This is a genomic window from Stenotrophomonas genospecies 3 (assembly GCF_054473855.1).
This window is the reverse complement of the sequence record NZ_JBTMUR010000007.1, coordinates 53,332-109,043: the sequence shown is the minus strand read 5'-3', so window position 1 is coordinate 109,043 and position 55,712 is coordinate 53,332. Positions and strand designations below refer to the sequence as shown.

53 protein-coding genes and 1 tRNA gene (2 of these 54 only partly in view) are annotated in these 55,712 nt (G+C 65.3%); 33 read left to right on the top strand and 21 right to left on the bottom strand.

All coding sequences use genetic code 11. The features are described 5' to 3' along the window. Together ACX9OT_RS11150 and ACX9OT_RS11145 are read right to left on the bottom strand one after the other, a co-directional pair. Positions 1–798, bottom strand: partial view of a diguanylate cyclase gene (locus ACX9OT_RS11150; RefSeq protein WP_032127881.1) — the 5' portion only. 546 nt of this gene lie to the left of the window's left edge; the window shows 798 of its 1,344 coding nt (coding positions 1–798); its start codon is at positions 796–798; its stop codon lies off the left edge, out of view. 107 nt (positions 799–905) lie between these two features. After that, the gene (locus ACX9OT_RS11145) at positions 906–2,474 is read right to left on the bottom strand and encodes an MASE1 domain-containing protein (protein WP_459002091.1); all 1,569 of its coding nucleotides are present in this window, start codon (positions 2,472–2,474) and stop codon (positions 906–908) included. Positions 2,475–2,865: 391 nt separating this feature from the next. Here ACX9OT_RS11145 and ACX9OT_RS11140 point away from each other — a divergent pair, with 391 nt between their 5' ends. Next, the gene (locus tag ACX9OT_RS11140) at positions 2,866–3,207 is read left to right on the top strand and encodes a hypothetical protein (RefSeq protein ID WP_223224650.1); all 342 of its coding nucleotides are present in this window, start codon (positions 2,866–2,868) and stop codon (positions 3,205–3,207) included. A 96-nt stretch (positions 3,208–3,303) separates the two neighbouring features. Here ACX9OT_RS11140 and ACX9OT_RS11135 read toward each other — a convergent pair whose 3' ends face one another. The 3 genes from ACX9OT_RS11135 to ACX9OT_RS11125 all read right to left on the bottom strand — a co-directional run bounded on the left by ACX9OT_RS11135 (position 3,304) and on the right by ACX9OT_RS11125 (position 8,037). Then, a complete protein-coding gene (locus ACX9OT_RS11135; protein WP_459002089.1) occupies positions 3,304–4,899 on the bottom strand; it encodes an MASE1 domain-containing protein in 1,596 nt (531 codons plus the stop codon). Positions 4,900–5,105: 206 nt separating this feature from the next. Further along, complete coding sequence (locus tag ACX9OT_RS11130) at positions 5,106–6,710, bottom strand: MASE1 domain-containing protein (protein ID WP_459002087.1); 1,605 nt, start codon at positions 6,708–6,710, stop codon at positions 5,106–5,108. 49 nt (positions 6,711–6,759) lie between these two features. Then, the gene (locus tag ACX9OT_RS11125) at positions 6,760–8,037 is read right to left on the bottom strand and encodes an NAD(P)/FAD-dependent oxidoreductase (RefSeq protein ID WP_459002085.1); all 1,278 of its coding nucleotides are present in this window, start codon (positions 8,035–8,037) and stop codon (positions 6,760–6,762) included. Positions 8,038–8,198: 161 nt separating this feature from the next. Here ACX9OT_RS11125 and ACX9OT_RS11120 point away from each other — a divergent pair, with 161 nt between their 5' ends. From ACX9OT_RS11120 to ACX9OT_RS11110, 3 genes are all read left to right on the top strand, one after another. Then, complete coding sequence (locus tag ACX9OT_RS11120; protein WP_189719776.1) at positions 8,199–8,960, top strand: gamma-glutamyl-gamma-aminobutyrate hydrolase family protein; 762 nt, start codon at positions 8,199–8,201, stop codon at positions 8,958–8,960. Beyond that, entirely contained in the window at positions 8,957–10,354 is a 1,398-nt protein-coding gene (locus ACX9OT_RS11115) for a glutamine synthetase family protein (protein ID WP_111204402.1), read from the top strand. The genes ACX9OT_RS11120 and ACX9OT_RS11115 overlap by 4 nt, the downstream gene beginning before the upstream one ends. Positions 10,355–10,445: 91 nt before the next feature. Then, complete coding sequence (locus tag ACX9OT_RS11110) at positions 10,446–11,555, top strand: polyamine ABC transporter substrate-binding protein (RefSeq protein WP_459002083.1); 1,110 nt, start codon at positions 10,446–10,448, stop codon at positions 11,553–11,555. A 39-nt stretch (positions 11,556–11,594) separates the two neighbouring features. On the opposite strand, the gene ACX9OT_RS11105 is transcribed toward ACX9OT_RS11110, so the two are convergent. Beyond that, positions 11,595–12,995, bottom strand: coding sequence for a flavin-containing monooxygenase (locus tag ACX9OT_RS11105; protein ID WP_459002081.1), 1,401 nt, complete (start codon positions 12,993–12,995; stop codon positions 11,595–11,597). Between the two features lie 273 nt (positions 12,996–13,268). Here ACX9OT_RS11105 and ACX9OT_RS11100 point away from each other — a divergent pair, with 273 nt between their 5' ends. The 4 genes from ACX9OT_RS11100 to ACX9OT_RS11085 all read left to right on the top strand — a co-directional run bounded on the left by ACX9OT_RS11100 (position 13,269) and on the right by ACX9OT_RS11085 (position 17,621). Further along, the gene (locus ACX9OT_RS11100) at positions 13,269–14,405 is read left to right on the top strand and encodes an ABC transporter ATP-binding protein (RefSeq protein WP_071228404.1); all 1,137 of its coding nucleotides are present in this window, start codon (positions 13,269–13,271) and stop codon (positions 14,403–14,405) included. Continuing rightward, positions 14,402–15,334 (top strand): ABC transporter permease subunit, encoded by a 933-nt coding sequence (locus ACX9OT_RS11095; RefSeq protein ID WP_071228403.1) that lies wholly within the window; start codon positions 14,402–14,404, stop codon positions 15,332–15,334. Before ACX9OT_RS11100 ends, ACX9OT_RS11095 begins: the two co-directional genes overlap by 4 nt. Next, positions 15,331–16,173, top strand: a complete 843-nt coding sequence (locus ACX9OT_RS11090) for an ABC transporter permease subunit (RefSeq protein WP_008267688.1) — start codon at positions 15,331–15,333, stop codon at positions 16,171–16,173. Before ACX9OT_RS11095 ends, ACX9OT_RS11090 begins: the two co-directional genes overlap by 4 nt. Before the next feature lie 83 nt (positions 16,174–16,256). After that, complete coding sequence (locus tag ACX9OT_RS11085) at positions 16,257–17,621, top strand: NAD-dependent succinate-semialdehyde dehydrogenase (protein WP_107432494.1); 1,365 nt, start codon at positions 16,257–16,259, stop codon at positions 17,619–17,621. A 140-nt stretch (positions 17,622–17,761) separates the two neighbouring features. Here the strand turns inward: ACX9OT_RS11085 and ACX9OT_RS11080 are convergent, their stop codons facing one another. The 7 genes from ACX9OT_RS11080 to ACX9OT_RS11050 all read right to left on the bottom strand — a co-directional run bounded on the left by ACX9OT_RS11080 (position 17,762) and on the right by ACX9OT_RS11050 (position 23,689). After that, positions 17,762–18,784 (bottom strand): magnesium and cobalt transport protein CorA, encoded by a 1,023-nt coding sequence (locus ACX9OT_RS11080; protein ID WP_012510579.1) that lies wholly within the window; start codon positions 18,782–18,784, stop codon positions 17,762–17,764. A gap of 6 nt (positions 18,785–18,790) precedes the next feature. Beyond that, positions 18,791–20,041, bottom strand: a complete 1,251-nt coding sequence (locus ACX9OT_RS11075; RefSeq protein WP_459002077.1) for a lipoprotein N-acyltransferase Lnb domain-containing protein — start codon at positions 20,039–20,041, stop codon at positions 18,791–18,793. Further along, a complete protein-coding gene (locus ACX9OT_RS11070) occupies positions 20,038–20,919 on the bottom strand; it encodes a CorC family transporter (protein ID WP_005408827.1) in 882 nt (293 codons plus the stop codon). Before ACX9OT_RS11070 ends, ACX9OT_RS11075 begins: the two co-directional genes overlap by 4 nt. Before the next feature lie 64 nt (positions 20,920–20,983). After that, complete coding sequence (locus tag ACX9OT_RS11065; RefSeq protein ID WP_189719771.1) at positions 20,984–21,571, bottom strand: hypothetical protein; 588 nt, start codon at positions 21,569–21,571, stop codon at positions 20,984–20,986. Then, on the bottom strand, positions 21,571–22,179 hold the full coding sequence (locus tag ACX9OT_RS11060; RefSeq protein ID WP_189719770.1) for a hypothetical protein: 609 nt from the start codon (positions 22,177–22,179) through the stop codon (positions 21,571–21,573). The genes ACX9OT_RS11065 and ACX9OT_RS11060 overlap by 1 nt, the downstream gene beginning before the upstream one ends. A 41-nt stretch (positions 22,180–22,220) precedes the next feature. Further along, positions 22,221–22,706, bottom strand: coding sequence for an rRNA maturation RNase YbeY (ybeY, locus tag ACX9OT_RS11055; protein ID WP_049399905.1), 486 nt, complete (start codon positions 22,704–22,706; stop codon positions 22,221–22,223). Beyond that, complete coding sequence (locus ACX9OT_RS11050; protein WP_412703771.1) at positions 22,703–23,689, bottom strand: PhoH family protein; 987 nt, start codon at positions 23,687–23,689, stop codon at positions 22,703–22,705. Before ACX9OT_RS11050 ends, ybeY begins: the two co-directional genes overlap by 4 nt. A 483-nt stretch (positions 23,690–24,172) precedes the next feature. Here ACX9OT_RS11050 and ACX9OT_RS11045 point away from each other — a divergent pair, with 483 nt between their 5' ends. The 3 genes from ACX9OT_RS11045 to ACX9OT_RS11035 all read left to right on the top strand — a co-directional run bounded on the left by ACX9OT_RS11045 (position 24,173) and on the right by ACX9OT_RS11035 (position 27,182). Continuing rightward, a complete protein-coding gene (locus tag ACX9OT_RS11045; protein ID WP_459002073.1) occupies positions 24,173–25,129 on the top strand; it encodes an HlyD family secretion protein in 957 nt (318 codons plus the stop codon). Positions 25,130–25,194: 65 nt separating this feature from the next. After that, positions 25,195–26,073, top strand: coding sequence for an ABC transporter ATP-binding protein (locus ACX9OT_RS11040; protein ID WP_459002071.1), 879 nt, complete (start codon positions 25,195–25,197; stop codon positions 26,071–26,073). After that, positions 26,070–27,182: an ABC transporter permease gene (locus tag ACX9OT_RS11035; RefSeq protein ID WP_459002070.1), complete on the top strand. Its 1,113-nt coding sequence runs from the start codon at positions 26,070–26,072 to the stop codon at positions 27,180–27,182. Before ACX9OT_RS11040 ends, ACX9OT_RS11035 begins: the two co-directional genes overlap by 4 nt. A 79-nt stretch (positions 27,183–27,261) precedes the next feature. Here ACX9OT_RS11035 and miaB read toward each other — a convergent pair whose 3' ends face one another. After that, positions 27,262–28,680 carry a tRNA (N6-isopentenyl adenosine(37)-C2)-methylthiotransferase MiaB gene (gene miaB / locus ACX9OT_RS11030; protein ID WP_049399909.1) on the bottom strand — a complete coding sequence of 473 codons (1,419 nt, stop codon included), beginning with the start codon at positions 28,678–28,680 and terminating at the stop codon, positions 27,262–27,264. A gap of 201 nt (positions 28,681–28,881) precedes the next feature. Beyond that, complete coding sequence (locus ACX9OT_RS11025; RefSeq protein WP_012510589.1) at positions 28,882–29,502, bottom strand: glutathione S-transferase family protein; 621 nt, start codon at positions 29,500–29,502, stop codon at positions 28,882–28,884. Between the two features lie 80 nt (positions 29,503–29,582). Between ACX9OT_RS11025 and ACX9OT_RS11020 the strand changes: the two genes are divergently transcribed. The 7 genes from ACX9OT_RS11020 to ACX9OT_RS10990 all read left to right on the top strand — a co-directional run bounded on the left by ACX9OT_RS11020 (position 29,583) and on the right by ACX9OT_RS10990 (position 35,647). Then, a complete protein-coding gene (locus ACX9OT_RS11020) occupies positions 29,583–30,551 on the top strand; it encodes a helix-turn-helix transcriptional regulator (RefSeq protein WP_459002067.1) in 969 nt (322 codons plus the stop codon). 46 nt (positions 30,552–30,597) lie between these two features. Beyond that, positions 30,598–31,518, top strand: coding sequence for a lytic transglycosylase domain-containing protein (locus ACX9OT_RS11015; protein WP_107432485.1), 921 nt, complete (start codon positions 30,598–30,600; stop codon positions 31,516–31,518). 200 nt (positions 31,519–31,718) lie between these two features. Further along, positions 31,719–32,339, top strand: a complete 621-nt coding sequence (petA, locus tag ACX9OT_RS11010; RefSeq protein ID WP_049423262.1) for a ubiquinol-cytochrome c reductase iron-sulfur subunit — start codon at positions 31,719–31,721, stop codon at positions 32,337–32,339. Then, on the top strand, positions 32,339–33,598 hold the full coding sequence (locus tag ACX9OT_RS11005; RefSeq protein WP_110711774.1) for a cytochrome b: 1,260 nt from the start codon (positions 32,339–32,341) through the stop codon (positions 33,596–33,598). The genes petA and ACX9OT_RS11005 overlap by 1 nt, the downstream gene beginning before the upstream one ends. After that, entirely contained in the window at positions 33,591–34,340 is a 750-nt protein-coding gene (locus ACX9OT_RS11000) for a cytochrome c1 (protein WP_459002065.1), read from the top strand. The genes ACX9OT_RS11005 and ACX9OT_RS11000 overlap by 8 nt, the downstream gene beginning before the upstream one ends. A gap of 134 nt (positions 34,341–34,474) precedes the next feature. Continuing rightward, complete coding sequence (locus ACX9OT_RS10995) at positions 34,475–35,110, top strand: glutathione S-transferase N-terminal domain-containing protein (protein ID WP_005408842.1); 636 nt, start codon at positions 34,475–34,477, stop codon at positions 35,108–35,110. An 84-nt stretch (positions 35,111–35,194) separates the two neighbouring features. Next, on the top strand, positions 35,195–35,647 hold the full coding sequence (locus ACX9OT_RS10990) for a ClpXP protease specificity-enhancing factor (RefSeq protein ID WP_005412806.1): 453 nt from the start codon (positions 35,195–35,197) through the stop codon (positions 35,645–35,647). A 76-nt stretch (positions 35,648–35,723) separates the two neighbouring features. Here ACX9OT_RS10990 and ACX9OT_RS10985 read toward each other — a convergent pair whose 3' ends face one another. The 4 genes from ACX9OT_RS10985 to ACX9OT_RS10970 all read right to left on the bottom strand — a co-directional run bounded on the left by ACX9OT_RS10985 (position 35,724) and on the right by ACX9OT_RS10970 (position 38,345). Next, positions 35,724–36,083, bottom strand: a complete 360-nt coding sequence (locus ACX9OT_RS10985; protein WP_459002061.1) for a DUF3301 domain-containing protein — start codon at positions 36,081–36,083, stop codon at positions 35,724–35,726. A gap of 67 nt (positions 36,084–36,150) precedes the next feature. Continuing rightward, positions 36,151–37,152, bottom strand: coding sequence for a DUF2272 domain-containing protein (locus ACX9OT_RS10980; RefSeq protein WP_071228394.1), 1,002 nt, complete (start codon positions 37,150–37,152; stop codon positions 36,151–36,153). Positions 37,153–37,227: 75 nt separating this feature from the next. Next, positions 37,228–38,079 (bottom strand): carboxylating nicotinate-nucleotide diphosphorylase, encoded by an 852-nt coding sequence (nadC, locus tag ACX9OT_RS10975; protein ID WP_071228393.1) that lies wholly within the window; start codon positions 38,077–38,079, stop codon positions 37,228–37,230. Continuing rightward, positions 38,076–38,345, bottom strand: a complete 270-nt coding sequence (locus tag ACX9OT_RS10970) for a Trm112 family protein (RefSeq protein ID WP_005408847.1) — start codon at positions 38,343–38,345, stop codon at positions 38,076–38,078. Before ACX9OT_RS10970 ends, nadC begins: the two co-directional genes overlap by 4 nt. A gap of 58 nt (positions 38,346–38,403) precedes the next feature. Between ACX9OT_RS10970 and purE the strand changes: the two genes are divergently transcribed. The 3 genes from purE (at position 38,404) to ACX9OT_RS10955 (ending at position 40,506) form a co-directional block, all read left to right on the top strand. Next, positions 38,404–38,907, top strand: a complete 504-nt coding sequence (gene purE / locus ACX9OT_RS10965; protein ID WP_005412808.1) for a 5-(carboxyamino)imidazole ribonucleotide mutase — start codon at positions 38,404–38,406, stop codon at positions 38,905–38,907. Beyond that, positions 38,904–40,052, top strand: a complete 1,149-nt coding sequence (locus ACX9OT_RS10960) for a 5-(carboxyamino)imidazole ribonucleotide synthase (protein ID WP_032128885.1) — start codon at positions 38,904–38,906, stop codon at positions 40,050–40,052. Before purE ends, ACX9OT_RS10960 begins: the two co-directional genes overlap by 4 nt. Positions 40,053–40,164: 112 nt before the next feature. Further along, complete coding sequence (locus tag ACX9OT_RS10955; RefSeq protein ID WP_004152082.1) at positions 40,165–40,506, top strand: carboxymuconolactone decarboxylase family protein; 342 nt, start codon at positions 40,165–40,167, stop codon at positions 40,504–40,506. Between the two features lie 114 nt (positions 40,507–40,620). Here ACX9OT_RS10955 and ACX9OT_RS10950 read toward each other — a convergent pair whose 3' ends face one another. Next, entirely contained in the window at positions 40,621–41,199 is a 579-nt protein-coding gene (locus ACX9OT_RS10950) for a superoxide dismutase (protein WP_071228391.1), read from the bottom strand. A gap of 120 nt (positions 41,200–41,319) precedes the next feature. On the opposite strand from ACX9OT_RS10950, the gene grxD reads away from it, so the two are divergent. The 11 genes from grxD (at position 41,320) to ACX9OT_RS10895 (ending at position 54,726) form a co-directional block, all read left to right on the top strand. Beyond that, complete coding sequence (grxD, locus tag ACX9OT_RS10945; RefSeq protein ID WP_005408852.1) at positions 41,320–41,640, top strand: Grx4 family monothiol glutaredoxin; 321 nt, start codon at positions 41,320–41,322, stop codon at positions 41,638–41,640. Continuing rightward, positions 41,637–42,413, top strand: a complete 777-nt coding sequence (locus ACX9OT_RS10940) for an SDR family NAD(P)-dependent oxidoreductase (protein WP_459002054.1) — start codon at positions 41,637–41,639, stop codon at positions 42,411–42,413. The genes grxD and ACX9OT_RS10940 overlap by 4 nt, the downstream gene beginning before the upstream one ends. Positions 42,414–42,645: 232 nt before the next feature. After that, positions 42,646–45,894 carry a TonB-dependent receptor gene (locus tag ACX9OT_RS10935; RefSeq protein ID WP_459002052.1) on the top strand — a complete coding sequence of 1,083 codons (3,249 nt, stop codon included), beginning with the start codon at positions 42,646–42,648 and terminating at the stop codon, positions 45,892–45,894. A 252-nt stretch (positions 45,895–46,146) separates the two neighbouring features. After that, on the top strand, positions 46,147–47,535 hold the full coding sequence (ppnN, locus tag ACX9OT_RS10930; RefSeq protein WP_010486098.1) for a nucleotide 5'-monophosphate nucleosidase PpnN: 1,389 nt from the start codon (positions 46,147–46,149) through the stop codon (positions 47,533–47,535). Positions 47,536–47,696: 161 nt separating this feature from the next. Further along, positions 47,697–48,212, top strand: coding sequence for a GspH/FimT family pseudopilin (locus ACX9OT_RS10925; protein ID WP_032128889.1), 516 nt, complete (start codon positions 47,697–47,699; stop codon positions 48,210–48,212). Next, a complete protein-coding gene (gene pilV / locus ACX9OT_RS10920; protein ID WP_189719760.1) occupies positions 48,209–48,706 on the top strand; it encodes a type IV pilus modification protein PilV in 498 nt (165 codons plus the stop codon). Before ACX9OT_RS10925 ends, pilV begins: the two co-directional genes overlap by 4 nt. An 8-nt stretch (positions 48,707–48,714) precedes the next feature. Then, entirely contained in the window at positions 48,715–49,872 is a 1,158-nt protein-coding gene (locus tag ACX9OT_RS10915) for a PilW family protein (RefSeq protein ID WP_189719759.1), read from the top strand. Between the two features lie 5 nt (positions 49,873–49,877). Continuing rightward, positions 49,878–50,399 (top strand): pilus assembly PilX family protein, encoded by a 522-nt coding sequence (locus ACX9OT_RS10910; RefSeq protein ID WP_032128892.1) that lies wholly within the window; start codon positions 49,878–49,880, stop codon positions 50,397–50,399. A 13-nt stretch (positions 50,400–50,412) separates the two neighbouring features. Continuing rightward, positions 50,413–54,171 carry a pilus assembly protein gene (locus ACX9OT_RS10905; protein WP_459002048.1) on the top strand — a complete coding sequence of 1,253 codons (3,759 nt, stop codon included), beginning with the start codon at positions 50,413–50,415 and terminating at the stop codon, positions 54,169–54,171. 23 nt (positions 54,172–54,194) lie between these two features. Further along, the gene (locus ACX9OT_RS10900) at positions 54,195–54,602 is read left to right on the top strand and encodes a type IV pilin protein (protein WP_032128894.1); all 408 of its coding nucleotides are present in this window, start codon (positions 54,195–54,197) and stop codon (positions 54,600–54,602) included. 47 nt (positions 54,603–54,649) lie between these two features. Continuing rightward, positions 54,650–54,726 (top strand) — tRNA-Asn (locus ACX9OT_RS10895). A gap of 53 nt (positions 54,727–54,779) precedes the next feature. Here the strand turns inward: ACX9OT_RS10895 and ACX9OT_RS10890 are convergent. Further along, positions 54,780–55,274 carry a GspH/FimT family pseudopilin gene (locus ACX9OT_RS10890; RefSeq protein ID WP_459002046.1) on the bottom strand — a complete coding sequence of 165 codons (495 nt, stop codon included), beginning with the start codon at positions 55,272–55,274 and terminating at the stop codon, positions 54,780–54,782. A gap of 170 nt (positions 55,275–55,444) precedes the next feature. Here ACX9OT_RS10890 and uvrB point away from each other — a divergent pair, with 170 nt between their 5' ends. Then, positions 55,445–55,712: the 5' end (the start) of an excinuclease ABC subunit UvrB gene (gene uvrB, locus ACX9OT_RS10885; RefSeq protein WP_032128896.1), read on the top strand. The gene runs 1,757 nt beyond the window's last position; the window shows 268 of its 2,025 coding nt (coding positions 1–268); its start codon is at positions 55,445–55,447; its stop codon lies beyond the right edge, outside the window.

The window sequence follows — 55,712 nt, the reverse complement described above, 5'->3', positions numbered from 1 at the left end:
GCCGATCAATTCCAGCTGGTCCACGTTCTGCGAGACCCGGCAGAAGAATTCCTCGCGCGAGAATGGCTTGCGCAGGAAGTCGTTGGCACCGTTCTTCAGGAAGCGCGGGATCAGCGATGCGTCGGTGTTGCCGGAGATGCCGATCACCGCCACCTTGTCGCGTGAGCGCAGGGTGCGCAGGCGGCGGGTGAATTCCACGCCCTGCATGCCGGGCATTTCCTGGTCGACCACCGCCAGGCGGATCGCCGGATGCGCCTCGATCGCGGCCAGGCCCTCGTTGCCATCGGCCGCTTCGTGCACCTCATGGCCATACATGCGCAGCAGGGCGGCGGCATAGCCGCGCGCGGACGGGGAATCGTCCACCACCAGCGCCGCGATGCGGCGGTTGCGTTCCAGCCGCTGCACCAGCCACACCAGGTAGTCGATGCTGCCGGGGGTGTTCTTCAGTACGTAGTCGATGATCTGCTGCTGCAGCACGCGCTTGCGCAGGTCCTCGTCGTACACGCCGCTGACCACCACGGTGGGCAGGTCACGCTTGAGGAAGAACTCGACCACCGCATCGCGGTCGCCGTCGGCCAGCACCAACCCGGTCAGCACCAGGAACCAGCCGCCACCCTCGCTCAGCAGGCGATCGGCCTCGGCCAGGGTGGAGGCGATCACCACCGGCAGTTCCAGGCGCTGCTCGATGGCCTCGCGCAGCATGCCGGTGAACGCACGGGAGTTTTCGACCAGCAGGATCCGCTGTGGCAGCGGATCGGCCAGGTCGCCATCGACGGCGGCCTGCGGCAGGACGGGCATGATGCGGTGGCTCACGAAGGAGGGCTCGGCACGGATAGCGGCGGTTTCGGGCGTAACTTTAGCCGCTCATGCAGCGCCCGGCGTACATCATGCCGCGGAGAATGGAGCTAGGCGAACTCTTTGCTTCGCGCTCTGCCCCCCTGGACCAGGGACGGCAGGGATTCGCTGAGTATGATCGTGATTCGATGGTGACGACATAGCAGCACGCCGTCGTAAGCAATCAGGCGTCCGCCGAGCCGATCAATCAGTGCAGCTTCGGTGGCCGACGTCAGTGGACGATCGCGATCCAACAGTGCGATGTTCAACATGATGCCGTGACGCTGGCCGAGCCGGCCACAACGTGCCTGGATGTGTATCTGCCCCGGCTCATGACTCAGCATGACCGGCACTGCATCGATCAGTAGGCGATAGGCTGATAGTTGCAGACCCACGCTCAACTGGCAGGGGTCGCCGGAGAACTGTGGTCGATTCATACGGCCGGTGGAGTTCCAACCGTCCCGTACGCCGCTGGCTTGCAGGCTGAGGTAAAGCCCGATCTGCTCAATTGCAGTCGGGTAGATCATGCTGGCCTGTTGGCGGAATTGCCATGAATGCGTTGCAGATGTCTGAACCAGATCTGCCGCGATATCGTGGTGACCATGGGTCTTGAGCCAGTCAACAACACCTTGCACCGACATATCCATGCCGTCACCAATTGATTTCAGCTCGAGCGCCCGTGAACGCAGAGCCTGCTCACCGGCCAGGTACGAGGCGCGCGCCAGCTTTACTGTGTTCCGGCCACTATCTTCATGCTCTTGGTACTTGCGTTGATAGTGGCTGATACCAGATCCCAGTGCGAGCAGCGCGACGCTTATTACGCAAAGGCTCTGCTGCGTAGAGAAGGCTCCGAGGTCAAACGAAGCGGGTAGCCCAGTGCTTGGTGTAGATGCGAGCACGATCAGATTCAGTAGCGGCACTGCGATTGCCGCGCCGCGCCAACCGTGCAGGAAGGCAAGTGCGATTGCCGGGAGCGAAGCCATCAGGACGAGTTGCTCACGGGTGGTGTTGGCCGTAGCCGGTGTCAGCTTCATTGCCAATCCAAGCACCATGATCAGCGCGATAGATGTGGCGGTGAAAGCAACGAAGCGGGTGCTCCATCCTGGTTCGGAGTGACGCCGCAGCCACAGCAGTGCCAGTGGGGCAAGCGCAAGGATACCGGTGGTTTGGCCCAGCAAAGTACGTCCCACCCGTTCGAGCATCATTTCCGGGTCTGGGCCAGGCCACAGCAGACGCGCAAGTCCCATGTTCAGCAGGCTGACTGCAATGCCTGCCGAGAACGACAGGGAGAGCAGCCACAGTCCGCCCGCGGTAGGGACATGTCTGCGATGGAAGCGCACGATCAGCATTGCCAGAGGCATCAGCCCAATTGAGCCAAGAATGACCCATGCCAGTCCGTGGGTTGTCGCCATTGGCATACGGATCTGTGCGAAATAGGCGTATTCGCCAAACAGAAGGTACGGCCATAGGCGCACAGGTACCAACAGAAGTGCAGCAATCCGCACGCCCGCAGGAAGATAGAACTGGTCAAGTGACAGTTGCCGCGTCACCAAACACGCGGCCGCATATAGGATCGCTACCGCGAATCCTTCTGGACGGAAGCGAACGTCTACCTGTATTCCATCCTTCCACCAGCTCACTTCACCCTCCCGGGTCGGTTGGGACGCTCGGTCCCGCGTATGCGTGGCCTGCCCAGCACAGCGGCTTCGGCAGATAGCACGCCGTGCAACGGAAAAATGGAGAATACACACGGGGGCCGGTCGGTGCGATGGCACCCCCGTGGGGGCCTCGGTATGCTGGGGATGCTCCGGCCTTGACGCTTGCAGCGGACGATTTTATCCGGCCATGAAGTGGCATTGCGCTCTTTTGCCGCGGTCAATGCGGAACTACCCGGATGCAGTAACTCAATCAAAAATGGAGATGCCTGTGAGATTTCCCCGATTTTCCGTTGCGGCGACGACTGTAGCTCTGCTATCCATGCCCATGCTGGTTTCAGCATCCTGCTGTACAACGGGGGGCAATGGTGTCCAGATGGCCAGCGCCGGTTTGGGCGAACGCCAGCCGGTCGCCATCAATCTAAGCTTGGATCCGGCTTGGTTTGTCTATGCCTTTCAGCGCGATGGTGTGACCTACTACCAGGTCAATGATCCTTCGGGCCAAGTGGTTTTGATCATCGCCAACATCGATTCCACTTTCTGGACACTGCCGGCCGGAAATTCGTCTGTCCGTGTCTCGCTACCTTCGCAGCGGCTGGCGATGCCGGCGACGGCGCGTAGGCATCTGGTGTTCCAAGCGTCGGACTTCTCGTTGGCTGTCCACGGTGAAGGGAAGGGAGCAATCTGGTCCGTCGAGACGTCCCCCAGCGAAAAGTGAAAGACCGTAGATGGCAAGTAGAGTGCCCGCGGTGGTCCAGAGCCGCTGCGGGTACGCTTCGCTGCCGTTGCTGATGCGAACTGGCGGGGCTTTGAGTCAGTACTTGACCGGCATGTCAATCGGAGCATCCACTCGCGGCGGCGCGCTGTCCCCTTGCATTTCGTAGTGGGTATCACGCATCACCATCCGGATCCGGTTATCCAGGCAGCTGACTGTGCCAGAGTAGGCCTGTGTACGTGCTGAGAGACGCTCAATTGCCAGATCGACAGTTCTCGACGACAACGTGCTCGTGCGATCGAGCAGCGAAGCTGTGATCAATATTCCCTTGTGTTGACCCACGTGTCCGCAACGTGCACGGAGCTGGATCTGGCCCCGTTCTTCCTTGAGCAACAGAGACATGGACTCGGCAAGGACGCGATAAGCGGCAAGCTGTAAACCCATGCTCAGCTGGCAGGGATCACCCTGAAGTACGGGGCGGAACACTCGGTGGGTCTCTTCCCAGGCCTCGCTCAGCCCGCCTGCCTGAAGAGCAACATAGAGCCCAGCGTGCTCCAGCTCAGTCGGGTAGACCATGCTGGTCAGCTCGCGGAACTTGCGCGAGCGTGAGGAAAATGTTCGCAGAAGATCGATTGCCGGGCCTTCCTGGCCATGTGTCCTGAGCAGCTTCAGGGTTTCATCAAGGGCTGCTTCAATATCGTCGGCTACCCTGCGCAGGCCCAGTGCCCGCTCGCGCAGATCCATCTCACTGGCCAGGTGGGCCGAGCGAGAGAAAACCACTGTCTGCGGCTCCTGTAGCTGAACCGTTGTGGGCGCACGCTGATGATAGTGATGAGTGATGCGTGAGCCCAGAGCCAAGAGGGTGGTACCCGTGATCGCGATGATCTGTTGCGTGAAGAAGGTTGTCTGGTCGAACGAGCCCGGTAGTCCGGTACTGGGCATGGTTACGCTGAGAATTATGTTCATCAGCGGTACGCCCACAGCAGCACCTCGCCATCCATGAATGCATGTCAGCGCAATTACGGGCAAGGTCATCAACAGCTGCAATATGGCTCGTGCCGCATCATCACGCGCACCGGCCGTGGCGATGAGAATGCTGAGAGCACATAGAGCGCTGAGCGCCGTGATGGTAGGGCGCAGCCGCCAGGTAGACCAGTCGTAGCCGCCACGACGGCGGAGCCACAGCAATGCAAGTGGTGCCACTGTCAGGATGGCGATGTAGTCACCCAGCACAAATAGCGCTGCATTCGTGTAGAAGGGCATGCTTGGCGGGACCGGCCAAAGCACGTGGGACAGTCCCAGCTTGAGAGCGCTGGCGACCAGTGCTGCGGATGCTGCAACGGAAAGCAGCCAACTTTCACTGGTCGATGCCATCGCCTTGCGGTGGAGGTGGACGATCAGCGCCACCGCAGGTATCAGACACGCCGATCCGAGGATGACCCAGCTTATCCCGTACTCTTCGATCATGGGATAACGCAGCGGCGCGAAATAGGCGTATTCACCAAGAATGAGATACGGCCAGAGCCTGGGCGGACACAACAGCAGTGCGGCCACGCGAATGCCAGCCGGCAGGAAGAACTGATCAACGGAGAAGTGACGGGCTCCCCAGCAGGCGAAGGCATACAGCGCAGCAAGAGCGAGGCCGACAGGTCGTATACGGAAGCTCAGTTCAAATCCACTTTTCAACCAACTCAAGCCCAAGCCTCCCTTGCTCGTACCGCGTTATCGCAGTCCTGGCGACACTGAATGTATCCTTCAGGCCCGACAGTATCTGTTGATGCCGATGGGCGCAATCTCGTAGGCGGCGGAGGCGTCAGGCGGTCTTTCGCCAGCCGTGAACACGCCGCCATTGGATGTCACCAAGCGGCTGTGAAGTCCGTCGCAGTTTTCTGATTTGGGTATCAGATCCGTGAGGGTGGGCCAATCGGGTCGAGCGGGTTGTCCCGACCGGCTTCACGAACCGGGTAGGCCCCGGTCTGGGGAGCGCTTACCGCTTCGATGAGGCAGATCCGGACGCGATTGCCTTGGCATTGAATCGTGCCGCGATATGCGAGCACGCGGCCGGCTAACTGGTCAGTGGCCATGATCATCGTCGCCTGCGAAAGGCGTCGGCGTGGATCGAGCATGGCTGCAACGAGCAAGATTCCTTGCTGTCGGCCAAGGCGGCCACAGCGCGCTCGCACGGTGAGTTGACCGGATTCGTTGCCAAGCAGGATGGACACTGCCTCGACGATCGAGCGATAGGCTGCCAACTGCAAGCCAGGGCTGAGGGCGCAGGGATCGCCCATCAACCAGGGTTGATTGATCCGGTGGGTATTGCCCCAAGCCTCACGCACTCCACCCGCCTGCAAGGCCACGTACAAGCCCAGCCGTTCCAGGGCGGCGGGATAGATCATGCTGGCCTGGGCCCGGAACAGGCGTGAATGCACCTCCGAGGTATGCCGCAGGCTGTCTGCGACAGCGTGATGGCCCTGTGCATGCAGCCAGTTCACCATTTCGTTCAGCGACAGGTCCATGCCATCGCCCAGCTGGCGCAGATGGGCCGCGCGCTCACGGAGGTCCATCTCGCTGGCCAGATGTGAATTCCGCGCAAGCTGCAGGGCCGCTCTGCCATCTTCCTCGCGCAACCGGTGCTGGTTCTGGAAGTGGGTGATGCGCGCGCCCAGCAACAGCAGGGCGATGCTGGCGATGGCCATGGCCTGCTGGGTAGCGAAGGTAGCCGGGTCGAATGCCGTCGGATGGTCGGCGGGGGTGCTGAGGCCAAGAATCATGTTCACGGCGGCGACACCGATGGCCGCACCGCGCCATCCCAGCAGGCAGGTCAGGGCGATCGCGGGAATAGGCAGGATCAACAACAACTGCAGCGAGCCAGGGGCGGTGATCGAGGGAGGTACCGGCGTCGCCTGCAGGCCAATGACCAGCATGGCTCCGAGGGCTCCGACGGTGGCCGCAACAGACCGGATCGTCCATTGTTCCTCGGCGCGGCGGATCCACAGCAGTGCCAGAGGTGCCAGGATCAGGATGCCGGTGAAGTCGCCCAGCGCATAGCGCAACACGTTGGTGAGAAATGTCGCGTTATGCAACGGTTCCCAGAGCAGGTACGAGATTCCCAGGTTGAGCAGGCTGATGACCGTCGCGGCGCATACCGCAATGGATATCACGCCGAGAATCGTGGTGCGCGCAAGCAGCTTCCGGTGCAGGCGCACGATCAGCATCACGGCGGGCATCAGGAACACCGAGGCCAGGATCACCCAGGTCAGGTTGTATTTGCTGATCAGGGGGATGCGCAGATGCGCGAAGTAGGCGTACTCACCAATCAGCAGGTAGGGCCAAAGACGGGGCGGGCACAACAGCAATGCGGCCACCCGCACGCCGGCAGGCAGGAAGAACTGATCCAGTGACAGCTTGCGCGCACCCCAGCAGGCGAGGGCATAGAGCAGCGCCAGCGCCAGCCCTTCGGGGCTGACCCGTATCCTCACCAGCAGGCCGTCTTTCCACCACTGCATCCACGTGCTCCCCAGCTCCTGCGCCGATTATGTGGCGGGGAAGGCCCCGCTACCACAACGCATCCCGCAGCTTGTACCACGACATCGCTGCCACCAGCAGCGGCGTGCGCAGCAGCCGGCCACCGGGGAAGGGCGCATGCCGCAGGCGCTGGAACACGTCCAGACGCTCGCTCTGGCCGGCAATGGCGGCGGCGATCACCTCGCCGGCCAGCCCGGCGGCGGCTACCCCATGGCCGGAGAACCCCTGCGCGAAGTACAGGTTGCCGTCCAGCCGGCCCCAATGCGGGGCGCGGTTGCGGGTAATGTCCACATAACCACCCCAGACCTGGTCCAGTGCCACGTCGGCCAGCTGTGGGAACACCTGGTGCATGCGCCGCTGCATCACCCCGCGCAGGCCGGGTGGGGGCAGGGCCGAGTAGCTGGCGCGGCCGCCGAACAGCAGGCGGTGGTCGTGGCTGAGGCGGAAGTAGTCCAGAGCCCATGCGGTGTCGGCCACGGCCATGTTGTTGCCGATCAGCGCCCGGGCGCGTTCAGCACCCAGCGGTTCGCTGGCGCCGATATAGGTGCCGACCGGCATGATCCGCCGTTCCAGCTCGGGCAGCAGGCCCTGCAGCCAGGCGTTGCCGGCCACCACCAGATGCGCAGCGCGCAAGCTGCCCTGAGCGGTATGCAGGGAAGGCTGTGGTCCCCGCTGCACGCGGGTCACCGCGGAGTTCTCGTGGATCACCACGCCGGCGGCGCGCGCCGCATCGGCCAGGCCGCGTGCATAGGCCAGCGGATGCAGATGGGCGCTGAGCGGGTCGAACATCGCGGCGCGGTAGCGCGGGCTGTCCAGCTGCGCGCGCAGGGCATCACGGTCCCACCATTGCATCGGGTAGTCGTAGTGGCGCTGCAGGTGCTCGCAGTTGGTCAGTAATTCACGCTCATGCCGTTCGCGGATGGCGACGCTGGCATGGCCTTCCACCCAATGGCAGTCGATGCCGTGGCGATCGATGCGCGTGCGCATTGCCCCAACCGCGTCACGTGACCAGTCGAACAGGTGGCGCGCGTCGTCGCGGCCGAGCTGGCGCTCCAGCTCGTCCACCTCGCAGCCATAGCCGACCAGCGCCTGGCCACCGTTGCGGCCGGACGCGCCCCAACCGATCCGCTGGGCTTCCAGCACCACCACGCGCTGGCCACGCGTAGCCAGTTCCAGTGCTGCGGTCAGGCCGGTGTAGCCGGCGCCAAGCACTGCGACATCGGCCTGCACATTCCCCTGCAGCGAGGGAAGTGCGGGCGGCTCGGGCAAGCTGGCGGCGTACCAACTGGGCGGGAAGGCGGCGCTCATCGCAGGCCTTGCGGGCGCAGTACGGACGGGCGGAGCGGGGGAGGGCGATCAGCGTTCACGCGCTTAGTTTCGCCGATGCGTGACGGCCATGGTGTGACGGCGACGACTTGCCGCGTTCGCCGGGCGACGGGTAACGTGTCGGCACGCCAAGGAGTTTTCCCATGCGCCGCCTGCCCTGGGTGGGCCTGCCCACCGACAGCACCGTGCTCGGCCATCACCGCTTTGCGGTGGCCGGCGAGAAGTACGTGCGCGCGCTGGCCGAGGCCGCCGAAGTGACCCCGGTGGTACTGCCGAGCCTGCAGCCGCCCTTGCCGGCTGGCCACTGGCTGCAGGGGCTCGATGGCCTGCTGTTGACCGGCGCGGTCAGCAACATCGAACCGCAGCACTACGAGGGCGGCCGCAGCTGGCCAGGCAATCCGCACGACCCGGCCCGGGATGCCAACGCCTTTGCGCTGCTGCGCGAAGCGCTGGCGTTGGACCTGCCGGTGCTGGCGATCTGCCGCGGCTTCCAGGAACTGAACGTCGCGCTGGGTGGCAGCCTGCATCCGCAGGTGCATGCGGTGCCTGGCCTGGCCGACCACCGCGAAGACCCGCAGGCGCCGGTGGAGGTGCAGTACGGGCCGGCCCACACGGTCACCCTGGCCGCTGATGGCTGGTTGGCGCGGTGGAGCGGCAGTGACCGGACGCAGGTCAATTCGGTACACGGGCAGGGTATCGCTCACCTGGCGCAGGGGCTGCAGGTCGAAGCCGTGGCCGATGATGGCCTGGTCGAGGCGGCACGCAGCCTGCACCATGATTTCGTGCTCGGCGTACAGTGGCACCCGGAGTGGCGTGTCATGGATTCGCCGTTCTATCACGCTATTTTCCGTGCGTTCGGCCAAGCTTGCCGGCAGCACCAACAGAACCGACTGGATTCCCGATGAGTTCCCGAACGCGCCCGCGCAAGACGGCTACGCCCCCCGCACCGCAGGAAAGCAGTCTGCTGCGTTGGCTGAAGGAGCGGCGCATCACCGAGGTCGAGTGCCTGGTGCCGGACATCACCGGCAACGCGCGCGGCAAGATCATTCCCGCCGACAAGTTCTCGCATGACTACGGTACGCGGCTGCCCGAAGGCATCTTCGCCACCACCGTCACCGGCGAGTTTCCCGATGACTACTACGAGCTGACCTCGCCGTCGGACTCGGACATGATGCTGCGCCCCGATCCGGATACGGTGCGGATGGTGCCGTGGGCGGCCGATGCCACCGCGCAGGTCATCCACGATTGCTACACCAAGAGCGGTGAGCCGCACGAGCTGGCACCACGCAACGTACTGCGCCGCGTGCTGGCGGCCTACGCCGAGCTGGGCCTGCGCCCGGTGGTGGCGCCGGAGCTGGAGTTCTTCCTGGTGCAGAAGAACACCGACCCGGACTTCCCGCTGCTGCCACCGGCCGGCCGCTCCGGGCGTCCGGAAACCGCGCGGCAGTCGTACTCGATCGATGCGGTCAACGAATTCGACCCGATCCTCGACCTGATGTACGACTACGCCGATGCGATGAAGCTGGACGTGGACACGCTGATCCACGAATCCGGCGCCGCGCAGCTGGAGGTCAACTTCACCCATGCCGATGCGATGGACCTGGCCGACCAGGTGTTCCTGTTCAAGCGCACCATGCGCGAGGCGGCGATGCGCCACGGCGTGTATGCCACCTTCCTGGCCAAGCCGATGGAGAACGAGCCGGGCAGTGCCATGCACATCCACCAGAGCCTGGTGCGGGTGAGCGACGGCAGCAATGTGTTCGCTGGCGATACCGATGCCGAAGGCGAGTTCAGCCCGGTGTTCGGCCACTACCTGGGCGGCCTGCAGAAGTACGCGCCGCAGGCGATGGCGTTCTTCGCGCCGAACGTGAATTCCTACCGCCGGCTGGTGTTCGGCGAAGTCTCGCCGAGCAACGTGCACTGGGGCTTCGACAACCGCACCTGTGGCCTGCGCGTGCCGCTGGACACGCCGGAGAACATGCGCGTGGAGAGCCGCTTCGCCGGTTCCGACGCCAACCCCTACCTGGCGATGGCGGCGACCCTGGCCTGCGGCCTGCTGGGCATCCGCGAGCGGTTGGCACCGGATGCGCCGGTGACCGGCAGCGCCAAGGAACTGGGCTACAACCTGCCGCGCTCGCTGGGCGAAGCGCTGGACGGGCTGGAGCAGTGCAGCGAGCTGCAGGCGCTGCTGGGCGAGCGCTTCTGCCGCGCCTACATCTCGGTCAAGCGCAAGGAATATGAGACCTTCTTCCGCGTCATCAGCTCGTGGGAGCGCGAGTTCCTGCTGCTGAACGTCTGAGCATCTGGAATAGAAAAATCCGCCGCCGGGGGGTAGGCTGGCACCCGTCGCCGGCCCCGCCGGCCCCCCTTTCCGCATTCTGGAGCACCCGATGAAGCTGCGTATCCTCACGCTCGGCCTGGCCTCCGCCATGCTCGCCGCCTGTGGCGGTGGCAATGGCGGCGCGCAGGACAGCCAGGTCCTGAACGTCTACAACTACAGCGATTACATCGCCGAGGACACCATCCCGACCTTCGAGAAGGAGAGCGGCATCAAGGTGACCTACGATGTGTTCGACAGCGATGAGATGGTCGAGACCAAGCTGCTGGCCGGCAACAGCGGCTACGACGTGGTGGTGCCGACCCTGAACTTCTTCGGTCGCCAGATCCAGGCCGGTGTGTTCCTGCCGCTGGACAAGAGCAAGATCCCGAACCTGGCCAATCTCGATCCGGCGGTGATGAAGCGCATCGCCACCCAGGACCCGGGCAACCAGTACGGCGTGCCGTACATGATCGGCACCACCGGCATCGGCTACAACGTGGAGATGCTGAAGCAGCGCTTCGGCGGCAGCACCGAGATCGCCAACAGCTGGGACCTGGTGTTCAAGCCGGAGAACATCAGCAAGATGAAGGACTGCGGCGTGACCATCCTGGACACGCCGGCGGACATGATCCCGATCGCGCTGCATTACCTGGGCCTGGACCCGCACAGCGGCGACCCGGCCGAGCTGCAGAAGGCGGCCGACCTGCTGAAGTCGATCCGCCCGTACGTGCAGAACTTCCACTCCTCGCAGTACGTGGGTTCGCTGGCCAACGGCGGTACCTGCCTGGTGGTGGGCTGGTCGGGTGACATCATCCAGGCCCGCGACCGCGCCGAGGAAGCCAGCAATGGCGTGCACGTGGCCTACTCGATCCCGAAGGAAGGCGCCCCGCAGTGGTTCGACATGCTGGCGATCCCGAAGGATGCCAAGCATCCGGAAGCCGCGTACGCGTTCATCAACTACCTGCTGCAGCCGAAGGTTGCCGCGGCCAACACCAACTTCATCCACTACGCCAACCCGGTGCCGACCGCGACCCCGCTGGTGGATGAGGCGATCCGTACCGACCCGACCATCTACCCGCCGGCCGACGTGGCCGACAAGATGTTCACCTATTCGATCAACACGCCGGAAACCGACAAGCTCTACACCCGGCTGTGGACCGAGGTGAAGACCGGCCGTTAAGCCGGTCTGGCGCCGCCGGGCCATGCCCGGCGGATTGCTTCATCCTTGGTCGGGCGCGGTACCGCCGCCCTGGTCAAGGTGCCGCAGGATCGCCGGCAACAGGTCACGTGCATCGCGACCGCCGTTGCACAGGAACGACGAACTCATCCGCTGCAGGTTGTGCATGCCGATGAAGAACAGCCCCGGCCGCGGAGAAACACCGAACTCGCCGAGGGGGTAGCCATGTGCGTCCAGCACGCCCTGAACGTCGAGCCAGGGCCATTCGGCGACGAAGCCGGTGGCCAGCACCACCGAGCGGATGCCTGCGGCCTGCAGATCCAGTTCACGCGGGGCGGCGTCCGGCTCCCAGTGCAGATAGACCTCTTCGGGAATGTAGCGGGCATCGTCGGTGCGCGGTTCGGGCCGCGTGGCGTAGTACGCGCTGGCCAGCGAATCGAGATAGGCATATTCGGTCCGTGTCGCTTCGATCGCGGTGCGCAGCTGCGGGCGTACATCGGCGAAGCGGGCGACATTTCCATCGAAGCCCTGCAACCGGCCCAGCAGCCTGATGCCCGCGCGGTGCATCGCCAGCAGGCTGATCGAGCTGCCCAGGCCGGCACGCCCCTTGCCGGAAATCAGCGGGAATTCGGCGGTACGGGCCTTGCGCAGCGCATCCGGTTCTCCGGCCAGGACGGCGGCCGCTTCACTCACATGCTGGTGGATACGCCCGGCCATGTCCCACCAGGTCATCGAGTCCTTGCCGCGCAGCCGGCGGGTATGCGAATGCCGCTGGGCCAGTGACCAGTGCACGCTGCGACCGCTGTCGCGCAGGTCCTGGGCGATCTGCGCGCCGGACTGGCCGCCACCGATGACCAGCACGCCGCCGTCGGGCAGCTGGCGGGGGTTGCGGTAGTCGCCGGAGTGCAGCACCGTCAGACCCCGCGCGGGCGCGAACGGGACCCGGGGCATCCGCGCGCGGCGGTACTCGCCGGTGGCGACCACAACCGCCCCAGCCCGGATCAATCCGTGGCTGGTTTCGATGGCATAGCCGCCCAATTCGGGCGTGACCCGCTGAACCGCACAACCTTCGCTGATCGGCAACGAACGTTCGTCGGCATAGTCGCGCAGCCGCCGGATCACCTCCGGGGCCCCCATGAAACCTTCCGGGTCGTCACCTGCATAGGCATGGCCGTGCAGGGCCATCGTCGCGTTGGCGGTGTTGGTCTGGAACGAATCCCAGCGCCGCTGCCAGCTGGCGCCCACGGTTTCGGCCTCCAGCACGCGATGCTCGACGCCGGCTTCCTGCAGGAGCGCGCTGATGGACAGCCCGGCCTGGCCGGCGCCGATGATGACCAGCGGCAGCGTTGCAGGCAGGGAGCCCGGCAGGCGGGGCGGGAAAGGGGAGGGGCTGTCCGGGGAAGTCACCAGGATGGGTCCATGCAGGGGCTTGATCCGGGCCATTGCGCGGGGAATGCCCCGGGCCTTCAACAGATCCGGTTCTGAAAAACGTTGCAGATCGAGGCGTCGCCTGTGGTGTCTGGCCGGGACGGCCGCAGGGTCGTCCAGGGGAGCCCGGGCCTTTGCGCGGGCAGGCCACCATGGCGGGGGAAAACCGACACTCCCAGGGCCCCCGGAGCCGGCCAGCGGCCGCTTCCGCCTGCCGCCGTCATATCCCCTGGGCCCCCCGGCCGTTAGAATGGCGGCCGCTGTCCACCGCCCGCTCCCGGAGCCCCCATGCCCGTTGAAGCCCAGCCGGTAGCCACCGTCGTCGACACGACCGGTGCGCCCGGCTATCTCTCCATTCGTGACCTGCGCAAGGAATTCGACGGTTTCGTCGCCGTTGACGACGTCAATCTGGACGTGCGCAAGGGCGAAATCTTTGCCCTGCTCGGTGGCTCGGGCAGTGGCAAATCGACCCTGCTGCGCTGTCTGGGTGGCTTCGAGACGCCCACCAAGGGCAGCATCACCCTCGACGGCCAGCGCCTGGACGCGCTGCCGCCGTATCAGCGGCCGGTCAATATGATGTTCCAGTCCTACGCCCTGTTCCCGCACATGACGGTCGAGCAGAACATCGCCTTCGGCCTCAAGCAGGACGGGATGGCAAAGGACGCGATCAGCAAGCGCGTTGGCGAGATGCTGGACCTGGTGCAGATGGGGCACCTGGGCAAGCGCAAGCCGCATCAGCTGTCCGGCGGCCAGCAGCAGCGCGTGGCGCTGGCGCGGTCGCTGGCCAAAGGGCCGAAGCTGCTGTTGCTGGACGAGCCGATGGGCGCGCTGGACAAGAAACTGCGCTCGCAGATGCAGCTGGAACTGGTCAGCATCATCGAATCGTCGGGTGTGACCTGCGTGATGGTCACCCACGATCAGGAAGAAGCGATGACCATGGCCACCCGCATCGCGGTGATGGATGCCGGCTGGATCCAGCAGGTCGGCAAGCCGGACGAGGTCTACGAGCAGCCGGCCAACCGCTTCGTCGCCGAGTTCATCGGTTCGGTCAACCTGTTCGACGGGGTGATCGACGAGGACCTTCCCGAGTACGTGACCGTGCGCTCGCCGCTGTTCCCGGCGCCGATCTACATCGCCCATGGCATCACCGGCTATGAAGGGCAGCCGGTCGCGTTCGCGCTGCGCCCGGAGAAGGTGATGATCGGCAAGGACGAGCCGGAAGGGCACACCAACAAGGCGCAGGGCGTGATCGAGGACATTGCCTACTTCGGCAGCCACTCGGTGTACCACGTGCGCCTGCCCAGCGGTGCCAAGGTACTGGCCAACTTCGCCAACTCGCAGCGCTGGGCCAGTGACGGCCTGACCTGGGGCGACAGTGTGTGGGTGCACTGGCGCGACAACGACGGCGTGGTGCTGACCTCATGAGCGTCAGCGGCCTGAAGCGCTGGCTGCCGGGGCTGCGTGCCACGGTGATCGGCATTCCGTACCTGTGGCTGCTGCTGTTCTTCGCAGTGCCGTTCCTGATCGTGCTGATGATCAGCTTCTCGCTCAGCCGGGTCGGCTCGCCGCCGTATACCTGGCTGCTGCAGTACGCGGACGGCGGCTTCTCGCTGAAGCTGAACCTGGAGAACTACCTCGCGCTGTTCCGTGATTCGATCTATGCGCAGGCGTTCCTCAGCTCGATCAAGATCGCGGCGATCTCCACCTTCCTCACCCTGCTGATCGGCTATCCGATGGCCTATGCCATCGCGCGCCTGTCGCCGGCCGCACGCAACGTGGCGATGATGCTGGTGGTGCTGCCGTCATGGACCTCGTTCCTGATCCGCGTGTATGCGTGGAAGGCGATCCTGGACCGCAACGGCCTGCTCGACCAGTTCCTGCAGTTCACCGGCCTGCAGACGCTGATGACGTCGATGGGGCTGCCGAAACTGCAGCTGATCGACACCCCGACTGCCGCTTATATCGGCATCGTCTACTGCTACCTGCCGTTCATGGTGCTGCCGCTGTACGCCAACCTGGTCAAGCATGACCACCGCCTGCTGGAAGCGGCCTACGACCTCGGTGCCAAGCCGTGGCAGGCGTTCCTGCGCATCACCCTGCCGCTGTCGAAGGCGGGCATCATCGCCGGCTGCATGCTGGTGATGATCCCGGCGGTGGGTGAATTCGTGATCCCGGAAATGCTGGGTGGCTCGGAGACGCTGATGGTCGGCCGCCAGCTGTGGAACGAGTTCTTCAACAACCGCAACTGGCCGGGCGCCTCGGCGATGGCGGTGGCGATGATCCTGCTGCTGCTGGTGCCGATCCTGCTGTTCAACCGTTCCCAGCAGCGCCTGCTGGAAGGGAAGCAGGCATGAGCCCGCGTTCCGCCAAGGGCCTGGGGCTGGGCGTGCTGCTGCTCGGCTTCGCCTTCCTGTACCTGCCGATCCTGCTGTTGATGTTCTATTCGTTCAACAGCTCGCGGCTGGCGATGGTCTGGGCCGGGTTCTCCACCCGTGCTTACAGCGACCTGTTCGCCGACCGCGCGCTGATGGATGCGATGTGGACCAGCCTGGTGGTGGCGTTCTGGACCGCCTGTACCGCCACCGTGCTGGGCACGCTGGCGGCGATGGTGATGACCCGCTTCAAGCGCTTCCGCGGCAAGCCGCTGTTCGGCGCGCTGGTCACCGCGCCGCTGGTGATGCCGGATGTGATCCTGGGCTTCTCGCTGATGGCGCTGCTGGCCTCGATGGGCGCGATTCCCGGCTTCCCGGCGCGCGGCCTGACCACCATCTGGATCGCGCACGTCACCTTCACCCTGTGCTTCGTCACCGTGGTGGTGTCCTCGCGGTTGCAGGAAATGGACCTGTCGCTGGAAGAAGCGGCGATGGACCTGGGCGCCAGCCGGCTGACCGTGTTCGGCCGCATCACCCTGCCGATCATCGCGCCGGCGCTGGTGGCGGGCTGGCTGCTGGCGTTCACCCTGTCGCTGGATGACGTGGTGGTGGCCAGCTTCGTGGCCACGCCGGGCTCGACTACGCTGCCGATGAAGGTGTTCGCCTCGGTGCGCATGGGCATCAGCCCGAAGATCAACGCATTGGCCACGCTGCTGGTGTCGGCGGTGTCGATCGCCGCGGTGATCGGCTGGTACATCAATGCCCGCGCCGAGAAACGGCGCCAGCGCGACCTGCAGCTGGCACGGCAGGACAACGGCTGAGCCGGCGGCCTGCCGGCTGATCCGGCAACATCCGGCTCACGGGCAACCGCGCACAATGGGGATCTTCCAGATGGAGATCCCCCATGACCGTCGAGATTGTCGATCCGGCCACCGGCCAGGTGACCTACCGCCATGAACTGATGGGTGCTGCCGACGTCGAGCAGCGCCTGCAGGCCGCCGCCGATGCATTCCCCGGCTGGGCTGATCACTCGTTGCAGGAGCGGGGGGCGATCCTCAAGCAGATCGCTGGCCAACTGCGTGCGCGCCGTGACGATCTGCAGCAGGCGATGACCCATGAGATGGGCAAGCTCAAGGCCGAAGCGCTGGCCGAGGTCGACAAGTGCGCGGCGGCCTGCGAGTTCTACGCCGACCACGCAGCTGATTATCTCAAGCCGCAGCTGATCGACACCGAAGCCCAGCGCAGCTATGTGCGCTACGAGCCGATCGGCTGCGTGTTCGCGGTGATGCCGTGGAATTTCCCGATCTGGCAGGTGTTCCGTTTCCTCGCCCCGGCGTTCATGGCAGGCAACGTGGCCCTGCTCAAACACGCCAGCAACGTGCCGCAGTGCGCCGACCTGATCCTGGCGGTATGCCGTGACGGTGGCCTGCCTGACGGCGTGTTCGATGTACTGCACATCGACAACGACCAGGCGGCTGAGGTGCTGCGCGACGCACGGGTGAAGGCGGTGACACTGACCGGCAGCGAGCGGGCAGGGCGCTCGATCGCGTCCAACGCGGGCAGCCAGCTGAAGAAGTCGGTGATGGAGCTGGGTGGCAGCGATGCCTTCGTGGTGCTCGACGATGCCGACCTCGACAAGACCGTGGCGGCGGCGGTGAAGTCGCGCTTCGACAACAGCGGGCAGACCTGCATCGCGGCCAAGCGCTTCATCGTGGTCGAGGCGGTGGCCGATGAGTTCACCCGGCGCTTCGTGGAAGCCGCGGGCGAGCGCCAGTACGGTGATCCGGACGAGCGCGGTACCACGCTGGCGCCGATGGCCCGCGCCGATCTGCGTGACGAACTGCACAAGCAGGTGCAGGCCAGCGTGGCCAAGGGGGCGCGGGTACTGCTGGGTGGTGAGCCGATTGCGGGTACACATGCCGGCTATCCGGCCACCGTGCTCGATCAGGTCGGCCCGGGCATGCCGGCCTACGACGAGGAGCTGTTCGGGCCGGTGGCCGCGGTGATCCGGGTCAAGGATGAGGCCGAGGCACTGCGCGTGGCCAACGACACCCGCTTCGGCCTGGGCGGCAGCGTGTGGACGCGCGATCCAGTGCGCGGCGAACGTTTCGCGCAGCGCATGGAGTGTGGTGCAGCGTTCGTCAACGCCATCGTCAAGAGCGACGCGCGGTTGCCGTTCGGCGGCAGCAAACAGTCCGGTTTCGGCCGGGAGCTGGCCGACCACGGCATCCATGAGTTCATGAACATCAAGACCGTCTACGTGGCTTGATGCCGAACGGTAGTGCCGGCCGCTGGCCGGCATTGCCTGGTTGCCGGCCAGCGGCCGGCACTACCAGAAGCGGGTCATGCGCCACGACCCACGGTCGTGGCCTACCGGTTTGGTGGGTATCGACCGTTGGTCGATACGCCCTACAACCACTTCGCGCGCTTGAACAACCGGTACAGCCCCACGCACACACCGCCCACGCCCACGATCATCAGCGGGTACGACCACGGCTCGCTCAGCTCAGGCATGTGGCTGAAGTTCATGCCGTACCAGCTGGTGATCAGCGTCGGCGCCGCCAGCAGTGCGGCCCATGCGCCCAGGCGCTTGACCGTCTCGCCCTGCGCCAGCGTCACCAGCGACAGGTTCACGCTCAGCGCGGTGCCCAGCATCTCACGCAGGGTGTCGATCACATCGCTGATGCGTACTGCGTGGTCGTGGACGTCGCGGATGTACAGCTTCACTTCGTCGGGGATCAGCTCGCCCTGGTAGCGGCGCAGCTGCGCCAGCACGTCCTGCAGCGGCGCCACCGCCATCCGCATCTTGTTCAGCTCGCGCTTGAGCTCGTACAGTCGCACCACCGTGCTGCGCTTGTAGGTGTCGGCGAAGATGTCCTTCTCCAGCAGCTCCAGGGTGTCGCGGAAGCGGTGCACGATGGGCAGGTAGTTGTCGACCACGAAGTCGGTCACCGCGTACAGGCAGTACGACGGGCCCATCTTCAGCAGCTGCGGCTCGCGTTCCACCCGCGCACGCACCGGGGCATAGGACAGCGAAGCGCCATGGCGTACCGTCACCAGGAAGCGCGGGCCGAGGAAGGCATGGGTTTCGCCGTACTGGATGCGCTCGTCGACCATCTGCGCGGTGGTCACCACCACGAACATGGAATTGCCGTAGGTCTCGACCTTGGGCCGCTGGTGCGCGTTGCGCGCATCCTCGATGGCCAGGTCGTGCAGGCAGAACTCTTCCTGCAGTTTCAACAGCACATCATCATTGGGGTCGTACAGGCCGACCCAGACGAAGCCGTTGCCACTGGCAATGACATCGCTGATGGCGTCCAGGGTGATGTCGTGGCGTTTGCCCTCGTCATCGTAGTGGACGCAGTTGATGACGCAGGCGGGGTTGGCCGAGGCGGGCGCGGCAGCAGAGGCGGGCAATGACATGCCCGCCATCGTGCGTCAGGGCTGTGTTTTGGACAAGTGAGGAGTACGCCCCAGCACCCATGCCAGCGCGACGTGGACGGGCAGCAGCAGCACGATCCACTGCACGTTGTACTGTGCCTGCAGGCTCAGCCAGTGCAGTACCAGCGCGGCCACCGCCTGTACCGGCAGCAGCCACAGCACGATCCTGAACATGCGGCCCGGCACGCGACGACGCAGCAGGGCGATTGCACCCGGCAACAGCAGCACGGCCAGCGGCGAAAGCAACAGCAGGTTGCGATTGGCCCACGCGGCGTAGTGGATGCTGAAGCCCCACAGGAACACCAGCACGCCACCAAACAGGGCGCACAGCAGCCAGAACGGCAGGGCCAGCCCGGCCAGCAGGCGCGGGCGGTTGCGCAGCGCCAGCACGCCGCCGGCCACGATCAGCCCGAGCAGCAGCCACGGCCACCAGCGGCGCGCGAATTCCTTCGGCTCCGGATCGATACGATGCGGCAGCAGTTCCTGTTCGGACTGCACCAGCGGACGGCCATCGCTGTTGCGTGCCTGGCGCAGCGCATCGGCCAGGCGCATCGGCACGAAGGCTTCCTGCCAGCGCGACAGCGGCTGGTCGGCAAATGGCCCAAGGCCGACATCGAAGCCCAGCCACATCCACGGTGCCGGCGACGCCAGGCGGACCGATTCACTGCGGTAGGTGTTGCCGCGCGAGCGCCCCGACAGCTGCGACTGCAGGCCGCCACCCAATGCCTTGTCCACCGTGTCGCGCACCATCGTGGCGCAATTGGCGGTGTAGTAATCGTAGTGGTAGCGCGCGTTTTCCGGCTTGGCCCGCTCGGCCAGGTCGGCGGCCAGCGCACGCGCCTGGTCCGGGCGCAGGTCCAGCCACTGCACGCTGGCGCCACGGCCGGTCTCGTCGTAGTAGGACAGGTCCTGCTGCAGCGGCAGCGCCACCAGGTAATACATCATGTCGCCGCGTGCGAAGCGGCTGATGAAATCGTCCTCGGACGGATCGAAGTAGCCGAAGTTGTACGAGGTTGCCTCGCCGCTGACCGGATCGACCACGACGATGGCGTCGTGGCCGAAGCGTTCGAAGAACACGGTGCCCGGCTGCATGGTCACCACGCCGATGCGCGGGGCAGGGGCTTCAGCGTTGGTCGCGGGTACGGCAGGTGTGGCTGCCACCGGCTGCGCGAAGGCGGCCAGCGGCAGGGCCATGGCCAGCACGCACAGTGCCAGCCACACCATGAGGATCAGGCCGCGGCGCTTCAAGCGTCGTCCTGCGCGTCCGGCGGCAGCACGGTCACGTGGAAGGCCTGTACCCGGCGCGCATCGGCGCGGGCCACGCGGAACATGAAGCGATCCAGCGCCAGCTCGTCACCGACTTCCGGCAGATGGCCCACGGCCTCGGTGACCAGGCCGCCGATGGTGTCGTAGTCCTCGTCGGAGAACGTCGCGCCGAAGCGCTCGTTGAAGTCGCCGATCGGGGTCAGCGCGTCGACCACGTACTGGCCGTCGGACTGGATGGCGATCTGCGCCGAGGGATCTTCAGCCTCGTCATGCTCATCGTCGATCTCGCCGACGATCTGTTCCAGCACGTCCTCGATGGTGACCAGGCCGGCGACACCGCCGTACTCGTCGACCACGATGGCCATGTGGTTGCGCGACAGGCGGAATTCCTTCAGCAGCACGTTGAGCTTCTTCGCTTCCGGGATCAGCACCGCCGGGCGCAGCAGCTCGCGCACGTTGGCCGGGCCGTTGTCGGCAACCACGCCGCGCAGCAGGTCCTTTGCCAACAGGATGCCAAGGATGTCGTCCTTGTTCTCGCCGTGTACCGGGAAGCGCGAATGGCCGGATTCGACCACCTGCTTCATCAGTTCCAGGAAGGGCGCTTCAACCGGCAGCGAGACCATCTGCGAGCGCGAAATCATCACGTCGCCCACGGTCAGCTCGGCCACCGAAATGGCGCCTTCCATCATCTTCAGGGTATCGGCGGCGATCAGACCCTCTTCCTGCGCAGTGTGCAGGACAGCGACCAGCTCGTCGCGGGTATGGGGTTCGCCGGAGAAGGCGGAGGTCAGGCGTTCAAGCCAGCCGCGCTTCTTTTCACTGTGCTCCGCAGGGGAGCTACTACTGTCGTCTTCTGACATCTCTGGAAAAAAGGCACCCGGCAGGCCGGGCGTTGACCCAAGTCTAGCAGGATGTGACGGCCTGTCAGTGACTGCCGGTGGCCGGGGTTGGGGCGGCCGGGGCCGGCTCCTCCTCGGGCAGGTCCAGGCTGTAGGTGCAGCCGGCCAGGGTCTTGCCGGGGTGGGAGGCCACGGTGGAGACGCTGAGGATGATCGACTCGATCTGGGCCTCGCCGGTCTTCGGGTCGGTCACGTCGCGGCTGACCAGTTCGCGACCGGCCATGAACTTGCCGTCCTGGTCGTAGCCGGTCTCCAATCCCAGCCGTTTGGCCAGCGGGCGTGGGTCGGCCTGGTCGAGCACCGCCATGATGCTGGCGCCGGCCACCGCCACCCGCTCGGTCTGTTGGCCGAAGACGGTGATCGGGCCGGCCAGCCGGAACTCGCTCATGAACTGGTTGCCCTGCGGCAGCGGCTGCAGGCCCTGGGCCACGGCCTTCAGCGGATCGGCCAGCAGCGGCGCCAGCGCGGCCTGCTCGGCCACGCCCTGGCGGCATTCGATCAGGGCCGGCAGGTCCAGGCTGGTGGCGAAGGCGGCGGGAGCGGCGAGGGCACAGAGCAGGGGCAGGCAGCAGCGCAGTGACACGGTCGGTTTCCGCAGGCGAAGGGCCGCCATCATAGCCCCGGCGAGCGCCGGAACAGCCCGGTGAGAAGGCGCAGGAAACCGGTCATCGCCCGCCGCACGACCATCAGTGAGAGGGTCAGCACGACCGCAAGCATGGCGACCTGCATCGATTGCCCCGCGATGCGCGCCACCGCCGGCCACAGGCCCGGGCTGGTCAGCCAGGGCATCAGTTCCGCTGCCGTGGTCCTGGCCACTTTCATGTAGATCACAGCCAGCACGAACAGCACCAGCAGCGAGGTACGGCTGGCGTGGAAGAACGGGAGTGAGTTCACGGGGCGGCCCAGGCGGCGGTGCACGATCATCCGCCACAGGAGCGGAAGGGTCAGTGCACCCACCAGCGTCAGCACCATCGACGTTTCAAGCAGACCGGGGAGATGGGCCGGTTCCAACCGTCCGCTGAGGTGCGGGCCGATCATGCCGATCGCCAGCCCGGCCAGCAGGCACACGGGCGAGAGCAGGGCCAGGCTGCGCGGCAGCCAGTGCCTGCCGCTGGGTTCGTGGGCGCTGATGCGGCGCACGGCATACGCGCCCAGCACCAGCAGCATGGCGAACAAGGTGGCGCCGATCACAAACATCATTGAGCTGTTTCCCGAGGTCATCCTTGTTCCTCTCGTGTTCCTGGCGACGGGCGGTGGCCCGCTCAGCGCTCGCCCGCGTATGGATCGTCGATGCCCAGCTCGGCCAGGATTTCCCGCTCCAGCTGCTCCATCGCCTCGGCTTCCTTGTCGTCCTCGTGGTCCCAGCCGAGCAGGTGCAGCACGCCGTGCACGGTCAGATGCGCGTAATGGGCATTGAGCGCCTTGCTCTGTTCGTCGGCCTCCCGTGCCACGACCGGAGCACAGATCACCAGGTCACCCAGCAGCGGGAATTTGACGCCCTTGGGCAGGCCTTCGGGCACTTCGGCCGGGAAGCTGAGCACGTTGGTGGCGTAGTCCTTGCCGCGGTAATGGCGGTTCAGTGACTGTCCTTCCTTGGCATCGACCACGCGGATGGCCAGATCGGCCTCGCGGATGCGGCCCTTCAACGCGGCGGCCACCCACTTGCGGAAGCTCACTGCCGCCGGCAGGCCGGCGCGCGGCAGGGCATAGCTGACGGCGACGTCCAATCGCACGGGACCACGGGTCATGGAGTTGCTCCAGGTTGGATCTGATGCAGGTCGCGGCGGTCGTACGCGCTCACGATGCGCGCGACCAGCGGGTGGCGGACCACGTCACGGGATTCGAAGAAGGTGAAGCTGACGCCCTCGACCTCACGCAGCACGTCGATGGCGTCGCGCAGGCCGGACTTCACGTGCTTGGGCAGGTCGGTCTGGGTCAGGTCACCGGTGACCACCGCAGTGGAACCGTAGCCCAGGCGGGTCAGGAACATCTTCATCTGCTCGATGGTGGTGTTCTGTGCTTCGTCCAGGATCACGAACGCATCGTTGAGCGTGCGGCCGCGCATGTAGGCCAGCGGCGCGATCTCGATGACGTTCTTCTCCAGCAGCTTGACCACCTTTTCCACGCCCATCATCTCGTACAGGGCGTCGTACAGCGGTCGCAGGTAGGGATCGACCTTCTGGCTCAGGTCGCCGGGCAGGAAGCCCAGTTTCTCGCCGGCCTCCACCGCCGGGCGCACCAGGATCAGGCGCTGCACCCGCGATTCATTCAGTGCTTCGACCGCGCTGGCCACGGCCAGGAAAGTCTTGCCGGTACCGGCCGGGCCGATGCCGAAGTTGATGTCGTGGGTGGCGATCTGGTGCAGGTAACGGCCCTGGTTGGCGCCGCGGCCGCGCACCGTGCCGCGCTTGACCTTGATCGCAACCTCCTGCGCTTCGTAGGAGCGCTCGGCGATCTGCTCGACATTGGCCTGCGCCAGGCGCAGGTGGATGGCATGGTTGTCGAAGGTCGTTTCGCCGGCTTCGGCGTACAGCGCTTCAACCAGCTTCTGCGCCTCGACGATGGCTTCGTTGGGGCCGCTGATGCGGAACACGAAGCCACGATTTGCGATCTCCACGCCGAGCTTCAGCTCGATCTGGCGCAGGTGCCCGTCGAAGGGGCCGCACAGGTTGGCCAGTCGCTCGTTGTCTTCCGGCGACAGGGTGAAGTCTCGATGCTCGATGCTTTTCATTGCTTGGGGTGGGGCGGACGCCTTCCACCGCAGTGTATTCAGGGAGGACAAGGGTAGCGCGCGTGCGGGGCACACGGCCAGCAGACGGTCGATACAGCGTTTTCCACACCCGGTGTGGACGGGGCACGCGGAAACCTGTGGATAGACCTTCGCAATGCTTGTGCCACAAGGCCCATGAGATCCTGGTGAAAAAAGCGTCATGGTCGCCGGTCGCTACGGCAGCACTGCCACGGGTGGCCTGCGCGGGGGGCATTCATCGTGATGACGGTGCAGGTTTCGTTGCCGGGCGAGCAACAGCGCCGGGTCCTGCCGGATTTCCACAACAGTTGTGGAATGATGCCGAATCAACCTGTGGATAGGTGGTGCGGAGCCTTGCAGCAAAAGGCTTGCCCACGCGTGGTGAAAAAACCGTCAGGGCTGATTGGAATCATTGAGGGTGCACGGGGCACATGGCACCGTGTCGCCGTCGCAGGAGGGGATGGCATGGGCATCGGCAACGGGATGCGTGGAATCGGACTGGCGGGCATCGGCCTGCTGGTGGGGTGTGGGCAGTCAACGCCGACTGCGCTGGGCACGCTGGAGTGGGACCGGATCACGGTGCCGGCACCGGCGGCCGAAGTGATCGCCACGGTGGAGGTGCGCGAGGGCCAGCAGGTCAAGGCCGGGACCGTGCTGATGCAGCTGGACCCGGCGCGGGGAGACGCGCAGTTCGCCGCAGCGCAGGCTGATACGGCGCGTGCGCAGGCGCAGCTGGAAGAACTGCAGATCGGCCCACGCCAGGAGCAGATCGCTCAGGCCCAGGCACAACTGGCCGCGTTGCGCGCACAGGCTGCCGAAGCAAGTGCCTATTACCGACGGGTCCAGCCGTTGGCGCAGCAGCGCCTGATCGCCGCCGCCGAACTGGATCGCGCACGTGCCGCCGCCGGCAATGCCGAGGCCAGCGTGCGTGCCGCCGAACAGGCCTGGCTGGAGCGGGTGCACGGCAGCCGTGTGCAGGATATCGCCCAGGGCCAGGCGGCCGCCGATGCCGCACGGGCACAGCAGGTGGTACAGAGCGTGAACCTGCAGAAGCTGCAGTTGCGTGCACCGCGCGACGGGGTAGTCGATGCATTGCCCTACCGGCAGGGTGACCAGGCACCGATCGGTGCGCCGCTGGCAGTGATGCTGGTCGGCGAGCGCCCCTATGCGCGCGTCTACCTGCCGCAACCGCTGCGTCTGCAGGTGAAGGTCGGCCAGGCCGCGCAGATACAGCTGGAAGGCGGCAACACCGTGCTGAAGGGGCATGTACGTGCGATCCGTAGCGAACCATCGTTCACGCCGTACTACGCACTGACCGGCGATGACGTCGAACGGCTGAGCTATCTGGCCGAGATTGAAGTGGATGTGGCCGCCGACATGCAGAAGCTTCCGGCCGGGCTGCCGGTGCAGGTGCGCTTCTGAACACCGGCGAGGACATCGCGGTCCACGCACGCGGGCTGACGCGCCGCTTCGGTGATCTTCTGGCCGTGGACAACGTCGACCTGACCGTGCCGCGCGGACAGGTATACGGGTTTCTGGGCCCGAACGGGTCCGGCAAGTCGACCACCATCCGCATGCTGTGCGGCCTGCTGGAACCCAGCGCAGGGCAGATCGAGGTGCTGGGGTTGGCGGTTCCCGAGCAGGCCGAAGCGCTGCGCCGACGCATCGGCTACATGACCCAGCGCTTCTCGTTGTATGAAGATCTGTCGGTGCGCGAGAACCTGGAGTTCCTCGCCGCCATCCAGGACCTGCCGCGCGCACAGGCCCGGCAGAGGGTCGACGAACTGCTGCAGCAATACCGGCTGCAGGACCGCCAGCCACAACTGGCCGGCACGCTGAGTGGTGGGCAGAAGCAACGCCTGGCCCTGGCCGGTGCCGTGGTGCATTCGCCTGAACTGCTGTTCCTGGACGAGCCGACCAGTGCGGTCGACCCCAAATCGCGCCGCGATTTCTGGGAGGCCCTGTTCGAACTGGCTGATGCCGGCACCACGGTGCTGGTATCGACCCACTACATGGACGAGGCCGAGCGCTGCCATCGCCTGGCGATCCTTGATCGTGGTGCACTGGTGGCCGATGGCACGCCGGCCGAACTCTGTGCACGGCTGGACGGCCGCACGTTGCAGGTCACGTCGGTGGAGCCTCGCCAAGCCAGCCGTGCACTGTCTGAGCTGCCCGGCGTGCTGAGCGTGGCGCAGATCGGCACCCAGCTGCGAGTATTGTGCAGCGAGGATGTCGCGGACGCCGTCGCATTGCGGCGCGCGCTGGCCAGCGCCGATCCGCAGGCCCGCATCGAGGCGGTGGCGCCGAACCTGGAAGACGTCTTCGTCGCCGCTACCCGCGGCCGTGGCCGGGAGCCAGCGGCATGAACCTGCGCCGGCTGTGGGCGATCATGCTCAAGGAGCTGCGGCAGCTGCGCCGCGACCGCATCACGCTGGCGATGATCGTCGGCATTCCGGTGATGCAGCTGCTGCTGTTCGGCTACGCGATCAATCTCAACCTGCGCCATCTCAACGCCGGTGTCGCCGACCAGGCCAACAGTGCGGCGTCACGCGCGCTGGTGCAGGACATGGTCGCCACCGGCGTGATCACGCCGCGCAGCGAGGCGTACACGCCCGATGAACTGATGCAGGCGCTGCGCCGTGGCGAAATCAGTGTCGGCATCGTCGTGCCGGCCGACTTCGAGCGTCGTCGCTTCGATGGACGCGAGGCGGTGCAGGTGCTGGTCGATGGCAGCGACACCGTGGTGCAGAGCGCGGCGATCCAGCTGGCGCAGGTGCCGCTGGATACGCGCCCGACCAGCAACACGCGGCCGCTGCGCGAAGGCAGCATCGCCAGTGGCCAGGTCAGCGTGACCAGCTTCTACAACCCGCAGCGGCGCTCGGCGGTGAACATCGTGCCGGGCCTGATCGGGGTGATCCTGACCATGACCCTGGTGATGTTCACGGCGGTGGCGGTGGTGCGCGAACGCGAGCGCGGCAACATGGAACTGCTGATCGCTACGCCGGTGTCGCGCAGCGAACTGATGGTGGGCAAGGTGCTGCCCTATGCAGCCATCGGTCTGCTGCAGACCACGCTGGTACTGGTGCTGGGCACCTGGCTGTTCCAGGTGCCGATCCGCGGCAGCCTGCTCGATATCTATCTGGCCGCGGTGCTTCTGGTGCTGGCCAACCTGGCGCTGGGCCTGCTGATCTCAACGCGCGCGCGCTCGCAGTTCCAGGCGATGCAGATGACGTTGTTCCTGTTCCTGCCGTCGATCCTGCTGTCGGGCTTCATGTTCCCGTTCGCCGGCATGCCGCGGCCGGTGCAGTGGCTGGCCGAGGTGTTGCCGCTGACCCACTTCCTGCGACTGGTGCGCGGCATCATGCTGCGTGGCGCCTCGCTGTGGGAGCTGTGGCCGGATGGGCTGGCGCTGCTGGCCTTCATCGTGGTGATGATGACGCTGGCCATCCTGCGTTTCCGCAAGCGGTTGGATTAGGGCATGCCATCCGGTAGTGCCGGCCGCTGGCCGGCATCAACTCCGGTGGGTGCCGACCGTTGGTCGGCACACCCTAACCTTATTCCGCCACCACCCGCGCGCGCAGCGAATTGGTCAGCGCTTCGGTGATCACTACGTCCACGAACTGGCCGATCAATCGTGCCGGCGCCGGGAAGTTCACCGAACGCATGTTTTCGGTCTTGCCGGTCAGTTCGTTCGGGTTCTTCCGCGAAGGACCTTCCACCAGCACCGTCTGCACGGTACCGACCATCTTCTCGGAGATGCCGGCGGCGTGTGCATTGATGCGCTCCTGCAGGCGCGACAGGCGCGCGTGCTTCTCGGCATCGCTGATCGTGTCCTCCAGGTCCGCAGCCGGCGTACCCGGGCGACGCGAATAGATGAAGGAGAAGCTGTGGTCGAAGCCGATGTCCTCGATCAGCTTCATGGTCTTCTCGAAATCGGCATCGGTCTCGCCGGGGAAGCCAACGATGAAGTCCGAGCTGATCGAGATGTCCGGGCGCACCGCGCGCAGCTTGCGGATCTTCGACTTGAATTCCAGTGCGGTGTAGCCACGCTTCATCGCCGACAGCACGCGGTCGCTGCCGGCCTGCACCGGCAGGTGCAGGAAGTTGGCCAGCTGCGGGACGTCGCGGAACGCATCGATCAGCGAATCGCTGAACTCCAGCGGGTGCGAGGTGGTGAAGCGGATGCGGCCGACGCCGTCGATCTCGGCGATGGTGCGGATCAGCAGGCCGAGGTCGGCGAACTCGCCGTCGCCATACGGGCCACGATAGGCGTTGACGTTCTGGCCGAGCAGGTTGATCTCACGCACGCCCTGTGCAGCCAGCTGCGCCACCTCCACCACCACGTCCTCGAACGGGCGGCTGACTTCGGTACCGCGGGTGTAGGGCACCACGCAGAACGAGCAGTACTTGGAACAGCCTTCCATGATCGAGACGAAGGCCGAAGCGCCTTCGGCGCGCGGTTCCGGCAGGCGGTCGAACTTCTCGATCTCGGGGAAGCTGATGTCCACCTGCGGGCGCTTCTGCTCGCGCCGTGCACGGATCAGTTCCGGCAGGCGGTGCAGGGTCTGCGGGCCGAACACCAGGTCGACGAACGGCGCGCGCTTGATGATTGCCTCGCCTTCCTGCGAAGCGACGCAGCCGCCGACGCCGATGATGACCTCGCGGCCCTTGTTCTTCAGGCCCTTCCACACGCCCAGCTGGCTGAACACCTTCTCCTGCGCCTTCTCGCGGATGGAGCAGGTATTGACCAGGATGACGTCGGCGTCGTCCGGGCTGTCGGTCAGTTCCAGCCCATCGCTGGCGGCAAGCACGTCGGCCATCTTGGCCGAGTCGTACTCGTTCATCTGGCAACCGTGGGTCTTGATGTACAGCTTGCCTTTCACCTGGTCGGGCTTGCGCGGACCGGCGGGCAGGGCAACGAGCGGGGTACCGCCCGGCGTGGCGGGCGGAAAGACGTCTGGCGTCCCGGTCATGGCGCTTAATCCATTCGGGTGGCGGGAAAGCGGGCAATTCTACCCGCATCCCAGCGCGCGCGCCGGCCCAGTAGAGCCAGGCCATGCCTGGCTGCTTTCCGTCCCGCAGGCACGGCGGGCGGGTCATCCACACATGGCGTGGATCTACTGGAATTCCGGGTCCGCCCCCCGGTAGCGCCCGGCCGTGCCCGTCGGCACGCCTCAGGCCGCTGCCAGCTCCGCATCGATCTGCCGCGAACGGTCGAAAGCGGTCATCGCACTCATCCGTGCAATGTAATCAGCCGTGGCCGGCGCCGGCTGCACCAGGCCGAAGGCGGTGGTCCAAGCCAGCGCATTGCCCCACAGCACGTCGGCGGCGCTCATCGTCTCGCCGAGCAGGTACGGCCCCTGTGCCAGCTGGGCTTCGATCACCTGCAGCACCGTCTCCGCGTCGTTGTAGGGCGACATCAGGCGCGGCGGCGGCTCGCGGTGCATTGCCTTGTCGATCATCGCCGGCTCGAAACAGGCGCCGTAGAAGGCCATCCAGCGCAGGTAGGGGCCGCGCAGGGCGTCGCCGATCGGCGGGGCCAGCCCGGCTTCCGGGTACAGGTCGGCCAGGTACAGGTAGATCGCCACCTGTTCGGTCACCAGTGCGCCGTTGTGGACGATGGCCGGCACCTTGCCCATCGGGTTGATGGCCAGGTAGGCCGGGGCCAGGTTGGCGCCGGCCTTCAGGTCCAGCACCTGCATGCGGTAGTCGGCACCCAGCGCTTCGAGCAGGGCCACGGCGCCGCTCGAGCGTGAACGGGCGGCGTGGTACAGGGTGATCTGGCGGGATGTCATGGCATTGCTCCTTGCGGTGGGTGGTGAACTGGAGCTCATCCTGGGGCACTATTGCGGACGACTTCTGTCCTCGATCCTTCATGCGCCATACCGCCCATCGACTGTTGCGCCTGATCGCCCTGCTGCAGGCCCGTCGCCAGTGGTCCGGGGCCGAACTGGCCGAGCGCATGGGCGTGGACCGGCGCAGCATCCGTCGTGACATCGAGCGGCTGCGTGAGCTGGGTTACCCCGTGCAGGCCTCGGCCGGGGTCGGCGGTGGCTACCAGCTCGGCGCCGGCGCACCGGTGCTGCCGATGCTGCTTGACGAGGAGGAGGCGACCACCCTGGCCATCGCCCTGCGCGCCGCCTCGGCGACCGTCGCCGGCATCGACGACACGGCGCGGGGCCTGCTGTCCAAGCTCGACCCGCTGGTGCCGACCCGTCGCCGCCAGCAGGCTGGCGAGGTGCATGCAGCGACGGCCACCCTGTCCGATCTTCCGTCCACCGATGCGCGCGTGCTCGGGCGGCTGGCCCAGTACTGCCGGCAGGCGTCACGGCTGGCCTTCGAATACCGCAGCGCACAGGAGGCCGTCACCCAGCGCGAGGTCGAGGCCCAGCACCTGGTCAACTACGGGCGGCGCTGGTACCTGCTGGCCTGGGATCTGGGCCGGCAGGACTGGCGCACCCTGCGCGTGGACCGGATGGGCGAGGTGCGGGAATGTGCCGAGCCGGGCATGCACCGGCGCACCCCGGCGCCACCGGACGTGATGGTGCGGCAGGCGGTCAGCCAGGCCCCGTTCGCGCTACAGGCGATCCTCCGCCTGGCCGGCAGCTACGCGGAGCTGGAAGGACGCATCCCGCCCTGGTGCGGCGTGCTGGAAACCGATGGCGCGGACCATTGCCTGCTGCGGATGGGGGCCGAAAGCCGCGGCATGATGCTGGCGCAGATCCTGAGCCTGGACCGGCTGCCGGTGGCGCTGTGGACCACGCCGCCCGGCCTGCGTGACGAACTGGCCCAACGCCTGGCAGGGTTGGGCCAGCTGCTGGCTGTGCCGCCGGTCACAGCCTGAGCCGCATCGCTTGGCAAGTTCCGGCGAAGCTGGGACACTCGTCGCCATGAAGGGGATACTGGGGACAACGGCGATCATCATCGCTGCGCTGGCCGCTGCGCCGGCCAGCGCCGGAACCCTGTACAAGTGCCAGGGCCCTGACGGCGTCACCAGTTATGTGAGCAAGCGGGTGGCCGGTGCGCGCTGCAGCACCATCAGCTACAGCCGTGACACCCGTCCGGCGCCGCGCCCGGTAGTGGCCGCGCCCAGGCCGGCGCCGACCACGGTGGCCAGCATCGAACGCAATCCGGTGGCCGTTGCCGCCGGTGCCGCAGCGCCGGCAACGCTCGCGCCCGCGTCCGTACCCGCATCCGTACCCGCGCAGCCGGTCGCGTCGCGCGCCGGTCGCATGGTCAGCGGTCAGGTCTATTCCTTCATGAAGGACGGCGTGCGCCACTACACCAGTGCGCGCCCGACCCAGGTGGCCAACCTCGGTCCGGTACGGACCATCCGCTACAGTTTCATGGAGCGTTGCTACGCCTGCGGCGTCAATCCGCGCGTGGACTTCGGCACGGTGCGCCTGAACACCACGGCTTTCCAGGGCGAGATCAGCTCGGCCGCGCGCGAGTTCGGCGTGGAAGAGGCCGTGGTGCGCGCGATCATCCACGCCGAGTCGGCCTACAACCCGACCGCGCTCAGCCGTGCCGGTGCGCAGGGCCTGATGCAGCTGATGCCGCCAACCGCCGCGCGCTTCGGTGTCAGTGACTCCTACGATGCCGGGCAGAACATCCGCGGCGGCGTACAGTATCTTGCGTGGTTGTTGAAGCGCTTCAATGGCGATCTGACCCTTGCCGCAGCTGGCTACAACGCCGGCGAAGGCGCGGTCGACCGCCACGGTGGCGTACCGCCCTACAGCGAAACCCAGTACTACGTGCGCCGGGTCGGGCAGCTGGCGGAGCGTTACCGCACCGCATTGACGCACCAGTAGTGTCGGCCGCTGGCGGGCAACCGCTGGGCAATGGCCGGTACCGACCGGCCGCTGGCCGGCAACCCCGCAATCAATGTTGTTGCAATGCGTTGTGTGGCGCGCGACGGTTCAGCTACACTCGACCGTGATTCAATGCGGCTCTGGCCCCCACCGGATCCGCTGGCAGCCTTAAAGCTACCTAATCAATATCGGAGTGCCGGATGGCCAACGATGGGGTACACGATCCAGTCAACACCGGACGTCGGCGTTTTCTTTCTGCCACCACAGCCGTGGTGGGCGCCGTCGGCGTCGGATTCACCGCAGTTCCTTTCATCAAATCCTGGAATCCCAGTGCCCGCGCCAAGCTTGCCGGCGCACCGGTGGTGGCCGACATCAGCGCCCTGCAGGAAGGCCAACGCCTGATCGTGGAATGGCGTGGCCAGCCGATCTGGATCGTCAAACGGTCCAAGGCGATCCTCGATGCGCTGCACGGGCTGGACGGCCGTCTCAAGGACCCCGAGTCCGGCGAGAAGGACCAGCAGCCGGAGTACGTGCTGAAGCAGAACCCCGAGCTGCGCTCGATCAAGCCGGAGATCTCCGTGCTGGTCGGGCTGTGCACGCACCTGGGCTGCTCGCCGGAAATGGTCGCCGAGATCCGGCCCGAGCCCTACGATCCGCAGTGGAAGGGCGGTTACTTCTGCCCGTGCCACAAGTCGCGTTTCGACATGTCCGGCCGCGTCTTCAAGGACGTGCCGGCGCCGATCAACCTGAAGGTGCCCGCGCACCACTACCAGGACGACAACACCATCATCATCGGTGTTGATCCGCAGGGGGCTGCCTGATGGCCAATATCCTCAGCCGTACCGCCAGCGGCGTCGCCGACTGGGTCAATGCCCGCGCGCCGGGCCTGATGCCGGTCTACCGCAAGCACGTCACCGAGTATTACGCGCCGAAGAACTTCAACATCTGGTACTACTTCGGTTCGCTGGCGCTGCTGGTGCTGGTCAACCAGATCGTCACCGGCATCTTCCTGACGATGCACTACAAGACCAACGCCGCCGAGGCGTTCGGCTCCATCGAATACATCATGCGTGATGTGGAGTGGGGCTGGCTGATCCGCTACATGCATTCGACGGGCGCCTCGCTGTTCTTCATCGTGGTCTACCTGCACATGTTCCGCGGCCTGCTGTACGGCAGTTACCAGAAGCCGCGCGAGCTGGTGTGGATCCTCGGCATGCTGATCTACCTGGTGCTGATGGCCGAAGCCTTCATGGGCTACGTGCTGCCATGGGGCCAGATGTCGTTCTGGGGCGCCAAGGTCATCATCTCGCTGTTCGGCGCGATACCGGTGATCGGCAACGGCCTGACCGAGTGGATCATGGGCGACTACCTGCCCAGTGACGCCACGCTCAACCGCTTCTTCGCGCTGCATGTCATCGCTTTGCCGCTGGTGCTGTTGCTGCTGGTGGTGCTGCACCTGGGCGCGCTGCACGAAGTGGGGTCTAACAACCCGGACGGCGTGGAGATCAAGAAGGGGCCGAAGGGCAACCGCTGGTCGCCGAACGCGCCGGCCGACGGCATTCCGTTCCACCCGTACTACACGCTCAAGGATGGCGTCGGCGCCGGCTTCCTGCTGATCATCGCCGCCTTCATCATCTTCTTCGCGCCCGGTTTCGGCGGCCTGTTCCTGGAGCACGACAACTTCACCGAGGCCAACCGCCTGGTGACCCCGGAGCACATCAAGCCGGTCTGGTACTACACGCCGTACTACGCGATGTTGCGCGTGGTACCGAACAAGCTGGGCGGCGTGCTGGTGATGTTCTCGGCCATCGCGATCCTGTTCCTGGTGCCATGGCTGGACAAGGCGCGGGTGAAGTCGGTGCGTTACCGCGGCTGGATCTCGAAGGTGATGCTGGGTGTACTGGCGGTGTGCTTCGTCTGGCTGGGCGTGATCGGCTCCGGCCCGGGTACCGACGTGCACGAGACCTACATCGGGCGGGTGCTGACCTTCCTGTACTTCGCGTTCTTCATCACCATGCCGCTATGGACAAGGTTGGACAAGACCAAGCCGGTACCGGAGAGGGTGACCACGCATGACTGAGCGCTGGATGGTCCGACTGGCCCTGGCGGCCACCTTGATGCTGGGCAGTTTCCTGGCCTCCGCCGCCGAGGGCGGCGCCAAGCTGCTGCAGGCCGGCAACGACCTCGGTGACCGCGCCTCGCTGCAGCGCGGCGCACAGCTGTACATGAACTACTGCTCCGGCTGCCATGCGCTGAAGTACCTGCGCTATTCGCGGATGGCGCAGGACCTGGGGCTGACCGAAGAAGAGGTGATGAACAACCTCAACTTCACCGGCTCGGCGATCGGCGACCCGATCCCGGTGGCGATGCCCAAGGAGAACGCCGAGAAGTGGTTCGGCAAGATGCCGCCGGACCTCAGCCTGATTTCGCGCGTGCGTGGCAGTGACTGGGTCTACACCTATCTCAAGTCGTTCTACCTTGATACCAGCCGGCCGCTGGGCTGGAACAACGCGTTGTTCGCGAACGCCTCCATGCCCAACCCGCTGTGGGAAATGCAGGGCCTGCAGCATGCCGTGCATGGCAAGCCGGAGGCGCCGGGCATGGACCCGCCGGTGACCGGCCTGCGCCTGGAAACGCCAGGCAACGTCGATGCCGGACAGTACGACCAGGCCGTGCGTGACATCACCAACTTCCTCGAATACGCCGGTGAACCGGCCGCGCTCAAGCGCCAGCAGCTGGGCGTGTGGGTGATTCTGTTCCTGGCTCTGCTGACCTTCCTGCTGTACCTGCTGAAGAAGGAATACTGGAAGGACGTTCACTGATTCTGCCGCCGACCATTGCATGGGCCTATTGGCTTTTGTGATGGTCGGTTGCACACTCGGGGAGGAGTCGACCGCTGGCACGGTGCCGGCGGCGCCGATGCGGCAGGCGGTCTCCTGTCGTGGGAGAGCCTTTGATGGCGGCGAGCGTACGCATGCGCAATACACTGACGCTGTTTTCCTCGAACGACGATGTGCTGTGCCACCGTGTACGTCTGGTGCTGGCGGCGAAAGGGGTCACGTTCGACTTCGTTCCGGTCGATCCGCAGAACCCGCCTGAAGACCTGATCGATCTCAATCCGTACCACTCGGTGCCGACCCTGGTCGAGCGCGAGCTGGTGCTGTACGCGGCGTCGGTGGTCAGCGAATACCTGGACGAGCGCTATCCGCATCCGCCGCTGATGCCGGTCGATCCGCTGTCGCGTGCGCGCATCCGCCTGGCCATGCTGCGCATCGAGCACGACTGGGTGCCGCAGGTGCAGGCCATCCAGCTGGGCAACAAGACCCAGGCCGAGGCCGGCCGCAAGCGCCTGAAGGAGTTGCTGACCGCCTCGCTGCCGCTGTTCAAGGCCAGCAAGTTCTTCCTCAACCCGGAAATGAGCCTGGCCGACTGCGCGATGGCGCCGATCATCTGGCGCCTGCAGTCGCTGGACGTGCCGCTGCCGAAGGACGGCAAGGCGATCGAGGACTACGGCAACCGCATCTTCCGCCATCCCGGTTTCGTCCGCAGCCTGACCGATCAGGAAAAGAAACTGCGCGATCTGCCGGTCTGATCCGGCCCCGCATTACCCGTCTGCACGCCGACCGGCGTGCAGGCGATCCGCCCCGGCGGGGCGCCGGGCGCGTACACTTCACGCATGACCGAAGACTTCTTCCACATGACCAGCCACCGCCCGTACCTGCTGCGGGCGCTGGTGGAATGGATCAACGACAACCAGCTGACCCCGCACATCCTGGTCGACGCCGGCGTCCCCGGCGTGCAGGTCCCGCCTTCGGCGGTCAAGGATGGCCGGGTTGTGCTCAACATCGCCGAACGCGCTGTCGTGCGGCTGATGATCGACAACGAGATGGTGAGCTTCTCGGCGCGCTTCTCCGGCACCAGCTACCCGGTGCAGGTGCCGATCAGCGCCGTGCTGGCCGTCTACGCCCGCGAGACCGGGCAGGGCATGGCATTGCCGGATGACATTCCGGGCAACGAAACCGCGCCGACCAGCGACGAGCTGCTGCACGAGGAAGGCACGCCGCCGGACGATACGCCGCCGGCCAGTCCGCCGCCGAAGGGGCGCCCGAACCTGCGCGTGGTCAAGTAATCCCTCTGACGCCGCCCCGATGGGCGGCGTTTTCCTTTACAGGATTTACCGGTGGGTGCCGACCGTTGGTCGGCACTCAAAGCCCTTTGACATCCTCGGCATCCTCCGCATCCGGCCGGATCTGGCTGATCCGCGCCGCGCCCGGGCCAGTGAACGAGATCAACTGGTCGCCGCGCAGCACCATGCGGCCCACGTGGCGATCGATGCCATCGTAGGAATACTCGAACTTGAACGTGCGCTCGAAACCGAGCCGGCCATCCTCGCCGCGCGACAGGCGCAGGCCGGTGGCATGCACCGCCTGGTCCAGCCATTGCACGTCGGCTGCGCGGCAGGCATTGCGTCCCAGCTCGACCGCGCGCTCGGCGGCCGAACGCGCAGCGTTCCAGAAGAAGTAGATGATTCCGCCGGCAATCAGCAACAGCAGCAGGGTGGGCATGGCGTCAGCCGTCAGAGGTCGATTCCGCAAAGATGGCGGCGAACGAGCGCTGGATCAAGCGCTGGATTCACCGCCGCGGCTGCGGTTCGCCGGATACCGGTTGCGCGGGCACGATGACCGGTTGCGGTGTCGGGGCGGGCTGCATCGGCGTCGCAGTGGGCGAGGGCATCACCAGCGGTGATGTGGCGGTCAACTGCAGCAGCGCCGCCCAGTCCTGCCGGTTGAAGCTGCATTCGTCCTCGCGGCCCGGCGTGCAGCTGGGGTCGATGCCGGTGCTGTTGCGTTCGCGCGCGGGCGGCAGCTTGATCAGTCCGGTGCGGTCCAGAGGCAGCAACCGCATCGCCACGGTGTTCATCACGTTGCCGCCGACCAGGTACAGGGTCTGGTCGCCGCCAAGATTGGCCGCTACCACCACTTCGCAATGTGATTTCCAGTGGCCCACCGAGCCATTGCCCAGTGCCTGCACCAGCCCGCTGTAGCTGAGCGTGGTGCTGCGGTCGCGCAGGAAGCACAGCAGGTCGCCCGGTGCGGGCTTTGCGGTCGCGGGATCGACCAACCGGTACGGCACGCCCGAGGGGCCGCCCTGGTACGCGGCACGGATGTAGTCGATGTGGCGTGGCGAGGTGTTGAAGCCGGGAACGCCGGACTGCACCATCACCCAGGAAATGAACGCGGCTGACCACGGGTTGTCGACCAGGAAGGCGCGGCAGTCGCTGTCGGTGTAGCGCGTACCCAGCGGTGCCAGGCAGCTGTTGGCGCCGGCGATGCTGCCCATTGCGTTGAGCGTGCCGCTGTTGCGCCAGTAGCCGGCCACGCGCTGCCAGGCGATCAGGCCGTTGTCGGCCAGGTGATCGCTTTCGGCCTCGGTGACACTGAGGCTGGCGGCGCGGCCATCGCGATCAATGAAGGGCCGGAACCACAGCCGGTGCTCGTTGCAGGCGGTATTGCGGATGGCCACCGCCAACGGGCTCAGGCCGAAGCGGGGCGGCACATCGCAGGCTTCGGCGGCCGCGGCGGACAAGGGGGCTGCGGCCAGCAGCAGGCAGGCAGGCAAGAGCATCCGGCGCATGCGCGGCTCCTGTGGGGGATGACCGCAGCGTCGCAGCGCTGTCGTGAACGCCGGGTGTGAGAACCGGGTCAGGCCTCAGCCCGGCGGCGGGCCCAGCTTCAGCGACAGATCAATCGCCTGCACGTGCTTTGTCAGGCCGCCAATGGAGATGCAGTCCACGCCGTCCTCGGCGATCGAACGCAGGCCACCCAGGCCCACGCTGCCGGACACTTCCAGCGGAATGCGGCCCGCCGTGATGCGCACCGCCTCGCGGCGCAGGTCGGGGCTGAAGTCATCCAGCAGGATGCGTTCGCAACCAGCCTCCAGCGCCTGGCGCAGCTGCGCAAGATCCTCGACCTCGACCACTAGCGGCAACCCAGGCCATTGCCGGCGTGCGGCAGCCACGGCTGCGGCCAGTGAACCGGCAGCGCGGATGTGGTTTTCCTTCAGCATCACCGTGTCGTACAGGCCGAAACGATGGTTCTCTCCACCGCCGCAGCGCACCGCGTACTTCTGCGCCAGGCGCAGGCCGGGCAGGGTCTTGCGGGTGTCGAGGATGCGCGTGCCGGTGCCGGCCACGGCCGCCACGTAGCGCGCGGTGGTCGTGGCGGTGCCGGACAGCGTCTGCAGGAAGTTCAGCGAAGTGCGCTCGGCGCTCACCAGGCTGCGGCTGCGCCCGTGCAGCAGCGCCAGTACGGTGCCGGCGGTGACCGTGTCGCCCTCGGAGACATGCCATTCGATGCGCACGTCCGGATCGAGTGCGCGGTGGGTGGCGTCGAACCAGGGGCGGCCGGCGATCACCCCGTCCTGCTTGCACAGCAGGTAGGCGCTGTCGGCCTGGTCGGGCAGCAGGGCGGCGGTGACGTCGCCGCTGCCCAGGTCCTCGGCCAGCGCACGCGCGACATCGGCGGCGACAACGGCCGCATCCGGCGTCGGCAGCGTGCTCATGCGGCCGGGAAGTCTGCGATCTGAGCGGTGGGGATGGCTTCCTCGGCCAGCAGCACCGGGATGCCATCGTCAACGCGGAACACCTGCTTGCGGTCGCGGGTGACCAGCGCTTCGCGCAGCGGCTGCGCCAGCGGGTTGCCATCGGCCTTGTTCACCGCGCCGGCGGAAATGGCCTTGTTGAGGGCTTCCAGGCCCTTGCCATCCAGCAGGGACAGGGGCTGGCGGGTGTCCGGTGACACCAGCAGGTCGAGCAGCTTGCGATCCATGGTTCTTCGTCTTGCGTGGAAGATGGCTAGAATACGTCTTTAAGGCAGGTGACGGCCAATGACCCCCAACCCGATCGCGCCGCTTGTCGGCATCGTCATGGGTTCCCGTTCCGACTGGGAAACCATGCAGCACGCCGCCCAGAAGCTTGAAGCTCTGGGTGTTCCGTTCGAAGTGAAGGTAGTGTCCGCGCATCGGACGCCGGATGTGTTGTTCAGTTACGCCGAGCAGGCGGGCCCGCGTGGCCTGCGCGCGATCATCGCCGGTGCCGGCGGGGCCGCGCACCTGCCGGGCATGATCGCCGCCAAGACCGCCGTTCCGGTGCTGGGCGTGCCGGTGCAGTCCAAGGCCCTCAACGGCATGGATTCGCTGCTGTCGATCGTGCAGATGCCAGCCGGCATCCCGGTCGCCACCTTCGCCATCGGCAATGCCGGCGCCTCCAACGCCGCGCTGTTCGCCGCCGCAATGCTGGCCAGTGACCAGCCGGCGATCGGCCAGGCGCTCGACGCGTTCCGCGCACGCCAGACCGAAGACGTGATGGCCCACGACGATCCGCGCCAATGAGCCTGACCGTAGGCATCCTGGGTGGCGGCCAGCTCGCCCGCATGATGGTACTGGCCGGTGCGCCGCTGGGATTGCGCTTCGAACTGTACGACCCCGCAGCCGACGCCTGCAGCGGCCCGCTGGCGCCGCTCACCGTCGGTGCCTTCGATGACCGCCAGGCGCTGGCGGATTTCGCGGCCAAGGTCGACGTGGTCACGTTCGATTTCGAGAACGTGCCTGCCGACAGCGCGCAGTTCCTGGCCGACCGCGTGCCGGTCTACCCGCCGCCGGCCGCACTGGCCGTGGCCCAGGACCGGTTGAGCGAGAAGACCCTGTTCCAGCAGCTGGGCATTCCGCTGCCGGCCTTCGCTGACATCCGCAGCCGTGACGAGTTGGCCGCGAAGGCTGCCGAGTTCGGTCTGCCGTGCATCCTCAAGACCCGCCGCCTCGGTTACGACGGCAAGGGTCAGTTCCGCCTGCGCAGCGAGGCCGACATCGATGCCGCATGGGATGCGCTGGGTGCGCAGGTCGAGCGTACTGGTCTGATCCTGGAGGGCTTCGTGGCCTTCCAGCGGGAGGTCAGCGTGGTTGCCGTGCGTGGCCGCGATGGCAGCTTCGAGGCCTGGCCGGTCACCGGCAACTGGCACGTCGACGGCGTGCTGTCGGCCAGCGTGGCGCCGGCCGTGTTGTCGGCCGCCGAGCACGAGGCCGCGATCGGCTATGCCCGTCGCGTCGCCGAGCACCTGCAGTATGTCGGCGTGTTCGCGCTGGAGCTGTTCTGCCGCGATGGCGAGCTGTTGGCCAACGAGATGGCGCCGCGCGTGCACAACTCCGGCCACTGGACCATCGAAGGCAGCGAGACCTCGCAGTTCGAGAATCACCTGCGCGCTGTGCTGGGCCTGCCGCTGGGCAGCACCCGTATGCTCGGCCATGCCTGCATGCTGAACTGGCTGGGCGCGATGCCGGACCCCGCGCCGGTGCTGGCCCAGGCCAGCGGCCACTGGCACGACTACGGCAAGGAGCCGCGTGAGGGCCGCAAGGTTGGTCATGCCACGCTGCGCGATGATGCTGCTGATGCACTGGCCGATGCACTGGACCAGGTGGGTCTGGAGCTGGGTCGCCAGGCCCAGGTGGCGCCGGCGGTACACGCGCTGCGCAACCGCTGAACCCGGTAGCGCCGGCCGCTGGCCGGCAATGCAACGATGTGGCGCGCCGGTGCAGGCATCGGCGCAACATTCCCGGTGGTAGCGTGGAGCTCCTTTCACAGGAGTCACGACCATGCTCGACTGGAATGCCTACCGCAAGGAACTGAAGGGCCGCATCGGCGAGATCGGCAAGCTCTCGCCGGATACGGTCAAGGGCTATGCCACCCTGGCCAATGCCGGCGCGCAGACCAACCACCTGGATGCCAAGACCCGCGAGCTGATCGCGCTGGCCGTGGCAGTGACCACCCGCTGCGACGGCTGCATCACCGTGCATGTGGATGCAGCGCTGAAGCACGGCGCCAGCCGCGAGGAAATCGCCGAGGCGCTGGGCGTGGCAGTGTCGCTCAATGCAGGCGCCGCGCTGGTGTACTCGGCGCGGGTCATGGACGCGGTGGCCGCGCACGAGAGCGCGTGAAGCTCCGTACTGTTTCCCGGTAGTGCCGGCCGCTGGCCGGCAGATTCGCCATCTCTGTACACCGATGGGGATGCCGGCCAGCGGCCGGCACTACCCCTTGGCGGAGCCGCTGCCTCAGCGCAGCTGGCTCTCGGCGAATTCCCAGTTGACCATCTGCCAGAACGCGTCCAGATAGCGCGCGCGATCATTCTGGTAGTCGGTGTAGTAAGCGTGCTCCCAGACGTCGCAGCACAGCAGCGGGGTGCTTTCGCCGGTCAATGGCGTGCCGGCGTTACGGGTGGCCTGCAGGCCCAGCTGCCCGCCCGGATGCTGCACCAGCCACACCCAGCCCGAGCCGAACAGGCCCAGTGCGGTGCGGTTGAATTCCTCGCGCAGGCGCTGCACGTCGCCGAACTGGCGCTTGACCAGCTCGCCCAGCCGCCCCTGCGGCTCACCGCCGCCGCGCGGGCGCAGGCACTGCCAGTAGAAGCCATGGTTCCAGGCCTGGGCGGCGACATCGAACAGCGTGCCCTGGGCGTGGCGGACGATCTCTTCCAGTGACGCTTCCTCCCACTCGGTGCCGAGGATGCCGGCGTTGACGGCATCGACATAGGCGCGATGGTGGCGGCCGTGATGCAGTTCCACGGTCTGTGCGGACAGGTGCGGCTGCAGGGAGCCGGAGAGGTAGGGCAGGGCAGGCAATTCGACAGGCATGGACAGGTTCGTGGCCAGGGGGCGGCGGCAGCCGGTTCCATCGGCTTACAATGGCGGCTACCGTGGGCAGTCTAGCCGACCATCACGGTCGGTTTGTCCGGCGAAGCAAGGAGTGTGGTTGTGGCGGTAATGCAGCAAATCCAGGCCGAGGTCGATCGTTACCCGCTCGTGCTGTTCATGAAGGGCACCCCGCAATACCCGATGTGCGGCTTCTCCAGCCGCGCCGTACAGGCATTGATGGCGGCCGGCGCGGTCACCCTGCGCACCGTCAACGTGCTGGAAGAGCCCGAGATCCGCGCCAACCTGCCGCGCTTTTCCAACCTGCCGACCTTCCCGCAGCTGTTCATCAACGGTGAATTGATCGGCGGCTGTGACATCGTGCTGGAGCTGTTCGAAGCCGGCGAGCTCAAGCGCATCGTCGAAGAGGCGACCCAGGGATGAGTGCCTGGCCATCGACGTCACCGACCGACGGGGCGCTCGATGGCCGCCCGTTGCAGGATCGCGTGGTACTGGTCGCCGGTGCCGGTGGTGGGCTGGGCAGTGCTGCGGCAGTGGCTGCTGCAGCCGCTGGGGCCACCGTGGTCCTGCTGGGCCGCAAGCCGCGGCGCCTGGACCGTGTCTACGCCCAGGTGCAGGCGGTCGGCCCGGAACCTCTGCTGTACCCGTTGGACCTGGAAGGCGCAGGCCCCGACGACTATGCCGAGCTGGCCCAGGCCCTGCAGCGCGAGCTGGGGCGGCTGGACGGCCTGCTGGTCTGTGCCGCCCACTTCCCGGGCCTGACCCCGTTCGAGCTGGCCGACCCAGCCAGTTTCGCCCGCGCGGTGCACGTTACCTTGACCGCGCCGGCCTGGCTGGCCCAGGCCTGCCTGCCACTGCTGCGGCAGCGCGAAGATGCGGCGCTGGTGTTTGCGGTCGATGCCCCCGACCGGGTCGGGCAGGCTTACTGGGGCGGTTACGGTGTGGCCCAGCATGGCCTGCGTGGCCTGATCGCCAGCCTGCATGACGAACTCGGCCGCAGCCCGGTACGGGTCAGTGGCCTGTACCCCGGCCCGCTGCGCACAGCCCTGCGGGCCCGGGCGTATTCCGTCGACCAGGACCCGGCCGCCCAAGGCCCGGAGGCCGCCGCCGCTGCGGCCGTGACCCTGTTGTCCGGTGCTGGCGCCACTTGGCGCGGCCGGATTCTCGATGCCAGCGGGGCGCCCCCGGCCGAGTGAGCGCCGGGGAAAGGCGGAGTGAAGAACCCGTCACGATTGCGTTGCGATCCGGTGCCGTTTGTCGCACAACCGTCACATTGATGGCGTAGCGTGTTAATCTAGTGTTAACCGTTGTGGCTTCCTTCAGCCAAGCGGTAGGGAACCCCAGATAAATGTCCGACCAGCCACCCGCAGGGCTGTTTGGATGCGCTTTTTTTCCGCCATCGCCAACTCGCATCGAGGCTACCGAAAAATGACCCACCCACTCCGGATGTCCAAGCTCACCCTTGGTCTCGTGGCTGCGCTCGCCACCGCTCCCGCCTTCGCCCAGAGCACCTCTGCCGGTGTCGGCGGCCAGGTGATGTCCTCTGCAGGCCAGCCTGTCGCTGGCGCTGAAGTCACCATCACCCACACCGAGTCGGGCACCGTTTCGCGTGCCACCACCGACGCGTCGGGTCGTTACAACGCGCGCGGCCTGCGCGTGGGTGGCCCGTACACCATCACCATCACCAAGTCCGGTGAAGGCACCAAGACCGAAGAAGGTGTCTACCTGAACCTGAACCAGGTCAACACGGTCAACGCCAGCCTCGGCGGCGATCTGGCCGCCACCAACCTGGACGCCGTGAACGTTGTCGCCACCGCCGGCGGCCTGGACCTGTTCAGCGCCACCAAGATGGGCAGCGGCACCAACGTGACGCGCGAAACGATGGACGCGCTGCCGTCGGCCAACCGCAACATCCAGGACTACATCCGCCTGGACCCGCGCATCTCGCAGGTCAGCAAGGCTGACGGCGCGATCTCGGCCGGTGGCCAGAACACCCGTTACAACGCCATCCGCATCGACGGCATCAGCGCCTCCGATCCGTTCGGCCTGGGCTCCAACAACCTGCCGACCGAGCGTCAGCCGGTGTCGATGGACGCCATCCAGGAAATCAACATCGACCTGGCCAACTACGACACCACCATCGCTGGTGGTACCGGTGCGGTGATCAACGCCGTGACCAAGTCGGGTACCAATGAATTCCACGGCACCGTGTACGGTTCGTACCGCGACAAGGACATGGTCCGTTCGCGCCTGGAAGGTGACAAGCAGGACTTTAACGGCTTCAAGGACGAGAAGACCTACGGCATGACCTTCGGCGGCCCGATCGTCAAGGACAAGCTGTTCTTCTTCACCAACTACGAAAAGTACGAGCGTAGCGGTGGCGGCGTCAGCCTTGGCGAAAGCCCCTACAACAAGGCTGGCGGCATCAGCGATGCTGATATCGCCCGCGTCCAGAAGCGCATGTCCGATCTTGGCTATCAGGTCGGCGGCGTCGGTGCGCTGAACAACAAGACCGAGATCGAAGAGTACGCGGTCAAGCTGGACTGGAACATCAACGAGAACCACCGTGCGGCCCTGCGCTACAACAAGATGAAGCAGGACGTGGTGCGTTTCCCGAAGGTCAGCAACAGCGAAATTTCGCTGAGTGACTTCTGGTACACCCAGCCGACCGAGTATGAGACCTGGATGGGTGAACTGTTCAGTGACTGGTCCGAGAACTTCTCGACCGAGTTCAAGGTCTCGCACAAGGACTACTCGTCCAACCGCGTTGCCGCTTCGCACCTGCCGCAGATCCGCGTCCGCTTCGACAACAATAATTCGCTGTACCTGGGTACCGAGCAGAACACCCACACCAACCTGGTGGAGTCGAAGGAACTGAGCGCCTTCGGTGCCGGTACCTGGTATGTCGGTGACCACACCGTCAAGTTCGGCTTTGACTACACCGACAACGACCTGATGAACTTCTACGGTCGCAACCTGTACGGCGCGTATGAGTTCGCCAACCTGGCTGCGTTTGAAGCCGGCACCCCGTCCGCGTACCAGGTGCGCGTGCCGCGTGCTGGTGGCAGCCTGGATGACATTCCGGCGAAGTTCCACCTGAAGAACACGGGTCTGTTCATCCAGGATACCTGGGCGATCAACTACAACCTGAGCCTGATGTTCGGTGTCCGCGTTGACATGCCGGACTTCAGCACCCAGCGCCTGTACAACCCGCGCATCGAGCAGCTGTACGGCTTCAACAACACCAAGCTGGTCGACAAGAAGGTGTTCCAGCCGCGCGTCGGCTTCAACTACACCTTCGATAGCGACCGTCCGACCCAGCTGCGCGGTGGCGTGGGCCTGTTCGGCGGTGCTGCCCCGAACGTGTGGCTGGCGGGTGCCTACCAGAACACCGGCCTGAACTACGCCGAGTACAACCTGACCCGCAATCCGGGTGGTTTCAGCTTCGATGCTGACAATCCGTTCATCCCGGACCCGTCGCTTGCTTCGGCACGTCAGAACGTCGACCTGATCGCTCCCGGTACCCGCCTGCCGTCGGTCTGGAAGGCCAACCTGGCCTTCGATCACGAACTGCCGTGGTACGGCATCGTGGCGTCGGCCGAGCTGCTGGTCACCAAGGTCAAGGATGGTCTGTACTTTGATCGTCTGGACGTCATGACCCCGAATGCCAACCGCTCGGTTGGTCAGGACGGTCGTGCGCTGTACTGGAACGACTACGGCATGAACGGTGCCAATGCTGGCTCGAACGGCATGCAGGCTGGCCAGAAGAACGGTCGTGCCTGCTCGGCCACCGATCAGACCTGCCCGAGTGACCGTGTCAACCGTCCGAGCGATATCGGCGACGTGATCCTGCTGCGCAACACCGACAAGGGTCGTGGTTCCCAGGCTACGTTCTCGCTGGCCAAGCCGCTGACCGAGAACTGGGGCTGGTCGCTGGGTTATACCTACACTCAGGCGAAGGAAGTGAGCCCGCTGTCCAGCTCGCAGAACACCTCGAATTGGAACAACACGCTGAGCCTGAACGCCAACGACAACGTTGCGTACAACTCGCGCTATGCGATCAAGGACCGCATCACCGGTACCCTGGAGTGGAAGCACAACTTCTTCGGTGACAATGCCACCCGCGTCGGCCTGTTCTATGAAGGCCGTTCGGGTCGTCCGTACAGCTACGTGTTCTATAACGACGTGAACGGCGACGGCGCAGGCACCAACGATCTGTTCTACGTGCCGAAGGGCCCGGGTGACGTGATCTTCACCGGCGGCGCCGACATGGAGAAGAAGTTCTTCGAATGGCTGGCGCAGAATCCGGAGCTTGATGCCTACCGTGGCAGCGTGGTCCCGGCCAACGCGCACCGCGCCAAGTGGGTCAACAGCTTCGATGTCCGCATCAGCCAGGAGTTCCCGGGCTTTGCGAAGACCCACAAGGGCGAGATCGCGCTGGACATCATGAATGTCGGCAATCTGCTCAACAAGAAGTGGGGTCTGATCGACGATTACGGCTTCTACGCCACCCGTCGCGTTGCCAACTACTCGGGTATCGACCCGGCTACCGGCAAGTACCTGTACAACTTCACCGGCCGTACCGACAACTCGTCGATCCGGGAAAACAACAACGACAAGGGCAACACTGCCGTGTCGCGCTGGTCGATGCAGCTGACCGTGAAGTACAAGTTCTGATCCATCAGAGCCTGAAGCAGTAAGTGAAAACGGCCGGGGAAACCCGGCCGTTTTCCGTTCATGCGAAAGTCCTTGCAGGTCACCTGGCATCGGCGTAGCATCCGGAAATGTGCGCGGTGCCAACGCCGCCGATGCGGTCCCGGAAAGGCGAACGCGGGAAGCACACATCCAACGGTCGGGCTTCCCGGCCGTTTTGCTTTTTAAGGGGGCGGCAGTACAGTCGGAAACCTTGAAGGAAGCGAAAAATTGGACATGACCACGAACGAAAAATCAGCCCGTGCATTGCCGGTGCAGGACGCGCGGATCTACCCGCGCGGTGGGCTGGATGTGCTGTCGCGGGCCGAAGTGGCCCGCCTGCGCGATGCGTCTGCCGGCGGTATGCACGAGCTGCTGCGCCGCTGCGCGCTGGCCGTGCTGACCAGCGGCAGTGCCTCTGACGATCCGCGCGCGGCGCGCGATCTGTATCCTGATTTCGACATCCAGGTGGCGCAGCAGGATCGCGGCGTGCGCATCGATCTGGTCAATGCACCGGCGATGGCCTTCGTCGATGGCGAGATCATCCGCGGCGTCGCCGAACTGCTGTTCGCCGTGGTGCGTGACCTGGCCTACATGGCCATCGAGATGGGCCCGGCCTACGCGGCCGAGCTGGAGTCGTCCGAGGGCATCACCAACGCGGTGTTCGGCCTGCTGCGCAATGCGCGCATCCTCAACCCGGGCGACCCGAACCTGGTCGTGTGCTGGGGTGGCCATTCGATCTCGCGCGACGAGTACCTGTACACCAAGCAGGTGGGTTATGAGCTGGGCCTGCGCGGCCTGGACATCTGCACCGGCTGCGGTCCAGGCGCGATGAAGGGCCCGATGAAGGGCGCCACCATTGCCCACGCCAAGCAGCGCCGCACCGTGACGCGCTACATCGGCCTGACCGAGCCGGGCATCATCGCCGCCGAGTCGCCGAACCCGATCGTCAACCACCTGGTGATCATGCCGGACATCGAGAAGCGCCTTGAGGCCTTCGTCCGCATCGGCCACGGCATCATCGTGTTCGCCGGTGGCGTCGGCACCGCGGAGGAAATCCTGTACCTGCTCGGCATCCTGCTGCGCGAGGAAAACAAGGACCTGCCGTTCCCGCTGATCCTGACCGGCCCGACGGTGGCAGCGCCGTACTTCGAGCAGATCGACCGCTTCATCCGCCTGACCCTGGGCGATGCGGCCGCCGAGCGCTACGAGATCGTCATTGGCGACCCGGTGGCGGTGGCCAAGAAGATGGCCAACGGCATCAAGCGCGTGCGTGAGCACCGCCTGGCACAGAAGGACTCGTTCTTCTTCAACTGGTCGATCGAGATTCCGTGGGAGTACCAGCAGCCGTTCGTGCCGACCCACGAGGCAATGGCCGCGCTGGACCTGCACCATGGACGTGCCCCGCACGCGCTGGCGGCCGACCTGCGCCGGGCGTTCTCGGGCATCGTTGCCGGCAACGTGAAGGAAGACGGCATGCGCCGCATCGAGCAGTTCGGGCCGTTCCAGATCCATGGTGACCCGGACATGATGCAGGCCCTGGACGCGCTGCTGCGCGCCTTCGTCGAACAGCGCCGGATGAAGATCTCCGGCGAATACCAGCCCTGCTACCAGGTGCTGGCCTGAGCCTGCGCCGGCGCGATGGGGATCGCGCCGGGACAGGCAGGGGAGGGCGGGCCGTCAAGGCGTTGACGCCCGTCGCCCCGGAATGACCGTTCATCCTGCCGCCGCTTGCCGGTGGCAGGGCGATGGCCCATCGTGGCCATCAACACGCTGGGGAGCGTCCAATGTCTTTGCGCCGGCAAAACGGCTTTACATTGATCGAGTTGATGGTCACGTTGACCGTCTTCGTGATCTTGGCGTCGATCGCCTATCCCAGTTTCCGCGGAATGATCCGCTCGAACCGCCTGGCGACCGCCAACAATGAACTGATTGCCCTGACAGGCCTGGCGAGAGGCGAAGGCATCCGCAACAGCCGTGGTGGTGGTGTCTGTGGCAGTACCGATGGCACCGGTTGCGATGGCGAATGGTCCAAGGGTGTCCTGGCCTGGTCGGATCTCGATGGAGATGGCCAGTTGGGGGGCACCGATACCGTGTTGCGGTTTTCGCAGGGCAACCCGCAGTTGAGTGTGGTGGGGCCCGCGGGTGCGACCATCGCGTTCGACGGTCGCGGCCGTCGCAGGGCGGCTGCGGACCAGACGCTGGTGCTGTCGCCGGACACCTGCAAGACCGGTGAGCCCAAGAGTACATTGACGATCAACCAGTCCGGCCAGGTCCGGGCGACCAAGGGAACCTGCTCATGAGCCGACGCAAGCTTGCCGGCCCGCGTTCTTCGCAGGGTGGTTTCAGCCTGATCGAGGTGATGGTGGCCATGCTGATCCTGGCGTTCGGCCTGCTGGGCTTCGCCTTGCTGCAGACCACCAACGTCCGCTTTGTGCAGAGTGCGAATTACCGCACCCAGGCCACCAATCTGGCCAATGACCTGATCGAACTGATGCGTGCCCAGCGCACCGATACCCTGGCCGGTGGTGCTTACTCCGCCGCTTCGTTCTCGGCCGGCTCGGTGACCGCGAAGGGCGCGTGCGCCTGGCCAACCGGTGCTGCGGTGACGCCGAAGACCAATGTCGCGCGATGGCAGTGCGAGGTCGTCAAAACGCTTGGCGAAAAGGCCAGCGCGGAGGTGAAGTTCACCCAGAGTACCGGTCAGGTAAGCGTCGCGATCACGTGGGGGGACCAGCGCTGGGACCCCGAGAATCCCGACAGCCTGACCACCTTTGGCTTGACCACTTTCCTGTGAACGTGCCCATGAGTCCGTCTTCGCGAATCCGCGGCTTGTCGCTGATCGAACTGATGATCGCCATGGTCATCGGCCTGGTGTTGATGCTGGGCATCACCCAGATATTCATTGCGTCCCGCGCGGCTTCGCGCCTATCCGAGGGCGCTGCCCGGACCCAGGAGAATGCCCGTTTCGCGTTGGATTTCCTGCAGCGTGACCTGCGTATGGCCGGGCACTTCGGCTGCGTGAACGACCAGGCACATGTGATCAAGAACACGGGCGATGTCCGCTACAACCTGGGAATCGCTTCCGGCAGCGGTGATCCTCTGGACTTCTCTGTACCGGTACAAGGCTATGAAGCTGCCGGCACCGCGCCGACCAACACCCTGACCCTGGGCCGGGCATGGAGTGCCGCAGGCTCGGTGCCCAAGAGCATCACCGATCTGAAGCCGAAGCCGCTGCCCGGCAGCGACATTCTCGTGTTGCGGCTGCTGAGCCCGGAGGGAGCCGTGCTTGCCTCGGCAAGCGTGGACGGCACCGCCACCACGTTGACAGTGTCCAGCGACGGCATGGCGCGTCTCAAGGCCAACGCCGCAGGTACTCCCACCGTATTCGCGCTTGCAGATTGCACCCGCGCCGACGTGTTCTCGGGCGCCATCACAGGTTCTACGGTAAAGGTGGACAAGGTCGACCTGACGGGTTACTCGGCCAACAACGCAATGACCATGCTGTACCGCGCCGATGGCCTGGTGTACTACATCGCGACCAACGGCAACAACGAGCCATCGCTGTTCAGGGCACGTGCCAATGGCGCAGGTGGTTATGGCACGGGCGAGGAGCTGGTGGAGGGCATCGAGAACATGCAGGTCCTGTATGGCCTGGATGCTACGACCGATATCGCCCTGGCCACGCCGCCGACTGGGCGGATCGTCGATCAGCGCGTAGCCAGCAGCGTCAGTACCGCTACCGATGCAACGGCAACCGCCGCGTGGCGACGTGTCGGGATGGTGCAGGTCGGTCTGCTGGCCAGGAGTCCGCAGCGTGCTTCGGCCGAAGCACCGGGTGCGGCCGACAACTATCTTGGAGTGCTCGGGGTGACCATCGCGCCGGGTGATCCCTATGACCAGCGTCATCGCGGGGCCTATGAAGTCTCCGTTGCGCTCCGCAACCGCCTGTTCGGGAACTGACGACCATGCGACCAATCACTCGCTTTTCGCGTCGCCCTTTTTCTGGTCCTGCCCGCCAGCGTGGTGCGGTGCTGTACATTTCGCTGATCCTGTTGATTCTGCTGGCCCTGCTGGGAGTGATAGGCATGCAGGTGGCAGGCATGCAGGAGCGCATGGCATCGGGCTACCGCGCTGGTAGCTTGGCGTTCCAGAACGCCGAGGGGGCTGCGCGCGGGGCGGAAAATGCAGTCGAGAAAATCGCCAACCGACAGTCAGCGGGTGACAACCCGATGGTCAGTTCCGCCGACATCGATCAACGCTGCGACGATGGTTTCGATCCGTCCGACTGGGTGGCCAAGACCAAGCTGGGCAGCAAGCCGGCGGTGAAGGTCCGGCAGATCCAGGGCTGCATCCAGGGAGAGGGGGCGCTGGACATGGGAAAGCCGCTGGAGACAGCAACGCCGGTTTACCAGATCACGACGTATGCCAGTGATACGACTTCCGACGCGACGTCGCGTTCGGCGGTCGATACCGTATTCAAGCTGTGAGGCTGGGGAGCCCATGAACACGCGCAATCGCAGAATCCTGGCAGGCGTTGGCCTTGCCGTCTTGGCCGCCGGCGGCTATCTGGTGCATACGCTGATGGCGGCACAGGCGCAGGGGGTGTTGGCCCAGGAGCCGATGAACGTTCAGGTGCAGACGCCGCCAGCGTTCATCATGGCGGTAGACGACTCCAACTCGATGACCTTTGAGCGCATGTTTCCAGGGGGCGATGGGCGTCTGATCTTCAACTCGTCAACGGGCAGCTTCTTCAACAATGATGGCAGCTTCTACAGTGTTGGCCGTGATTGCACGAGCAGCTCGGTCGATTGCTATCTTTATCTGTATCCACATTCCGATTACAACGAACGCTATTCGTACGGCCGTGCGATTCCGCCGTTGGACATCTTCGGGTTCGCACGTTCGCACGTCTACAATGCGAGCTATTACAACCCTGCTGTCACCTATAAGCCATGGATAAAGGCTGACGGGACCCGCTGGGCCGACGCAGTCCTTGACAAGGTGCGCGTTGACCCTCGCACCGGATTTGCGGGCAATCTTCAGTTGTACAACATGCTGGCGACCCGTGAGTCGAGTTCAGAGGGTTTCCAGTTCGTTGACGGAATGCGGATTCCGAATCTCGCCGGCACCGGTAACGAGTATTACCGGAGCGGCAGCTGGCGTACGGCTGCGCGGGATATCAGCTCCGCGGTTCAGTATGGTGTGAAGTACTTCCCGGCGACGTTCTATCTTCCAGAGAATGCGCCCGCTCCCTATGGCTACAAGAGCGACGATGCCAATCGCCCGGTGATCGCAGGTGCTTGTGGTCCAAGGTGCAATCTTCGTCGTTACCAGATCAAGAGCGAAAACTACAATATCGACGGGGCGTACGGTCTGGCGATCCAGAACTTCGCCAACTGGTTCCAGTATCACCGCAATCGCACGCTCGCCATCATCGGTGCATCGACGGAGGCTCTGTATGGCGTCGACAACATGCGCGTGGGCTACTTCACGATCAATGTCCTGAAAGACGTGAAGATGCATGATCTGGTGACCAATCGAAGCGATCTGTACGAGCAGATATACGGCCTGAAGCCGATCAGCGGCACGCCCAACCGTCGCGCGGTGGAGTACCTGGCAGAACAGTTCCGACGTACTGATGATGGCGCGCCGGTGATGCGGGCGTGCCAGCGCAATGGTGGCATGTTGTTTACTGACGGCTACACCAACTCCGGTAATGTGCCGAATGGAACGTTTGGCAATGCCGATGGGGTCAATACCACCGATCTTCCCAGCGTTCCATTCGCGGATGGTTACAGCAATACCATGGCGGACATCACGGCCGCCTATTATTCCGGTAGCAAGACCCCGCTGCGTTCGGGTACCGGATTCGCAAAGGGCCAGGTGCCAGTGGATGAGCGCTGCGCGTCACTGGACAAGAGCAGTGCAGACTGGAAGCGGCTGGATTGCCAGACTGACCTGCATATGAACTTCTACGGCGTGACCCTGGGTGCGCAAGGGCGCATCTATGGTGTCAATCCCGCTGCGACTGCGGACCCTTTCAAGAATCCTCCTGATTGGAACAGCAATCCAGATCCTGCAAAGGTTGACGATGGCACGGTTGTCGACGAAATCTGGCACGCCGCGCTGAACAGCCGCGGTGAGTTCATCAATGCGCAGACGCCCAATGACGTGACGGTTGCAATGCGCCGGGTGCTGGAATCAATCACCGCCGGCAAGTCACCGTCTGGAACACTGGGCATGACCGGCGCCCGCATTGGTGCAGGCTCGCTGTCGGTAACGCCCAGCTACGACATCCGCAATGGTGCGACCGACTGGTCGAGCAAGCTCAAGGCTTCGACCGTCAGGATCACTGGTGAACAGGTCGCTGTGTTCAGTGAGGCCTGGGAGGCGTCCGCCAAGCTGTCCTCGAGTGGTCGTCGCATTGTCGCCAACAAGGCGGGCACCGTCGTCGACTTTGGGGTGGGTACGATCAGCCTGACCGACTTGTGCAGCAAGCCGGATGGCAAGTACGCCACGATGTTGGTGTGCAGCCAGGATAAGTTGAAGGACATTGATGCTGACCTGAGCACGGCCATCCGCTATCTGAAGGCGGATGCATCGATGGAAAAGCGCAACGGTGGCAAGTACCGTGACCGCGCGACACCGCTGGGTGACATCGTCACATCGGCACCCGTGGTGAGTTCGCCGATTGACGACTATGGCTATCGCCAGCTTGGTGGAAGCTATGCGGTCAGCTACGCCAAGTATCTCGATACCAAGGCGAAGGGCCGTCGCTACATGGTGTACGTGGGCGCGAACGACGGCATGTTGCATGCCTTCGACGGTGGTATGGGTGCCTCGGGTGAGATGGACAGCAGCGGTGGCACCGAGAGCTTCGCCTATATTCCCGCAACTGCGCTGGGGCACATGGCAAACCTGTTGTTCCCCTTCAAGCCGGACAGCAAGGACCAGACCTTCCGTCATCGCTATTACGTCGATGGACCGATCACGGTCTCCGACATTTTGAATGGAAGCACGTGGCAGACGGCGTTGGTCGGCACCGCCGGTGCGGGCGGTCGCTCAGTGTTCGGATTGGATGTGAGTGCTCCGGGTTCCTTTGGCACCGGCGAAGTGTTGTGGGAAATCAATGACATCAATGCGTCGTTGCCCGAGAACGTGCGCAACAACATCGGGTTTGTGCTGGGCAAGCCAGTAATCGTTCCTGTAAAGGAAGGCAACGGCATTGCCTGGAAGGCGATCTTCGGCAACGGCTACAACAGTTTCAGTCGCAAGGCGGTGCTGTTCGTGGTCGACATGGCCACTGGCAGTGCACGGATGATCGAGGCGGCTGAAGGAACTGCTGCAAACGGTATCAGTGGTGACAATGGCCTGGGCAACGTTGTGGTGGTGGATCGTTGGCGAGGCGATAACCAGAACGTGCGTGGCCGGGATGGGCTGGCGGACACCGTCTATGCAGCCGACCAGCGAGGTGCGGTCTGGAAGTTCGATCTGACCGACGGCAAGGACACCGCGTTGTCGACTCCCGTGTTTACCACCCAGGTCAGCCAGGATGCGGGCGGGCGCAATTATCGCCAGCCCATCACCGGCGGCATGACGGCAGCGACCGGGCCGTCTGGTGGCGTGATGCTGTACTTCGGTACGGGCAGCTTCTCGTTCTACTCGGACAAGGACGACAAGACACAGCAGGCGCTGTATGCGGTCAACGACCTTGCTGGAAAGAACGTTGCGACGACGGTGACGGCTTCCAATCTCGTCCCCTACACGGCCGCCACACCAGCAACCGGCGCGGAGGCGCGCAAGATCGTTGCAGGTACTGCGCCTGCCAATGCGCGTGGCTGGATGGTCAGTCTTCCCACAACCAATGGAGAGCGGTTCGTCGGCAACCCATTGCTCGTCAGCGGCATCATGTTCCTGCCTACGTATGTCCCCAATCTGGAATCCGTGGGTTGCTCGACGAGTGGTTCGAACTGGCTGTTTGGTCTCTCGTCGCTGACCGGCGCGGCCGCGCTGGAGAATGTCCGGGCCGGATCGCCCAAGGGTGAAAAGCCAGCAGCGGGCACGGCAGGTATTCTGCTGAAGAGCGAGGGCACTGCCCCGATCAGGGACGTATCGCTGTCAGTGTTGCCGCGTCTTGGCACCGGCAAGGAGGGCCCGCCTGGGGGCAGCTCGTGCTGGATGGTGGTGGGCGCCGCCGGCAGCCAATCGCTGTATCTGCCCTATCCCTGCGGTCGCCAGTCCTGGCGCCAGCTGCAATGATTCCGATGCAAGGAACCCATCACATGTTTGCTGTCTCCTCGCCTCGTCGTGCGGCCGGCTTCACGCTGATCGAGCTGATGATCGTGGTGATCGTCATCGGCATCCTGGCGGCAATCGCGATTCCCTCCTATCAGAGCTACGTGCGGCGATCGCATCGAGCAGTTGTAAAGGCGGACATGGCCGAGTATGCGCAGCGTGCCGAGCGCTACCACTCAAGCAACAATTCCTATTCCGGGTTTGCGCTGCCCAGCAAGGTCTCGCCACGCGAAGGTGGTACGGCCCGCTACAACCTGGCGTACAAGGGGGACGGCACAACCTTCACGATCACCGCCACGCCGCAGGGCACGCAGACCAAGGACAGCTGCGGCAAGCTGAGCCTGGACCAGGCCAACCGCAAGACAGCCGAAGCGGCCCTTTCGGACTGTTGGTAAATCAGGTGTTGATCTTCCGGTAAACGGTCAGTACAATGCGCCTCCCCGCCCGAATAGCTCAGCCGGTTAGAGCACTTGACTGTTAATCAGGGGGTCGTTGGTTCGAGTCCAACTTCGGGCGCCAGATACTGCAAAAGCCGCGAGAAATCGCGGCTTTTGTTTTTCTTGCGTGGATGTTCAGCAGGGCATGTTGCGGTCCGTGCGTTCACTGCGTGTGCGCCCGCCATTGTTGACAATCAGCTTGCCATGCAGACGGCTGCCGGCGCAGATGCGCAGGGTCAGATTGGCACCAGGGCTCCGCCCATCGGCCTGGAAAAACAGTTGCGGGCGGCCACTGCTCGCCTGGACCAGGATCAGGACGTCGGAACGCCCGCGCTGGTGTGTCAATACCATGTCGGATGATGACGGCGATCCTCGGCGGGTGCCGCTCCGGTAGACGATCCAGCCGATGCTCCAGTCGCTGATGCAGTGCAGTCCATCGTCGCTGGCGCACACGCCGATCAGCTCGCGCCGCCTCAGGGCTTCGCTGCGAGCACTGGAAAGACCCGCATGCAGGCTCAACTGCAGGGCATCGGCGCGCTGCCGCAACAGCAGGGACTGCAGGGAGGGCCAGCCGGCCGCCAGTAGCACGGCCATCACTGCCACGACCGCCAACAGTTCGACCAGATGCATGCCTCGCGGTGCGGTAGGGCTGGGGAAGGGGAGGTGGCGCATGGGTCCAGCCTCCCTTGTCCAGCTAGGCGCCACCATCAGCCAACGCCGCGCTCACCTGCCCGAAAACCCCTCAGCGGGCCGTCACTCCATGCCCCGTATACTCACTACTCCCGGGAACTGGCACCACCATGAGCGACCGTTTTGAACTCGTCTCGCCGTATTCGCCGGCGGGCGACCAGCCTGATGCCATCGCGAAGCTGACCAGCAACTTCGAAGCGGGCATCGCCAAGCAGACCCTGCTGGGCGTCACCGGCTCGGGCAAGACCTACACCATCGCCAACGTCATCCAGAACGTGCAGAAGCCGACGCTGATCATGGCGCCGAACAAAACGCTGGCGGCGCAGCTGTATGGCGAGTTCAAGGCGTTCTTCCCGCACAACGCGGTGGAGTACTTCG

Bases quoted from the DNA above. Each gene is read 5' to 3' on its own strand.
- ACX9OT_RS11115 (WP_111204402.1), top strand. From the start codon at position 8,957: ATGAGTTCCCGAACGCGCCCGCGCAAGACGGCTACGCCCCCCGCACCG.
- ACX9OT_RS10910 (WP_032128892.1), top strand. From the start codon at position 49,878: ATGCGACCAATCACTCGCTTTTCGCGTCGCCCTTTTTCTGGTCCTGCC.
- ACX9OT_RS11080 (WP_012510579.1), bottom strand. From the start codon at position 18,784: ATGGCGGGCATGTCATTGCCCGCCTCTGCTGCCGCGCCCGCCTCGGCC.
- ACX9OT_RS10905 (WP_459002048.1), top strand. From the start codon at position 50,413: ATGAACACGCGCAATCGCAGAATCCTGGCAGGCGTTGGCCTTGCCGTC.
- pilV (WP_189719760.1), top strand. From the start codon at position 48,209: ATGAGCCGACGCAAGCTTGCCGGCCCGCGTTCTTCGCAGGGTGGTTTC.
- ACX9OT_RS11035 (WP_459002070.1), top strand. From the start codon at position 26,070: ATGAACCTGCGCCGGCTGTGGGCGATCATGCTCAAGGAGCTGCGGCAG.
- purE (WP_005412808.1), top strand. From the start codon at position 38,404: ATGACCCCCAACCCGATCGCGCCGCTTGTCGGCATCGTCATGGGTTCC.
- ACX9OT_RS10935 (WP_459002052.1), top strand. From the start codon at position 42,646: ATGACCCACCCACTCCGGATGTCCAAGCTCACCCTTGGTCTCGTGGCT.
- ACX9OT_RS10980 (WP_071228394.1), bottom strand. From the start codon at position 37,152: ATGCGCCGGATGCTCTTGCCTGCCTGCCTGCTGCTGGCCGCAGCCCCC.
- ppnN (WP_010486098.1), top strand. From the start codon at position 46,147: ATGACCACGAACGAAAAATCAGCCCGTGCATTGCCGGTGCAGGACGCG.
- ACX9OT_RS11025 (WP_012510589.1), bottom strand. From the start codon at position 29,502: ATGACATCCCGCCAGATCACCCTGTACCACGCCGCCCGTTCACGCTCG.
- ACX9OT_RS11085 (WP_107432494.1), top strand. From the start codon at position 16,257: ATGACCGTCGAGATTGTCGATCCGGCCACCGGCCAGGTGACCTACCGC.
- ACX9OT_RS10995 (WP_005408842.1), top strand. From the start codon at position 34,475: ATGGCGGCGAGCGTACGCATGCGCAATACACTGACGCTGTTTTCCTCG.
- petA (WP_049423262.1), top strand. From the start codon at position 31,719: ATGGCCAACGATGGGGTACACGATCCAGTCAACACCGGACGTCGGCGT.
- ACX9OT_RS11105 (WP_459002081.1), bottom strand. From the start codon at position 12,995: ATGGCCCGGATCAAGCCCCTGCATGGACCCATCCTGGTGACTTCCCCG.
- ACX9OT_RS11125 (WP_459002085.1), bottom strand. From the start codon at position 8,037: ATGAGCGCCGCCTTCCCGCCCAGTTGGTACGCCGCCAGCTTGCCCGAG.
- miaB (WP_049399909.1), bottom strand. From the start codon at position 28,680: ATGACCGGGACGCCAGACGTCTTTCCGCCCGCCACGCCGGGCGGTACC.
- ACX9OT_RS11000 (WP_459002065.1), top strand. From the start codon at position 33,591: ATGACTGAGCGCTGGATGGTCCGACTGGCCCTGGCGGCCACCTTGATG.
- ACX9OT_RS11045 (WP_459002073.1), top strand. From the start codon at position 24,173: ATGGGCATCGGCAACGGGATGCGTGGAATCGGACTGGCGGGCATCGGC.
- ACX9OT_RS11090 (WP_008267688.1), top strand. From the start codon at position 15,331: ATGAGCCCGCGTTCCGCCAAGGGCCTGGGGCTGGGCGTGCTGCTGCTC.
- ACX9OT_RS11140 (WP_223224650.1), top strand. From the start codon at position 2,866: ATGGCCAGCGCCGGTTTGGGCGAACGCCAGCCGGTCGCCATCAATCTA.
- ACX9OT_RS11020 (WP_459002067.1), top strand. From the start codon at position 29,583: ATGCGCCATACCGCCCATCGACTGTTGCGCCTGATCGCCCTGCTGCAG.
- ACX9OT_RS11110 (WP_459002083.1), top strand. From the start codon at position 10,446: ATGAAGCTGCGTATCCTCACGCTCGGCCTGGCCTCCGCCATGCTCGCC.
- ACX9OT_RS10900 (WP_032128894.1), top strand. From the start codon at position 54,195: ATGTTTGCTGTCTCCTCGCCTCGTCGTGCGGCCGGCTTCACGCTGATC.
- ACX9OT_RS10955 (WP_004152082.1), top strand. From the start codon at position 40,165: ATGCTCGACTGGAATGCCTACCGCAAGGAACTGAAGGGCCGCATCGGC.
- ACX9OT_RS11100 (WP_071228404.1), top strand. From the start codon at position 13,269: ATGCCCGTTGAAGCCCAGCCGGTAGCCACCGTCGTCGACACGACCGGT.
- ACX9OT_RS10890 (WP_459002046.1), bottom strand. From the start codon at position 55,274: ATGCATCTGGTCGAACTGTTGGCGGTCGTGGCAGTGATGGCCGTGCTA.
- ACX9OT_RS11005 (WP_110711774.1), top strand. From the start codon at position 32,339: ATGGCCAATATCCTCAGCCGTACCGCCAGCGGCGTCGCCGACTGGGTC.
- ACX9OT_RS11070 (WP_005408827.1), bottom strand. From the start codon at position 20,919: ATGTCAGAAGACGACAGTAGTAGCTCCCCTGCGGAGCACAGTGAAAAG.
- ACX9OT_RS11095 (WP_071228403.1), top strand. From the start codon at position 14,402: ATGAGCGTCAGCGGCCTGAAGCGCTGGCTGCCGGGGCTGCGTGCCACG.
- ACX9OT_RS11015 (WP_107432485.1), top strand. From the start codon at position 30,598: ATGAAGGGGATACTGGGGACAACGGCGATCATCATCGCTGCGCTGGCC.
- ACX9OT_RS11120 (WP_189719776.1), top strand. From the start codon at position 8,199: ATGCGCCGCCTGCCCTGGGTGGGCCTGCCCACCGACAGCACCGTGCTC.
- ybeY (WP_049399905.1), bottom strand. From the start codon at position 22,706: ATGACCCGTGGTCCCGTGCGATTGGACGTCGCCGTCAGCTATGCCCTG.
- ACX9OT_RS10990 (WP_005412806.1), top strand. From the start codon at position 35,195: ATGACCGAAGACTTCTTCCACATGACCAGCCACCGCCCGTACCTGCTG.
- ACX9OT_RS10925 (WP_032128889.1), top strand. From the start codon at position 47,697: ATGTCTTTGCGCCGGCAAAACGGCTTTACATTGATCGAGTTGATGGTC.
- ACX9OT_RS11050 (WP_412703771.1), bottom strand. From the start codon at position 23,689: ATGAAAAGCATCGAGCATCGAGACTTCACCCTGTCGCCGGAAGACAAC.
- ACX9OT_RS10960 (WP_032128885.1), top strand. From the start codon at position 38,904: ATGAGCCTGACCGTAGGCATCCTGGGTGGCGGCCAGCTCGCCCGCATG.
- nadC (WP_071228393.1), bottom strand. From the start codon at position 38,079: ATGAGCACGCTGCCGACGCCGGATGCGGCCGTTGTCGCCGCCGATGTC.
- ACX9OT_RS10940 (WP_459002054.1), top strand. From the start codon at position 41,637: ATGAGTGCCTGGCCATCGACGTCACCGACCGACGGGGCGCTCGATGGC.
- ACX9OT_RS10985 (WP_459002061.1), bottom strand. From the start codon at position 36,083: ATGCCCACCCTGCTGCTGTTGCTGATTGCCGGCGGAATCATCTACTTC.
- ACX9OT_RS10970 (WP_005408847.1), bottom strand. From the start codon at position 38,345: ATGGATCGCAAGCTGCTCGACCTGCTGGTGTCACCGGACACCCGCCAG.
- ACX9OT_RS11130 (WP_459002087.1), bottom strand. From the start codon at position 6,710: ATGCAGTGGTGGAAAGACGGCCTGCTGGTGAGGATACGGGTCAGCCCC.
- ACX9OT_RS11065 (WP_189719771.1), bottom strand. From the start codon at position 21,571: ATGGCGGCCCTTCGCCTGCGGAAACCGACCGTGTCACTGCGCTGCTGC.
- ACX9OT_RS10915 (WP_189719759.1), top strand. From the start codon at position 48,715: ATGAGTCCGTCTTCGCGAATCCGCGGCTTGTCGCTGATCGAACTGATG.
- ACX9OT_RS10950 (WP_071228391.1), bottom strand. From the start codon at position 41,199: ATGCCTGTCGAATTGCCTGCCCTGCCCTACCTCTCCGGCTCCCTGCAG.
- ACX9OT_RS11060 (WP_189719770.1), bottom strand. From the start codon at position 22,179: ATGACCTCGGGAAACAGCTCAATGATGTTTGTGATCGGCGCCACCTTG.